At 44.4% G+C, this 57,671-nt stretch carries 45 protein-coding genes (1 of these 45 cut by a window edge); 34 read left to right on the top strand and 11 right to left on the bottom strand.

Going from position 1 to position 57,671, the window contains the following annotated elements; translation table 11 throughout:
- The 5 genes from MKX34_RS21285 to MKX34_RS21265 form a co-directional block, all read left to right on the top strand.
- A protein-coding gene (locus tag MKX34_RS21285) for an ABC transporter ATP-binding protein (RefSeq protein ID WP_036685707.1) crosses the window boundary here: on the top strand, positions 1-463 show its end. The gene continues 518 nt to the left of window position 1, outside the view; 463 of the gene's 981 nt are visible here — the last part of the coding sequence; its start codon lies beyond the left edge, outside the window; it ends in the stop codon at positions 461-463.
- Positions 456-1,445: an ABC transporter permease gene (locus MKX34_RS21280; RefSeq protein WP_036685819.1), complete on the top strand. Its 990-nt coding sequence runs from the start codon at positions 456-458 to the stop codon at positions 1,443-1,445. The genes MKX34_RS21285 and MKX34_RS21280 overlap by 8 nt, the downstream gene beginning before the upstream one ends.
- A gap of 169 nt (positions 1,446-1,614) precedes the next feature.
- Positions 1,615-3,597 (top strand): DNA topoisomerase IV subunit B, encoded by a 1,983-nt coding sequence (parE, locus tag MKX34_RS21275; protein WP_036685709.1) that lies wholly within the window; start codon positions 1,615-1,617, stop codon positions 3,595-3,597.
- Between the two features lie 178 nt (positions 3,598-3,775).
- Positions 3,776-6,217, top strand: a complete 2,442-nt coding sequence (gene gyrA / locus MKX34_RS21270; protein WP_036685712.1) for a DNA gyrase subunit A — start codon at positions 3,776-3,778, stop codon at positions 6,215-6,217.
- A 192-nt stretch (positions 6,218-6,409) separates the two neighbouring features.
- Positions 6,410-6,841, top strand: a complete 432-nt coding sequence (locus MKX34_RS21265; protein WP_036685713.1) for a MarR family transcriptional regulator — start codon at positions 6,410-6,412, stop codon at positions 6,839-6,841.
- Positions 6,842-7,519: 678 nt separating this feature from the next.
- Here MKX34_RS21265 and MKX34_RS21260 read toward each other — a convergent pair.
- Both MKX34_RS21260 and MKX34_RS21255 read right to left on the bottom strand, forming a co-directional pair.
- Positions 7,520-8,266, bottom strand: a complete 747-nt coding sequence (locus MKX34_RS21260) for an RluA family pseudouridine synthase (protein ID WP_076104464.1) — start codon at positions 8,264-8,266, stop codon at positions 7,520-7,522.
- A gap of 3 nt (positions 8,267-8,269) precedes the next feature.
- Positions 8,270-9,133, bottom strand: coding sequence for a class I SAM-dependent methyltransferase (locus MKX34_RS21255; RefSeq protein WP_036685718.1), 864 nt, complete (start codon positions 9,131-9,133; stop codon positions 8,270-8,272).
- A 231-nt stretch (positions 9,134-9,364) separates the two neighbouring features.
- On the opposite strand from MKX34_RS21255, the gene MKX34_RS21250 reads away from it, so the two are divergent.
- The 4 genes from MKX34_RS21250 to MKX34_RS21235 all read left to right on the top strand — a co-directional run bounded on the left by MKX34_RS21250 (position 9,365) and on the right by MKX34_RS21235 (position 12,039).
- The gene (locus MKX34_RS21250) at positions 9,365-10,195 is read left to right on the top strand and encodes a helix-turn-helix domain-containing protein (protein WP_076104465.1); all 831 of its coding nucleotides are present in this window, start codon (positions 9,365-9,367) and stop codon (positions 10,193-10,195) included.
- A gap of 85 nt (positions 10,196-10,280) precedes the next feature.
- Complete coding sequence (locus tag MKX34_RS21245) at positions 10,281-10,646, top strand: VOC family protein (RefSeq protein ID WP_076104466.1); 366 nt, start codon at positions 10,281-10,283, stop codon at positions 10,644-10,646.
- Positions 10,647-10,817: 171 nt separating this feature from the next.
- Positions 10,818-11,270 carry a flavodoxin gene (locus MKX34_RS21240; RefSeq protein WP_076104467.1) on the top strand — a complete coding sequence of 151 codons (453 nt, stop codon included), beginning with the start codon at positions 10,818-10,820 and terminating at the stop codon, positions 11,268-11,270.
- A 13-nt stretch (positions 11,271-11,283) separates the two neighbouring features.
- On the top strand, positions 11,284-12,039 hold the full coding sequence (locus tag MKX34_RS21235) for a hypothetical protein (RefSeq protein ID WP_143759022.1): 756 nt from the start codon (positions 11,284-11,286) through the stop codon (positions 12,037-12,039).
- A 97-nt stretch (positions 12,040-12,136) separates the two neighbouring features.
- Here MKX34_RS21235 and MKX34_RS21230 read toward each other — a convergent pair whose 3' ends face one another.
- Positions 12,137-12,982: a GNAT family N-acetyltransferase gene (locus MKX34_RS21230; RefSeq protein ID WP_036685729.1), complete on the bottom strand. Its 846-nt coding sequence runs from the start codon at positions 12,980-12,982 to the stop codon at positions 12,137-12,139.
- A gap of 82 nt (positions 12,983-13,064) precedes the next feature.
- Positions 13,065-13,358 (bottom strand): GNAT family N-acetyltransferase, encoded by a 294-nt coding sequence (locus tag MKX34_RS21225; protein ID WP_076104469.1) that lies wholly within the window; start codon positions 13,356-13,358, stop codon positions 13,065-13,067.
- A 1,675-nt stretch (positions 13,359-15,033) separates the two neighbouring features.
- Here MKX34_RS21225 and MKX34_RS21220 point away from each other — a divergent pair.
- The 12 genes from MKX34_RS21220 to MKX34_RS21165 all read left to right on the top strand — a co-directional run bounded on the left by MKX34_RS21220 (position 15,034) and on the right by MKX34_RS21165 (position 28,687).
- Complete coding sequence (locus MKX34_RS21220) at positions 15,034-15,936, top strand: winged helix-turn-helix domain-containing protein (RefSeq protein ID WP_038572383.1); 903 nt, start codon at positions 15,034-15,036, stop codon at positions 15,934-15,936.
- Positions 15,937-16,169: 233 nt separating this feature from the next.
- Positions 16,170-17,918, top strand: a complete 1,749-nt coding sequence (locus MKX34_RS21215; RefSeq protein WP_076104470.1) for an ABC transporter substrate-binding protein — start codon at positions 16,170-16,172, stop codon at positions 17,916-17,918.
- A 64-nt stretch (positions 17,919-17,982) separates the two neighbouring features.
- Complete coding sequence (locus MKX34_RS21210) at positions 17,983-18,936, top strand: ABC transporter permease (RefSeq protein ID WP_036685739.1); 954 nt, start codon at positions 17,983-17,985, stop codon at positions 18,934-18,936.
- A 16-nt stretch (positions 18,937-18,952) separates the two neighbouring features.
- Positions 18,953-19,876, top strand: coding sequence for an oligopeptide ABC transporter permease (gene opp4C, locus MKX34_RS21205; protein ID WP_036685740.1), 924 nt, complete (start codon positions 18,953-18,955; stop codon positions 19,874-19,876).
- An 11-nt stretch (positions 19,877-19,887) separates the two neighbouring features.
- Positions 19,888-20,871 carry an ABC transporter ATP-binding protein gene (locus tag MKX34_RS21200; protein WP_036685742.1) on the top strand — a complete coding sequence of 328 codons (984 nt, stop codon included), beginning with the start codon at positions 19,888-19,890 and terminating at the stop codon, positions 20,869-20,871.
- Positions 20,864-21,829: an oligopeptide/dipeptide ABC transporter ATP-binding protein gene (locus MKX34_RS21195; protein ID WP_036685744.1), complete on the top strand. Its 966-nt coding sequence runs from the start codon at positions 20,864-20,866 to the stop codon at positions 21,827-21,829. Before MKX34_RS21200 ends, MKX34_RS21195 begins: the two co-directional genes overlap by 8 nt.
- A gap of 210 nt (positions 21,830-22,039) precedes the next feature.
- Positions 22,040-22,648 carry a 50S ribosomal protein L25 gene (locus tag MKX34_RS21190; RefSeq protein WP_051491406.1) on the top strand — a complete coding sequence of 203 codons (609 nt, stop codon included), beginning with the start codon at positions 22,040-22,042 and terminating at the stop codon, positions 22,646-22,648.
- A 324-nt stretch (positions 22,649-22,972) separates the two neighbouring features.
- The gene (locus tag MKX34_RS21185) at positions 22,973-24,820 is read left to right on the top strand and encodes a fibronectin type III domain-containing protein (protein WP_076100118.1); all 1,848 of its coding nucleotides are present in this window, start codon (positions 22,973-22,975) and stop codon (positions 24,818-24,820) included.
- A 271-nt stretch (positions 24,821-25,091) separates the two neighbouring features.
- Positions 25,092-25,736, top strand: a complete 645-nt coding sequence (locus MKX34_RS21180) for a YhbD family protein (RefSeq protein ID WP_076100120.1) — start codon at positions 25,092-25,094, stop codon at positions 25,734-25,736.
- A 12-nt stretch (positions 25,737-25,748) separates the two neighbouring features.
- The gene (locus MKX34_RS21175) at positions 25,749-26,435 is read left to right on the top strand and encodes a hypothetical protein (protein WP_076104471.1); all 687 of its coding nucleotides are present in this window, start codon (positions 25,749-25,751) and stop codon (positions 26,433-26,435) included.
- The gene (locus MKX34_RS21170) at positions 26,428-27,099 is read left to right on the top strand and encodes a hypothetical protein (RefSeq protein ID WP_076104472.1); all 672 of its coding nucleotides are present in this window, start codon (positions 26,428-26,430) and stop codon (positions 27,097-27,099) included. Before MKX34_RS21175 ends, MKX34_RS21170 begins: the two co-directional genes overlap by 8 nt.
- A 40-nt stretch (positions 27,100-27,139) precedes the next feature.
- Positions 27,140-28,687: an MDR family MFS transporter gene (locus tag MKX34_RS21165; protein WP_076297413.1), complete on the top strand. Its 1,548-nt coding sequence runs from the start codon at positions 27,140-27,142 to the stop codon at positions 28,685-28,687.
- Positions 28,688-29,922: 1,235 nt separating this feature from the next.
- Here MKX34_RS21165 and MKX34_RS21160 read toward each other — a convergent pair.
- Positions 29,923-30,786 carry an IS3 family transposase gene (locus MKX34_RS21160; RefSeq protein WP_256717136.1) on the bottom strand — a complete coding sequence of 288 codons (864 nt, stop codon included), beginning with the start codon at positions 30,784-30,786 and terminating at the stop codon, positions 29,923-29,925.
- Positions 30,787-30,797: 11 nt separating this feature from the next.
- Positions 30,798-31,115, bottom strand: a complete 318-nt coding sequence (locus MKX34_RS21155; RefSeq protein ID WP_036683594.1) for a transposase — start codon at positions 31,113-31,115, stop codon at positions 30,798-30,800.
- A gap of 1,299 nt (positions 31,116-32,414) precedes the next feature.
- On the opposite strand from MKX34_RS21155, the gene MKX34_RS21150 reads away from it, so the two are divergent.
- From MKX34_RS21150 to MKX34_RS21125, 6 genes are all read left to right on the top strand, one after another.
- Positions 32,415-33,374 (top strand): ABC transporter permease subunit, encoded by a 960-nt coding sequence (locus tag MKX34_RS21150; RefSeq protein WP_036685755.1) that lies wholly within the window; start codon positions 32,415-32,417, stop codon positions 33,372-33,374.
- Positions 33,375-33,391: 17 nt separating this feature from the next.
- Complete coding sequence (locus tag MKX34_RS21145) at positions 33,392-34,288, top strand: carbohydrate ABC transporter permease (RefSeq protein WP_036685756.1); 897 nt, start codon at positions 33,392-33,394, stop codon at positions 34,286-34,288.
- Between the two features lie 91 nt (positions 34,289-34,379).
- On the top strand, positions 34,380-36,215 hold the full coding sequence (locus tag MKX34_RS21140; RefSeq protein ID WP_036685758.1) for an ABC transporter substrate-binding protein: 1,836 nt from the start codon (positions 34,380-34,382) through the stop codon (positions 36,213-36,215).
- Between the two features lie 134 nt (positions 36,216-36,349).
- Entirely contained in the window at positions 36,350-38,095 is a 1,746-nt protein-coding gene (locus MKX34_RS21135) for a sensor histidine kinase (protein WP_036685760.1), read from the top strand.
- Positions 38,088-39,494: a response regulator gene (locus MKX34_RS21130; protein WP_076106488.1), complete on the top strand. Its 1,407-nt coding sequence runs from the start codon at positions 38,088-38,090 to the stop codon at positions 39,492-39,494. Before MKX34_RS21135 ends, MKX34_RS21130 begins: the two co-directional genes overlap by 8 nt.
- A complete protein-coding gene (locus MKX34_RS21125; RefSeq protein ID WP_051491407.1) occupies positions 39,491-41,158 on the top strand; it encodes an extracellular solute-binding protein in 1,668 nt (555 codons plus the stop codon). The genes MKX34_RS21130 and MKX34_RS21125 overlap by 4 nt, the downstream gene beginning before the upstream one ends.
- Before the next feature lie 59 nt (positions 41,159-41,217).
- On the opposite strand, the gene MKX34_RS21120 is transcribed toward MKX34_RS21125, so the two are convergent.
- Positions 41,218-41,637 carry a MarR family winged helix-turn-helix transcriptional regulator gene (locus MKX34_RS21120; RefSeq protein ID WP_036685765.1) on the bottom strand — a complete coding sequence of 140 codons (420 nt, stop codon included), beginning with the start codon at positions 41,635-41,637 and terminating at the stop codon, positions 41,218-41,220.
- 164 nt (positions 41,638-41,801) lie between these two features.
- Between MKX34_RS21120 and MKX34_RS21115 the strand changes: the two genes are divergently transcribed.
- Positions 41,802-43,262: an MFS transporter gene (locus MKX34_RS21115; protein WP_076106486.1), complete on the top strand. Its 1,461-nt coding sequence runs from the start codon at positions 41,802-41,804 to the stop codon at positions 43,260-43,262.
- Between the two features lie 33 nt (positions 43,263-43,295).
- Here MKX34_RS21115 and MKX34_RS21110 read toward each other — a convergent pair whose 3' ends face one another.
- Both MKX34_RS21110 and MKX34_RS21105 read right to left on the bottom strand, forming a co-directional pair.
- The gene (locus MKX34_RS21110) at positions 43,296-44,363 is read right to left on the bottom strand and encodes a glycoside hydrolase family 99-like domain-containing protein (RefSeq protein ID WP_036685768.1); all 1,068 of its coding nucleotides are present in this window, start codon (positions 44,361-44,363) and stop codon (positions 43,296-43,298) included.
- Positions 44,364-44,376: 13 nt separating this feature from the next.
- Entirely contained in the window at positions 44,377-45,414 is a 1,038-nt protein-coding gene (locus tag MKX34_RS21105; RefSeq protein ID WP_076106484.1) for a glycosyltransferase, read from the bottom strand.
- Positions 45,415-45,621: 207 nt separating this feature from the next.
- On the opposite strand from MKX34_RS21105, the gene MKX34_RS21100 reads away from it, so the two are divergent.
- Positions 45,622-46,032, top strand: coding sequence for a hypothetical protein (locus MKX34_RS21100; protein ID WP_232061415.1), 411 nt, complete (start codon positions 45,622-45,624; stop codon positions 46,030-46,032).
- An 89-nt stretch (positions 46,033-46,121) separates the two neighbouring features.
- On the opposite strand, the gene MKX34_RS21095 is transcribed toward MKX34_RS21100, so the two are convergent.
- Positions 46,122-47,477 (bottom strand): PFL family protein, encoded by a 1,356-nt coding sequence (locus MKX34_RS21095; RefSeq protein WP_244886527.1) that lies wholly within the window; start codon positions 47,475-47,477, stop codon positions 46,122-46,124.
- A gap of 17 nt (positions 47,478-47,494) precedes the next feature.
- Positions 47,495-47,764, bottom strand: coding sequence for an ACT domain-containing protein (locus tag MKX34_RS21090; protein ID WP_036685776.1), 270 nt, complete (start codon positions 47,762-47,764; stop codon positions 47,495-47,497).
- A 217-nt stretch (positions 47,765-47,981) separates the two neighbouring features.
- Between MKX34_RS21090 and MKX34_RS21085 the strand changes: the two genes are divergently transcribed.
- The 5 genes from MKX34_RS21085 to cysI all read left to right on the top strand — a co-directional run bounded on the left by MKX34_RS21085 (position 47,982) and on the right by cysI (position 57,155).
- The gene (locus MKX34_RS21085) at positions 47,982-49,613 is read left to right on the top strand and encodes a diguanylate cyclase (protein ID WP_038572367.1); all 1,632 of its coding nucleotides are present in this window, start codon (positions 47,982-47,984) and stop codon (positions 49,611-49,613) included.
- A gap of 61 nt (positions 49,614-49,674) precedes the next feature.
- Complete coding sequence (locus MKX34_RS21080) at positions 49,675-50,055, top strand: response regulator (protein WP_036685780.1); 381 nt, start codon at positions 49,675-49,677, stop codon at positions 50,053-50,055.
- Positions 50,033-53,293, top strand: coding sequence for an ATP-binding protein (locus tag MKX34_RS21075; RefSeq protein ID WP_076296812.1), 3,261 nt, complete (start codon positions 50,033-50,035; stop codon positions 53,291-53,293). The genes MKX34_RS21080 and MKX34_RS21075 overlap by 23 nt, the downstream gene beginning before the upstream one ends.
- 234 nt (positions 53,294-53,527) lie before the next feature.
- Positions 53,528-55,384: an assimilatory sulfite reductase (NADPH) flavoprotein subunit gene (locus MKX34_RS21070; RefSeq protein WP_076100412.1), complete on the top strand. Its 1,857-nt coding sequence runs from the start codon at positions 53,528-53,530 to the stop codon at positions 55,382-55,384.
- A gap of 46 nt (positions 55,385-55,430) precedes the next feature.
- Complete coding sequence (gene cysI / locus MKX34_RS21065; protein ID WP_076100127.1) at positions 55,431-57,155, top strand: assimilatory sulfite reductase (NADPH) hemoprotein subunit; 1,725 nt, start codon at positions 55,431-55,433, stop codon at positions 57,153-57,155.
- Positions 57,156-57,671: the final 516 nt, after the last annotated feature.

Here is a 57,671-nt window from a genome sequence, read left to right as displayed (position 1 = left end):
CCCTAAAGGTATTAAGGAGCTGCGAGAATTCATTCGCAAGCTGGCGGATGAAGGGCTGGCGGTGTTCGTATCGAGCCATTTGCTAAGCGAAATTCAACTTCTTTGCGACCGTGTAGCGATAATTAGTAAAGGGCGTGTATTGGCTGTTGGTGCGGTAGATGAGCTGATCGCTCGTAATTCGCCGTATGTACTTTGGGAGCTGGAGCCTTTTGCTGAGGCTCGGGAAATGCTGGCTGATCGTTCAGATATTCAGATTCAGAAACTAGAAGACGTCACATTAGATGACTCAATTATTGCAGGGATGGGCCCCAATTCTTTAATAACGATCATGGATCAGGATCTGATCCCCGAGATTGTGGCCGTAATGGTTACTGCTGAAATCGAGGTGAGGGCTGTGCATAAAATTAATCCGACACTGGAACAGCTATTCTTGAAACTAACGGAGGGTGAGAATGTTGAGTAACTTGCTTCCGCTAATCCGTAATGAGTGCTTGAAGATTATAAAAAAGAAACGGTTTTATGTTATACTGCTGATTCTGATTGTACTGGTGCCTATGTTCACCTATGCACAGATGCGTTCAGCCGAACGGAGCCGGGAGAAGTTTAATTCCGATTGGCGGCTTGAGATCCAGCAGCAGATTATCGATAATCAAAATTCACTGGGAAGTGACCGGATTCCAGAGGAATGGAAGACTTATCGGCGAATATTTGTACAACAGCTTCAGTATTATCTTCACCATGACGTTAATCCGAATGAACCTAGCGGGGTTACCTTTACCCGTGAATTTATGGATAATTCGGTTACATTATTTATTCCGTTGCTTATTATGGCGGTGGCCTCAGATTTGGTCTCGGCCGAAAGGACAACTGGAACTATCAAAATGCTGTTGACTAGGCCGGTCAAGCGCTGGAAGGTGCTTTTTAGCAAAATGACAGCACTGCTAATGTTTGTCTCGCTTATTGTACTTTCCACATTTGCAATCAGCTACTTTATCTCTGGTCTCGCCTTTGGTTTTAAAGGCTTTAACATTCCTGTTTTCACAGGCTTTAAAATCAGTGGTGATTCGCTAGATATGTCTACTGTACATGCAGTGCCTCAGTGGAAATATATGCTTATGCAAGGTGGTTTGATTTGGTTCGTCAGCGTAGTAGTTGCACTGCTCGCATTCATGATCTCGGTGCTTGTTCGCAGTACTGCCGCGAGTATAGTAGTTATGATGGCCGCGTTGATTGCAGGTAGTATACTGACCAATATGGCCTCTGCCTGGACAACAGCGAAATATTTATTTATGGTAAATCTTGGACTGACCAGCTATTTGTCTGGTACTCCCGCCCCCATTGAAGGGATGTCCTTGTCATTTTCCATGGCTGTGCTGGCTGTATGGGGAGCCGCTTCGGTGATCATTTCATTCGCCGTCTTTACGAAAAGGGATATTTTGAATTAGAATGAACAAAGTGACCAAAACGTTTGTTTGCATTTCTTAGAAATATAGGAGAGTATAATTTCACGTTATATTCTATCCTTAGGTTTTTGGCAGTAACGGATACCGTTCTTAACAAAAAGGACGGCCAAGCCGTTTCTTCTTAGTATAGAGAAAAGAAGGAGGAGCATGAATGCTCGAACAGATCGATATGTTTGCTGAAGTTTCTAATAACGGCGAGAATGGCCGTACTGGATACGATGCTGACGACATTCAAGTGCTCGAGGGTCTGGTTGCAGTACGCAAACGACCTGGCATGTATATCGGCAGTACGAGTTCTTCAGGACTACATCATTTAGTATGGGAAATCGTAGATAATGCCGTAGATGAGCATTTAGCCAAGTATTGTACAAAGATTGACATACTGCTTCGCAAGGATGGCTCGGTAACCGTTAGCGATAATGGACGGGGGATCCCGACTGGAATGCATAAGACAGGGGTACCTACACCGCAAGTTGTATTTACAATTTTGCATGCGGGCGGTAAGTTTGGTGGATCGGGTTATAAAAAATCAGGCGGTTTGCATGGCGTAGGGGCTTCTGTCACAAACGCTTTGTCTGAATGGCTCGAAGTAGAAATTTATCGTGAGGGCAAAATCCATCGTCAGCGGTTTGAGTACTGGGTGGACAAGAAGGGCAAAGAGCATGTCGGCGAACCTGTAACTGGTCTTGAAATCTTGGGTAACACCAATAAAACTGGTTCGAAAATTACTTTCAAGCCAGATATTCGTGTCTTCCCAAATGGAATTGCTCTGAATTATGACACGCTGGCAGAGCGGGTTCAGGAGATTGCTTTTCTGAATTCCGGTCTGCGTATTACACTGCAAGATGAGCGGAGCAACCGTCAGGATGAATTCTTTTATGAAGGTGGAGCCAGTCAATTTGTGCAGTTCCTCAACGAAGGTAAGGATGTTCTCCATGATGTTATTCATTTCAGTGCAGAAAAGGATGATATCGAGGTAGAAGTAGCTCTTCAATACAACGGAGGCTACACAGAAACCTTGGCTTCCTTCGTAAACTCCATTCCAACTCGCAGCGGGGGCACACATGAGACCGGCTTTAAAACTGCGTACACTCGTGTATTAAATGAATATGCCCGCCGCACGCAATTGCTTAAAGAAAAGGATAAAAACCTGGAAGGTAATGATCTGCGGGAAGGCATGATGGCTGTCATCAGTGTAAAAATGTCCGAGGTTGAATTTGTTGGACAGACGAAGGATCAGCTTGGCAGTGCTTCCGCCCGTAGTGCAGTAGATTATATTGTTTCTGAAAATATGGCGCGTTTCTTGGAAGAAAATCCACAAGTTGCGCAGAGCCTGCTGAAGAAATCGATTCAAGCGTCGAAAGCCCGGGAAGCGGCACGTAAAGCCCGCGATGAGATCCGCACAGGCAAGAAACGCAGCGAAAGCTCGAATCTTGGCGGTAAGCTGTCTCCTGCACAATCAAAGGACGTTACACGTACGGAGCTGTTCATCGTGGAAGGTGATTCCGCGGGTGGTTCGGCTAAGCAAGGCCGTGACTCTAAGATTCAAGCGATATTGCCGCTAAAAGGTAAACCGATGAATCCGGAGAAGGCTAAGCTGCTGGACATCCTGAAGAACGACGAGTATAAAGCAATTATTTCTACGATAGGTGCTGGAATTGGTCCGGATTTCACTGTCGAAGACAGCAATTATTCCAAAATTATCATTATGACCGATGCCGATACCGATGGAGCGCATATTCAGGTGCTGCTGCTGACATTTTTCTATCGTTATATGAAGCCTTTATTAGATGCAGGCAAGGTCTTTATCGCTCAGCCTCCACTTTATAAGTTGACCCGCAAAACGGGTAAGCTGGAGACCGTAAGGTATGCCTGGAGTGATGAAGAGCTGCAAAATTACTTGAAGGAATTCGGCAAAAACTTCGAGCTTCAGCGTTATAAAGGGTTGGGTGAGATGAACCCCGATCAGCTGTGGGAGACAACGATGAATCCAGAGTCGCGTACGCTGCTTCAGGTACAGATTGAGGATGCCGCTAAGGCGGAGCGCCGTGTTTCAACACTTATGGGTGACAAAGTCGATCCACGTAAACGCTGGATTGTTGAAAATGTCGATTTCACCGAAATTGTAGAGTAATGTCAGTGCTGCAAGTGACGATAATCCCGATTTTCTAAGAGTTTGGTGATTTATGGGACCTAGGGGATTTTTGGAACTGTAGGAGCGATAGTGCCCGGAATTCCAAAAATCCCTGAAGTACCCGAGAATCACCACACTATTTTAAAACGGGCAGTTTGAGGAACAGAAGGTGAGCAAAGTGAGTAGTTTATCAGAACAATTTTTGCCGGCATTTCTGGAAGAGGTCGTCGGTGACCGCTTTGGTCGGTATTCCAAATATATTATTCAGGACCGGGCAATCCCCGATGTCCGTGATGGACTTAAACCCGTGCAGCGCCGGATTCTTTACGCGATGTACGACTCCGGCAACACACCTGACAAGCCATACCGCAAGTCAGCCAAAACCGTCGGAGATGTAATGGGTAATTACCATCCACATGGTGACTCCTCTATTTACGATGGTATGGTACGTATGGCACAGCCTTGGAAGATGGGGCATGTGCTAGTTGACGGTCACGGCAACTGGGGCTCCATGGACGATGACCCAGCTGCGGCAATGCGTTATACAGAAGCACGGCTGTCTCCCATTGCAATGGAGATGATGCGTGATATCGAGAAGCGGACCGTCTTGTTTAAAGATAACTTTGACAATACCGCCAAAGAGCCTGTTGTGGTTCCTTCCCGGTATCCGAATCTGCTCGTAAATGGCACGAGTGGGATTTCTGCGGGTTTTGCTACTGAAATTCCGCCACATAATCTGCGTGAAGTAATTGACGCTTGTATCGCAGTGATGCAGAAGCCAAATATTGAGCTGGAAGAAATTATGACCTTTATGAAAGGTCCGGATTTCCCTACAGGCGGCACGATCATGGGCGGAGACGGCATCATGGATGCTTACCGCACAGGTAAAGGGCGTATTTACCTGCGCTCCAAGACAGAGATTGAGAATATGCGGGGCGGCAAGCAGCAAATCGTGATTACGGAAGTTCCATTCCAGATTGTAAAATCACGGCTGGTTACTTCCATGGAGAATATTCGGCTGGAGAAAAAGATCGATGGCATTGCCGAGGTTCGTGATGAGAGCGGCCGTGAGGGATTGCGGATTGTAGTCGAACTCAAAAAAGAGGCTGATGCTCAAGGCGTGTTGGCCTATCTGCTCAAAAAAACCGATCTTCAAATTACCTATAACTTCAATATGGTTGCTATTGTTAACAAAGCGCCTCAGCAGCTTGGTCTAAAAGCCATCCTGGAAGCTTATATCGCGCATCAGCGTGAAGTTGTGACTCATCGCACCCAGTTCGATCTGGAACGCGCAGAAGACCGTGCTCATGTCTTAGAGGGCTTAGTTAAAGCACTGAACATTCTGGATGAGGTTATCGCTGCGATCAAAGCATCGAAAAACCGTCAGGATGCTCAGAACAATCTCGTATGGATGTTCGGCTTCAGTGAACGCCAAGCCGATTCGATCCTTACTTTGCAATTGTATCGTCTGACCAATCTGGAGATCACTTCACTCCAGAAAGAGTTAGATGAAATGATGGCAAAGATTACACATCTGCGCGGCATTTTGGAAAGCGACAAAAAGCTAGTTTCTGTAATCCGTAAGGAACTGCTGGAGATTCGCGACAAATACGGCATTGATCGCCGTTCTCTGATCCAAGGCGAAGTAGAGGAGCTCAAGGTTAGCCTTGAAGCTCTGGTCAACGCGGAGGATGTGCTAGTTGCTCTTTCAGCAGATGGTTATATTAAGCGGACTGGTATGCTTTCCTTCACCCGTTCAGGTGGGGAGCGTCATACCTCAGGCGTCAAAGAAGGTGACCATATCGTCAGGCTGCTGGATGTGAATACCCGTGACAGTCTGCTGGTATTTACCCGCAAGGGGCAATACTTCTTGCTTCCTGTGCACCAGATTCCGGAGTTTAAATGGAAAGAGCCTGGTACAGCGATTGTGAATGTCATTGGATTGTCTAAAGGAGATGGAATCGTTAGTGTGATTCCGGTTAATAATCTAGATGATCCGCAGCAAAGTCTTGTGTTCGTCACCCGTCGGGGTCAGGTGAAGCGTACAGAGCTCAAGGAATACTCTACAAGCCGTTCTGGAGCTGTAGCGGCCTGTAAGGTAGCCGAGGGTGATGAGATCATTACAGTGGCTTCCAGTACGAATGACAAGGACATTGTGCTGGTTACCCGTGAGGGAATGAGTATCCGATTCCATGAGAATGAGGTTAACCCTATGGGTCGCGTTGCATCTGGTGTAAGAGGAATTCAGCTGCGCGAGGGCGACGAGGTGATTTCCTGCTTCTGGGTCAGCGAAGATGAAGGCGAAATCCTTGCTATTTCTGATATTGGTTATGCGAAACGTTCATTACTTGTGGATTATCCATCACAAAGCCGTGGTGGCAAAGGAATGCCAACCTTCGAATTCAAGGAAGGCAAACGAATACGTCCAAATGGCAGCAGGTTAGCAGGGGCTTTCTATTGCAAGGAGCCATTAGAACTGAATGCCGTTACTCGTGAGAATGCCCACCATACGTTCTCCTCTGAATCAGCGCCGCTGGGCGAGCGTCGTTCTACAGGCAAACAGATTGTAGCTGTGGAGAAAAAGGATGAGATCATAAATCTTTTCCCATCGGTTCATTAAAACTAGCGATTAACAAGTGATTTTATAACGGCGTTTAGTCCGCTCTTTTGGAGGGTTGACTAAGCGTCGTTTTTTATTTTTTTATGCTGAAGGTCCGGCAGATTTATTTTTTCTTCTTTTGCAGGAAATGGAAGTTGTTTCGCGAAAATGTAGATATACCGGATAGAACCGCGAGGAAAGGAAGGAATAAGTGTGCATGCTTCTGAATTCAGTAAAATTTGGCATAAGATTTTAAAAGATTATAAATTACATATGGACAGTAATCTTGCTCCAACGCTGACGGATGCCCAACTTACTGTACTTGAACTGCTTCAGGAACGCGACGCCATGAAGCCTTCTGATCTGGCTCCACATTTGGCGACCAGTCCTGCAGCGGTTACGATGTTACTTGATCGGATGGAGAAGCATGAGCTTATTGTGCGGGAAAGAGATGCTTCGGACCGGCGGATTGTATGGGTGAGCATAACGGAGACTGGAAAGGAAGAAACTGCACGTGGTCTAAAGATCCGCAGTGATTTTTTTGCGGAAGCGCTTGATCCGATCTCCTCTCATAACCAACAGTTACTGCTCTACTTAATGGGCAAAATGGTTGTTACAACTACACCGGAGGGTTCTACACCTTGAAGCAAATAGCTTTGCTGTATCACTAGTGCATTTAGAGTATGTAGAAGCATTTAGAGTGTTTTAGAGCAATTAGAGGCATCTAGATGCTTTAGTTGTATTTTGTACAGCTATTATTTGCTAATTACTCGATTGATGAAATATAACTGTATTTTATACAACTATTTTCTTGATTTACTTCTCTTTTTGCAGTTTCCCTGATTTTTAATTGTAAAAAGTACACTTAAAATCCGATCTACTGCTTTTTTATTCGGAATAAGTGTATAGAATGCAGTTATCTTACTTTTCATTTCAGATTCCATCTAGGATCCACTGCTGAACCACTGCTGAACCACTGCTGTTCCACTACTGACCCACCGCTGATCCACTGCTAAACAGAGCGGTTGACCGTTAGCTAAGTTCAGGTTGGAAGGTAGAAGAGATGTTTAATCTCAAAATGATGTTTAATCTCGAAAGGATGTTTAATCTCAAAGGGATATTCAATGCCCGGCTGGAATAATCGGACTAAGCATATCCTGCGGAGCTAGGAAGAACACTTCAGCGTGCGTGGACCCTCTTCCCATAGTCTGTTCAAGTAGCAGACGCAGAACCAAAAACGAGGCAGTGATTCTCCACTAACCGGAGAATCACTGCCTCGTTTTTAAATAACAGGGATCGTTTCAATGCCTAGAAACGGCTGCTTTAGAACAGCCCTTTTTTTAGTGTTTCCCGCGGCCACAGATCCCAAGGATGGGTTTGTGGGGGCAGAGAGATGAGTTCCACTTCTTCTTTAGTAACAGGGTGAGGGAATCCTACAAGTGCTGACCATAACGCAATTTGTTGCCCCGGTTTGTTCACTGAAGCCCCGTACTTCTGATCACCGTATAATGGGCAGCCGATCGAACTTAGTTGCACCCGAATTTGGTGGGAACGCCCTGTAAGTAAATCAATCTTAAGCAGGCTGTATCCTTCTGCACTGTCAAGCACTGTGTAATCCAGAATTGCTTCCTTGCTGCCGGGAGTTCCTTTTCGAACCACGGTGACGGTGTTACTCTTTGCGTCTTTAAGCAGCGTATCTGTAAGACGGCCACGAGTGGCTGGCGGTTTACCATGCACGACTGTTAAATACACCTTATGAAAACCGTGAGTACGGACACTCTCGGATAGTCTTGAAGCCGCTTTTGAAGTCTTGGCAAAAATCATTGCTCCCCCAACCGGTCGGTCCAAACGGTGGACCAGACCTATATAGACGTTGCCGGGTTTGTTGAAACGTTCCTTCACATCTTCTTTCAGCAGGTTCAGCAGGTCAGGATCGCCTGTTGCATCCTCCTGAACAGGAATATTCACGGGTTTTACAATCCCCAGAAGATGGTTGTCTTCGTACAACACTTCAAAGCGTTGTGATCCGCCGCTTACAGCCTCATTGTTGCCGGAACTATGCTGTGTCATGGCTTACGCCTCCCAGCGACCCAGGATACCACATGGCAGGTTCATGCCGGAGGAGGTGATCGGAAGACCGATTTCGCCGGAGGTAAGCTTTCCGCCATAACGTTTGCCCATGGTCATGGACAACATGTTGCGCAGTACAGTTGGAGAAATACCAGTGGTGTAGGAATTAATGAGCATGAACAAAGGGTTGTCGCTCATAATCTCCATACAGCTCTCAAGGAAAGGGTACAAGCTTGATTCAAGCTTCCACATTTCTCCACCAGGTCCTCTTCCGTAAGAAGGAGGGTCCATAATAATCGCATCATATTTACTTCCGCGGCGTTGTTCACGTTGTACGAACTTGAATACATCATCCGTGATAAAGCGGACTGGACGTTCTCCAAGACCAGACAGTTGAACGTTTTCTTTCGCCCACTGCACCATACCTTTGGCTGCATCCACGTGAACGACAGACGCACCGGCACTCGCCGCTGCCACAGTAGCTCCACCTGTGTAAGCAAAAAGATTCAGCACTGAGATTGGACGGTTAGCCGCTGCAATCTTGTCCATCATCCAGCTCCAGTTGGCTGCTTGTTCAGGGAATAGTCCTGTATGCTTGAAGTTTGTAGGACGTAAGTGGAATTTTAATTTACCATAGCTAATCTTCCAATCGTCCGGAATGGTTTTTTTCATTTCCCATTGTCCGCCACCAGCGGAGGAACGGTGATAATGTCCGTGCACATCACGCCATTTAGCGGTCTCATTATTTAGAGGCCAAATAATCTGTGGATCAGGACGACGCAAGATAATATCGCCCCAGCGTTCGAGCTTTTCTCCACCGCCTGTATCAATTACTTCATAGTCTTTCCAATCGCTCGCTATATACATGATTTAATCCATCCTTCAAAAAAATTCATTTAGCCTTTATTGTACAACATTTCACCTGATTGCTACAAACAAATTACGCCTCAGCCAGCTTCACCAATCATTTTGTCCAATGCTAATGAGGTGTATAATATTTCCATGCTTATGCGGCTATTCAACTGGTGCCGCAAGACTTGATTGTGTATGATCATATAGTAGAATCCTTACCCTATTTACGATCGGAGAACTAAAGCTATGTTCAATCTCTCACCGCTGTATTTCCCTATAACTGCAAAACCCAACCACACTAGTGAGTTTCTGCCCAGCCATGCCTTGCAGCCGTTTATTCGCTGTTTTTGGGGTTCTGTAGATGTGGAGTCTATACAACAACCTGAGACGGAGACAATAATTCCGGACACCTGCATGGATATTATTTGGGATTTGGATAGGGTATCAGGCAATACAAATACTTTTTTCTCCGGCATCAATGACACTCCATTTGAAGTCTCTTCAGACAGAAAGCCAGGGGGGAGTTCAACCTTTGGGATCCGATTTCATTTCTGGGCAGTTCATTTTTTTGCAGATGATCATCTGCGGAATGTCTTGAATGCACATGTCGATGTAGAACAATATTTTGGCACTTTTAAAAAAGAGCTTGGTCATCTATTGGAGAAAGTAAACTCGATGGACGAAAGGATTGCAGCCGCTGAAGCCTATCTGCTTCGTCGTCTTGAGCGTAGAGGGCGGACTAACGATCGGATGATGAATGCAGTCTATACTATGGTTAAACAAAAAGGGATTGTGACCGCTGAGGATTTGGAGACCAGTTCTAATTTAAGCAGACGACAACTTGAACGGCTTTTTCAAGAATATATAGGTGTATCGCCCAAAAAAACAGCAGATCTCGTGCGGTTTCAGAATGTATGGCGGGAGATGTGTCATTTACCTGGGCAGACAAAGAATATGCAGGATCTTATTTTCGCGTATGGTTACAGTCACCAGTCCCATTTTATCAATAATTTCAAAAAATATGCTGGAAGAACCCCACTTGAAGCCTTGGTCTATGCAGGCCGAAGAATGTCGTAATTTTGCAATACAAAGCGTGTTAACCTTGTTAGACTAAACCCATGTAAGAAATGAGACATATTATGAAAATGAGAGGGGACAAGTTATGATTTCGTCTTTTGAAGGGACTAACATTTACACTAAAGATACTGCGGCGTCAGCTAAATTTTATACGGAGGTACTAGGAATTCCTATGCCTTTCGAAGGTTACGGTAATTTCGACGGGGCAAAGCTTGGTTTTGACAAGAAACAGCCGGGAATTATTATTTGGGATGCTGCAAAGTGGGAAAATCTTACGACAGGTTTTGTTAATTTAGTATTCGGCTGTGATAATCTTGATGAGACATACGAGCAGTTGAAAGCTAAGGGACTGGATTGTCAGCCACCTGTTACGATGGAATATGGGGGTAAAGAAATGAATTTTCGTGATCCTGATGGGAATCACATAACCTTGCTGGAAGGTGCTTATTAAGCTTCTTTTTAAGAAAAATGAGACGGAGCGCAAACTTCAACCGTGTGTAATAACGGGGAGTTTGCGTTTTTTTAACTTTATTTATTGACAATGATAATCATTATCAAATAGAATGAGGTGAAGCGTATATGATTTAAATTTAAGGTGTTAGTAGGGGAGGAACAGGAGTTTATGGCTAAAGTGCTTGTGGCATATGCTAGTTTAACTGGCAACACTGAAGAAATGGCTGAATTGATTGTAGAAGGAATACGCCAAGCAGGCGGTGAGGCTGTTTTGAAGTCGGTCACTGAATGTAATGCGATTGAGATAAAATCATATGAAGGCGTTCTGCTAGGGGCATATACTTGGGGAGACGGAGAGTTGCCGGATGAATCTCTTGATTTCTATGAGGAGATGGATGAACTTGATTTGACTGCCATGAAGTCAGCAGTTTTTGGTAGTGGGGATACAGGCTACGCCATTTATTGTGGGGCAGTGGATGTTATCGAGGAGAAGTTAAAGGAGCGTGGAGCAGTCATTTTGCAAGATAGCCTAAAGATTGAGTATGGCCCTAATGCTGTAGAAAAAGAAGCCTGCCGTCAATTCGGACGTCAATTCATCGAAGCCTGTATGGCGGTAACCTAAGATGGGGGGGCCAGTGGGAAGTTGGTTTAACAAAGTAAGGGCTGTACATACCCCTCCGTATAAACGGCTGCACGATTATCGCATGGAGCATATTATGCTGGGCGGGACTGAGAATTTAGCTAGCGGAGCTCAAGCGACGGGTCTCCCACGTTGGCGCCAGCAGGTTCAATATGCTGTGGGGCATACGCTTAATGACTTCTATAGTCTGCTGCCGGAAGTGCGGAGAGAGACACCTATACAATTTCTGTTAGAGCGACGGTGGCCTCCTAGGGGAGATGCTTTTCCCTCCCTTTTGCAATATTGGGATATCAAAACGAGTGTAGCTGATGAGCTTATGCGTATCGTTTCAAGCAATCATCTACAGGAGATTCCAGTGATGTTATATGAACAGTGGCATGTCCCAGTTCCAGCGTTGAATTTGGAGTTATCGATGATTACGCAACTGGCTTGGAACTCTTCACTAAGTGGCCGAAGCGTGAACATTCAGAAGTTTATGGTTAATGGCAATGAGGATATCATCACTGGATTTATGCATATGGCCAATGTTTTTTGCCATCATGCTTATGGTGAGCCAGCGGAGACCGTGGAAGTTTTCTCGCTGCTGGATGGACGTAAATACTGCTTTGCTGGAGAGGCAATCTCGCTTATGGAGTCACTGGATTATGTTCGTTTGTTATCCGTATTTCTTGAGCGTGAAGTGTTAGCTGACGGTTCCTTAAGCTGCAGCGATCGTAGAAATGAGAGAGGCGAAGCGAATTATTTACTATAATAAATATAGACCTCCTTATCTGCAGGTTAGAACACCAGCAAGTAAGGAGGTCTTATTGTTACTGCTTTATTAAAATCTCAAGAGTTAGGTCGGGGGATTAGCCGATAAATCGGTAATAATCCTGTTTATTCTGAATGACAAAGCCGCAGCTCTCATACAGCTTAAGTGCATTGGGATTATCCAGTGCGACCTCCAGATTTACACCATTATAATTTTGGCGCTCTCGTTCGATGGTCTGAAGAAGGGCGCTGCGGCCAATGCCAAGCCCACGTAGCTTTTTGTCGACTGTAAATCCATAGATCCAAGATTCATTATCTTCAGTCCACACTCGCATTTTCCCAACAGGCCTGCCATCCATCTCGATCATAATATTCTCTTGCATACCTTCCTGTTTGTGCAACTCATACTGCTCGGCAGCATCTTCTGTCTTCATATCAAAACCTCCACAATCCAGTTCGACCAGAATGTGTGCCTCTTCTTCACGAGCTGGCCGTAAGACCACAGTCCCTGTCGCTGAGCTAACATCAGAAGAAACCATGGAATTGCCATCCCATTTCATTTGATATTCAGCGTGATTGAACTGTAGAGGCAAGGTTTGCAGGAAAGCAGTTCCAGATGAAGAAGCGGCGGGTGCATTTAGAAGAAGAGTAGAGACTTTATTGCGTTTGATTATGGTTTGTGCTCGGTTCCACAGAGAGGTGAAGATTCCGCGTCGACGGTAGCCTGGCCGAACCATGCCACAGACCTCCATATCGCTTCCAAAACCATAGAGTCCCAAGAAACCGACCAGTAATTCGTCCTCATAAGTCACAAGCCATTCCGTATCACCTGCGCTTGATGGCTGGCGGAGCATATCCCAATTCAGTTTTAATGAGATTCCTTCATATTGCTCACAGCGTTGTTGCAATTCCTCAATATTCTTAAAAGTGTCGGCAGTCGTCAAACCCGTTTCCCCCTAAAGTGTATTTGAACTATTATAAGTTCGCATAGTTACTAAAAAAGCTTCGCGGAAACGGGAGCAGGTTTTAAGCTCTCCCGCCAGTATTCCCGCTCAGCACGTCTTTGTACTCCGGGTGCTTCTCAAATTGATGCGCAGCATAGGAGCACACGGGTACAATTTTTAAATTCTCATTCCGAGCCTTGTCCACAACAGCACGTACAAGCTTTTGTCCAGTACCTTGCCCGCGCAGTTCTTCGGAGACACGAGTGTGGTCAATGACCAATTCCCCGGTTTCTTTATCCAAACTGTATGTGATTTCGGCAAGGTCCTTACCGTCATTAGCAACAAAAAAACGTCCGTTTTCATTTTGAATTTGCATCTTATGGCTTCACTCCTAATTAGTTATTGCCTATATTTTACTACCATGAATTGCAAAAAGCGAGGAACGAACCAGATTGATTGTTCTTCGGGCTGAATGTTGCTTTCCTTGTTACCCGTGGATCGCTGCGCTGTATTTTTTGTTCATGTGGGCAACTTGGTCAAGCAGAATATAGCAAGTGAGAGTTAACTAACCTCGAGTATTTGTTTTGGTAAGCTGAAAACTGGGAACGCTGGGAACGCTGGGAACGCTGGGAACGCTGGGAACCCCCGGAACCCCGAAATGCCAGAACCCCGTAACCCCGTAACCCCGAACCCTTGGTTGTCCTATTCCTCCGCGGAATCTAACGGACCCATTTGAAGCTATTTGCACATTTTTAGTAATTTAAGTAAATTTTCGGACCCCAGTGCAGCTATTCCTTATGAATAGGCACGAAATAGGCATTTTTAATGCCCATAGCGCCTATGGAGTCCGATCGCACACAAAAAATGGGATAATACTGCGAATAACGTCAACTGTGTCCGATAGCGTAGGATCCTAATTCTCCGCAGAAGCTTACGGACCAGAATCCTAATTCCTCACTGATGCTTTCGGACCCAGCAGACGCTATTTGCACATATTTAGCCGTTTGAGCAAAGTTTCGGACCCCAGTGCAGCTATTCCTTATGAATAGGCACGAAATAGGCATTTATAGTGTCAATAGCGCCTATGGAGTCCGATTGCACACAAAAAATGGGATAATACTGCGAATAACGTCAACTGTGTCCGATAGCGTAGGATACTAATTCTCCGCAGAAGCTTACGGACCAGAATCCTAATTCCTCACTGATGCTTTCGGACCCAGCTGACGCTATTTGCACATTTTTAGTCTTTTGAGTAAATTTTCGGACATCATAGCAGCTAATCCTTTGGAATAGGTACGAAATAGGTGTTTTTTATGCCAATAGCACCCATGGAGTCCGATAGCACGCAAAAAAAGGATAATACTGCGAATAAGGTCAACGTGTCCGATAGGTTTCCGATAGCGTAGGATCCTAATCCTCCGTAGAACCTTTCGGACCAGAGTTCTAATTTCCCACTGATGCTTTCGGACCCAGCAGACGCTATTTGCACATATTTAGCCGTTTGAGTAAATTTTCGGACACCAGAGCAGCTATTCCTTTGGAATAGGCACGAAATAGGTATTTTTAATGCCCATAGTGCCTATGGAGTCCGATAGCATGCTGAAAAGGAGATAATACTGCGAATTAGGTCAACTGAGTCCGATAGAGCTGAGTCCTGATCTCCCGCTGAAGCCTGCGGACCCAGCAGACGCTATTAGCACAAGGTCAACTGAGTCCGATAGCGTAGAGTCCTGATCTTCCGCTGAAGCCTGCGGATCGAGCAGACGCTATTAGAATAAGGTCAACTGTGTCCGATAGCGCAGAGTCCTGAACTCGCGCTGAAGCCTACGGCAGACGCTATTAGCACAAGCTCAGCTGTGTCCGATAGCGCCCACGCTCGCGGAAATGACAGCTAAATCAACGTGAAATGCAGAAAATTCGGTGCTGAAACAGCAGCTAATGAATTTTTATACACTCCCGTTTATAGAGTAGCTTGCGTATTCTCAGGATAATACAATAAGATTAAGAGAATATCTCACTACTGAAAAGAACCGCTAGCAGGAGGAATCATTGTGGAATACAAGGTTGAGGTTGAATTTGGATCGATTTATGAATTGTTGAACAGCTTACATACTTATCTCTGCAAAAAATCCTATAAGAAGATTGATTTAGGGGTAGCGTGGGCTAATGAAATTGAAAGCACGCTCAGTGAAGAGCTGTTATCCCGTCTGAAAGAAACCGAACTAAACAATGAGTGGAAAATGTTGAATCTGCTCATTTACTGTTGTCCATTTAAGGATGATGTAGACAGTGTGTTGAACTGGATTGAACGGTTATCGGTTGGTGAGTTATATGAGACCTTATCAAAATATGTAAAGGTATTTCCAAGCCATATGGAGGATTACCGTAACCGCGTAGTATTTTTACTTTCCGAGTGGAACCGCCAGTACTTTAGCCAATGCAATCCTGCGATTTTGAGCAAACTGCAGCAGCATGCGGATTCGAAGAACACGGAGCTTAATGAACTGGACACTGCGGATTTCGTGAACAAGACGACCAACGGATTTTACTTCATGCCTACGGATGGGCTTAAGAAGCTCGTACTGATTCCACAGTATCATTTTCAGCCTGCTAATATTATCTATTGCTATGGGGAATTAACGATCTGCCATTATGCGGCGTGGATATCGATGGAGAATGAGGAAATCTCCCCTTTTATGTACAGAGCGATCCGTAGTCTGAGTGAAAAAAGCCGGCTAAAAATCCTCCAAGCCCTTAGTGATGGCCGTAAGACGTTTACCGAAATTGTTAAGCATGCGGGGATCTCGAAGGGGATTGTGCATGATCATATTTTTAATCTTCGTTGTGCAGGTTTGCTTCATGCCTATATTGAAGGAGAGAATGTCACCGGATACAGTCTGCGTCTTGAAGGTATTCATCGGATGAATGAGCAGCTATTCGAGTATTTGAAATAATGATTTTGAAAAAAAATAACCGTCTGAAAGCCAGGGCTTCTCTTATGCAGAGAGGGGTTTTGGCTTTTTTATTTGTTTTAATTATCGCCTAATTCTGTTTATGGAGAATTTTTTTGAAGTTCTCTCTTTACAGAACTCGAAAACCTTTCTATAATGAACATCAGATGTTATTCATACTTAACGGGTAGGAATTATAGTTATTATTCTATCAGAGAGAAAAGGGAGATAGGTACATGAGAAAAAATGCGATTGTAATCACTTCATTACTGCTTACGGGGTCACTGTTACTTTCTGCTTGCGCTAACAACAGTAATAACGAATCCTCATCCGCAAACAATGCGGCTGCAGGCTCCAATTCAACCAACGTGGAAGCAACCACTGCACCAGAGATTGTTCCTGCGGGTGCTCTAAGCGAACCTTTTACTGCCACGGATTTATCCAAACTTCCAGCGGTGGCCCAGAAACGTACAGATACCATTATCGTCGGGCTTACGGACCCAAGCGGAGCGTTCACTCCTTATTTTCAACAAAGTGGTTATGATGGCAATGTCTCTTTACTGCTATACGCTTCTCTCGTAACTGTTGATGACAAAGGTGTTCCAACGCCGGAGCTTGCGGAGAGCTGGGATGTTTCAGATGATCAGCTTACATACACGTTCCACTTGAGAAAAGATTTGAAATTCAGCGACGGTTCACCGTTAACAGCGGATGATGTGGCATTTACATGGACGATCCAATACGACAAATCGTATGACGGTAGCTCCCAGCTTCCATCGCTAAATGTTAAAGGCGGCAAAGCCTATAAGGAAGGTACATCCCCTACAGTTGAGGGCATTAAAGTAATTGATCCACAGACGATCTCAGCAACCCTTGAGCAACCAAACGCAACAGCGCTGGTACAGCTCGGCTCGAATGTACTATCGAAAGCTTACTATGGCAAGGACTATAAAATTGGAAATCTTGAATACATTAAAAAGCTGCATGAGAAGCCACTTGGCGATGGACCTTACAAGCTGGAGAAATTTATTCCAGGTCAAGAAGTGCGTTTTGTAGCGAATGAGAATTATTTCAAAGGTAAACCAAAGACGGAGCATTTCATCTACAAAACTACGGAAGGCGACGTATGGCAGTTCGTAGAAACTGGTGAAGTGGACTACGCTTCCTTTAGTGCGACAGACGAGAATATCGAGAAGCTGAAAGCACTTGGTTTTGTGAATATTATTCCATACACTCCAAGTACCTATGGTTACTTGCAAGTTAACCTCAAGCATGAGCAGCTCAAGGATAAGCTTGTACGTCAAGCTATTGTGTACGGTTTGGATCGTCAGAGTATTTATGTGGATGCAGCACAAGGTGCAGGTTCTATTGCCAACATCCCGGCATCGCCGATTTCCTGGTCTTACACTGAGGAAGGTATTAATCCTTACAAATATGATCCGGAAAAAGCAAAACAATTGCTCGATGAAGCTGGCTGGACGGTAGGCGCGGGGGGGATCCGTGAAAAAGATGGCAAACCGCTGAGCATCCATTACCTCGGTTCGAAGAGCAAAAACACAGATATTTTCATCGCTGTAGCTAAAGAGAATTTTGAAGCGCTGGGTATCGAATTCCAGCCTGAGGTTTTCGCAGACTTTAACTCACTGGTATCGAAAGTAGAAGGTGGGGACTACGATCTCGTATCCTTCTCCACAAGCATGTTGACTGATCCGTCTGACGGGTTCATGCAATTCTTCGATGGAGAAATCACGGATTATGACAATCCGAAATTCCTAGAGCTGTACAACAAAGCCTTGGCCACTACTGATATTGAGGCACGCAAAGCGGTATATAAAGAGCTGTATCAGCTTTTCAATGATGAACTGCCTATTATTTTCACAAGTTACAAAAAGACGGTATACGCCTATAACGGACGTATTGAGAATCTATCGGTCAGCCCGTTCATCGGTCTTGCTGGCAGTCTGCCAACTTGGAGCCTGAAATAAATAAACCAGTGTCCCCTGCCCTGACTGGATTCAAGGGCAGGGGACGAATCATAAGGAGTCTGTCATGAGCGCTTATTTATCGAAAAGACTGTTGTACATGGTCATCATCTTATTTGCGGCATCATTATTGATCTTCTGTCTGTATGCTTCAACTCCCGGTGATTTCATAACCGGAAATATTAAATTGACCGCTGAACGCAAAGCTGAGCTTCGTGAAATCTACGGCTTAAACAAGCCTGTGCTTGAACGGTATGGGATCTGGATGAAGAATGCGCTGCATGGTGATTTCGGGTATTCCTTAGCCCAACAAAAGCCTGTGCTGCAGCTTTTTAATGATTATATTTGGAATTCCTTTTTGCTGGCTGCCGTATCTACGTTTCTAACGTGGGTGATTGCGGTCATTATTGGCGTCATCTCTGCCTATAAGCAATATTCCTGGTTCGATACACTCGTGATGATCGCTATATTTGCAGCAATGTCGCTGCCGTCATTTTTTATAGGCTTATTCCTGATCAAAATCCTGGCCGTCGATCTCAAGTGGCTGCCTCCAGGTGGAATAATCACCACGGGTAGTAATGCTACGGGTTTGGCTTACTTTAAGGAGATCGTAATGCATATGACCCTTCCGGTTGTAGTTATGACCCTTCTGGGATTAGGTTCGCTCACCCGTTATTTCCGCAGCAATATGATTGATGTCTTAAAACAGGATTATATCCGTACGGCACGCGCCAAAGGCCTAAAAGAACGCAAGGTGCTCTTTACACACGCCTTACGTAATGCCTTGCTGCCCGCAATTACACTGGTTGGTTTTGAGCTTCCAGCACTATTTGGCGGATCACTTATTATTGAGAAAATATTCAATTGGCCTGGGATTGGCCAACTGTATATGCAGTCCTTCGGACTAAGGGATTATCCTTTGCTGATGGGCTTTACGATGTTTATTGCCATACTTACCGTCATAGGAACGTTGCTTTCGGATGTTTTGTACCGGATTGCCGATCCTAGAGTTCGGCTATAGAGAGGAGGAAGCTGACGTGGCAGTTCAAAGTAATGTAGCTGGGATCGCGAAGCCGCAGACCACCAAAGGAAAATCCTCTTTATTCCGGCAATCCATGCGGAGGTTGCTGAAGAACAAGCTGGCGGTATCCGGATTTGTGGTGGTGATCTTTATGTTTGCGCTTTGTTTTATTGGTCCGCTGTTCTCACCTTATACGGATAACAAAATTAATATGGCTATGATGAACAAGGCACCCAATATGAAGCATTGGCTGGGCACTGATGCATTGGGCAGAGATATTCTGACCCGGGTAATGCAGGCGGGGCGCATTTCACTGACCGTAGGACTAGCATCAATGGTTCTTTCGGTGTTTATCGGTGCTCTTTTGGGGGCTATTGCTGGGTATTACCGCGGTATTGCCGATCAAATCATTATGCGGATTGCGGATCTTTTATTGACGGTCCCGAGTCTGCCACTGCTCTTTATTTTTGGTGCGTTATTATCGGAGTGGAAGATTCCAACGGATTATCGGATGTATATCGTTATGCTGATGCTTAGTATTGTGAGCTGGCCGGGTATGGCACGTATGGTACGGGGTCAAATGCTTAGTCTGCGAGAACGTGAGTTTATGCAGGCGGCGGTAGTATTAGGCCTCCGTGATCGGCGTAAATTATTTAATCATTTGCTGCCGAATATCGTTCCGTTGCTGATCGTTATGGCTACCCTTAACATCGGTGGCGCTATATTGAGTGAATCGGTTCTTAGCTTTTTTGGGCTAGGTGTTATGCCGCCAACTCCAACCTGGGGCAATATGATTGATGCTGCGAATAATATGATCGACTTTCAGGATCGGCCGTGGCTGTGGATTCCACCAGGGTTATCGATTTTTGCGACAGTGATCGCGATCAATATCTTTGGTGACGGACTCCGGGACGTGCTTGATCCTAAACAGAAGAGGTAGGTGACCCTCAGATGAGTGATTTAATGAATATAGACGGTCTAAGTACATACTTCTTCACGGAAGAAGGAAAAGTGAAAGCCGTTGATGATGTAAGCTTCCGTGTTCGCGAGGGAGAGACGGTATGTATCGTTGGAGAATCAGGCTGCGGCAAAAGCGTGACTGCGATGTCCATCATGGGACTTGTCGAGGAACCAGGGGGCAAGGTAGCCCAAGGGAAAATTGATTTTCAGGGTGAAGATTTGTTGAAAATGGACAAAAACACACTGCGAACCATCCGCGGGAATGAGATCGCGATGATCTTTCAGGAGCCCATGTCCTCCCTTAATCCTGTAATCAAGATCGGTGAGCAAATCATGGAGCCGCTGATTGTACATCTGAAGATGAACAAGAAACAGGCGCGTATCCGGGCGATTGAACTGATTAAGCAGGTAGGCATATCACGACCAGAGCAAATTGCTGATAGTTACCCGCATGAATTAAGTGGAGGTATGCTGCAGCGGATCATGATTGCTATTGCCATTGCCTGCAGTCCAAAACTTTTGATTGCTGATGAACCGACTACGGCGCTGGATGTAACGATTCAAGCGCAAATTCTGGATATGCTGCGTGAAATTAAAGATAGCTCGGGCATGTCCATTCTACTAATCACCCATGATCTTGGCGTAGTGGCAGAGATGGCCGATTATGTGATTGTTATGTATTCCGGAAAGATTGTGGAGGAGGGGGAGGTTGTTGAATTGTTCAACAACCCCAAACATCCCTATACAAAAGGGCTGCTCAAATCGAAGCCGGTAATCAATCAGCGACAGGATGAGCTGTATTCCATACCAGGTCAAGTGCCAAATCCGCTTGAGCTGGTGCCCTCTTGTTATTTTCATGACCGCTGTGAGCATTGCATGCCTGTATGTGTCAGCCAGCAGCCCCGGCTTAAAGAGGTGGCCAGCAGACAAAAGGTAGCTTGCTGGTTGTATGAGGAGGCGGTTGTTCATGCCTGAGGCACTGCTTGAGGTCAATCATTTAAAGAAATATTTCCCTGTTACTAAGGGGCTCCTTAACCGAACCGTTGGGCATGTAAAGGCTGTTGACGATATTAGCATTACCCTTCAACCTGGGGAGACGTTTGGGCTTGTAGGGGAATCTGGGAGCGGCAAAAGTACAGTCGGACGGACGATTTTACGGCTAACGGATAAAACGGCAGGTGAGATCAAATTCAAAGGGATAGACATTCACTCCCTGTCTCCCGCTGAATTGCGCAATATTAGACCCCAAATGCAGTTGATCTTTCAAGATCCTTATAGCTCTCTTAACCCACGGGTTCGTATAGGAGATGCCATTGGTGAAGCTTTACTGGATCATGGTTTATGCTCAAGGTCCGAGGTGCGAGATCTGGTGCTTGAAGCGCTAGCAGCTTGCGGTTTATCTTCTTATCATATTGATCGCTTTCCGCATGAATTCTCCGGGGGGCAGCGGCAGCGGATCGGGATCGCCCGTGCGCTTGTTTTGAATCCTGAGCTGATCATTGCAGACGAACCAGTTTCAGCACTGGATGTTTCCATCCAAGCACAGATTATTAATTTATTTAGTAAGCTCCAGCAGAGTCGAGGGTTAACGTATTTGTTTATCTCCCATGACCTGAGTGTTGTGGAGCATTTGTGTTCAAGAATCGGTGTCATGTATCTGGGCTCTATGATGGAGACGGCTTCAAGAGATGAACTGTTTAAGAATCCGCTCCACCCGTATACCAAAGCGCTGCTGTCGGCTGTTCCGATTCCTATTCCAAAGCTGAAAAGGGAAAGAATTGTACTTAAGGGAGATATTCCGAGTCCGGTAAACCCGCCTTCTGGCTGTAAATTCCATACCCGTTGTCCCTTTGCGCAAGAGGTTTGCAGATCTGAAATCCCGGTATTTCGTGATGTTGGCAGTAACCATTTTGTAGCTTGTCATTTAGTTTAATAGTTGTCACAAATATAGTAATGATTTACTCCTAAGTCATGAATAATTAATGTTGAATTGTATAATAATACAATTTGACCTTATTTTTACCTAGGCTCAAAAGTCTTGAGAGGTTTCAAAGCCAGGTCAATGGGGTAATTAGAGAGTGGTTAGGTTAGGCGTACATATCTAATCGGTCTAGTATAAAATCCCTACTTAGGAGGAATCATCGTGAATACAACAGTACGTTTGACAGAAAGATCCGGCTCGACTTCTTCACAGCGCAGAAAAGGCTTTGTACCGGTAGTCGTGTACGGTGCAGGTTCAGATAGCCAGTCCTTTACAGCGGATGCTAAGACAATTTCAGGTATTTTAGCCAGCAACCCACGGGCTGTTCTTACTTTGGAATTGCCAGACTCGGGCAAAAAGAACGTGGTTATTCAAGAAATCCAACGTCAGCCAATCTCTAAACAACTGCTGCACATTGATTTTCAGCAGATTGATATGAAGGCCAAATTGGATACAAAAGTAGCGTTCCACTTTACAGGTGAACCAGTAGGTGTGAAGAGCGGCGGCGTGCAACAAATTGAATTGCATGAGCTGGATATTCGCACACTTCCAGATAAAATAGCTGCATCCTTTGAAGTGGATATCAGTGGACTAGATATTGGTGATCAATTGCTGGTATCTGATTTGCCGAAGCATGAAGGCTGGGAAGTATTAACGCCTGAGGACACTTTGATTGTCCGTATTTCACCTCCAGCAGCGCAAGAGCCAACAGAAGAAGATACTGCTGAACCCGCTGCAGCTGAAACTGCTGGCGAAGATAAAGCAGAATAGTATAGAGATAAATAGTAAAGAGCAGATAGAATCCTTATAAAGGAGCTGTCTGCTCTTTTTGTTTTGCCTTCATAAATATGAATTCATAAAAAATATGCTGGTCTTTCGTATGGTTTCTCAAATGGCAATTTTGGTTGTTTCGCCTCATTTAGTTAAAAATTTACATAAAATCGTTGACGAACGGGTTTCTAAGCCTGAAAATGAGGACAATTACCATGGTGAAATATTCAAAAGTCCCTGTTGTTGCTGTTTGAAAACGCTTTAGTTTTTATGCTTCAAAGAACTCTCATTGCCTAGTTCATCATGATTAAGAGGAGGAAAGTTATGAAGATGAGGAAGCTGTTTTCGATCTTAATGACAAGTTTGCTGGTGCTTGGGGTAGCTCTACCCTTTGGTGGAAAAGCGAATGCAGATGCTGCAAGTGACGCTTCAAATCGTGCTTTAATCTGGTTGAAAGCCCAGCAGGATGCAACAGCGGGGTATGCTTTTGAGGGACTGGTAGATAGCTTTGAAGATTTCTGGGGACCAAACAACCCCAAACAGATTGTATACACGTATGATCAAGCGGTTGCAGCTATCGCCTTTATTGTAAAGGGTGAACGGACGCGGGCAGAGCAGGTTTTGAACAAAATGCGGGACATTCAAGATCCTTCCGGCTTCTGGCTGAATTCTTATTGGTATAACAACGGCTTCGGAGAAGAAATCCGTAAACATGTGGGACCCGTTGTATGGATGGCAATGGCTGCTATGGCTTATGAGAAGCAATATAATGATACACGGTATCGTCCGATGGCACTTAAAGCACTCGATTGGAGTTTACAGTATAAAAAGGCTAATGGCAGTATTGCAGGAGGATGGAGTGGTTGGAGTAATTCCGATGAGCCTTGGAGCTCAACCGAGCACAATATCGATATTTACCGGGTATTGCAGTATTATGCTTCGGTGGATTCCTCAAAGGCAGCCACTTATAACAGTGCGGCTTCTGGAGTCAAAACCTTCCTGGATAATTATGTGTGGGATGACACTGTCAAACGTTTCAAGGGGGGCTGGAAAAACGATACAAATCTGATCGACCCCAAAATACCTTTAGACGTGAACCCTTGGGGAGTGTTAGCTTTAGGCGTATCCGGGGCCCATAACTACGGCGCAAGCTTAACCTATGTGGAAAATGCCTCCGGCACCCCGGGAACACTAGCAAATCCGCGTTACAAGCAGACGCTTACTTACAATGATGCTGGGAATACGCTCACCGGATACGATTTTGACTGGACAGACGAAGTATTGCCGGCGTATGACGATAACGGAAATCAAATTGGCAATACGGGTGCTGACGTATGGTTTGAAGGAAGCGCATTCATGTCACTCGCTTATTATCTGCAAGGCAATGCCTCAAAGGCAGACGCCATTAATACAGAGATTATTAAAAAACAAGGCACAAGCGGTGCTTCGCTCGGGGGTATTCCCTACTCGCTGAAAGGGTCCAGCAACAGTTATTGGGTGATGGCGCAGCAAAACTGTGTTTCCAGCACAGGCTGGTTAATAATGTCCCTGCACCGGTTTAATCCATTCACAGGTCAATATTTGACGGGTGGTGGTAATACTGGGGATACAACCGCGCCAACCGCTCCCGCTAATCTAACGGTAACCAGTAAGACGGATACAGGAGTTAGCTTAACCTGGTCCGCTTCTACCGATAATGTTGGCGTTACAGGTTATATTGTTTATCGCGGAACACAGCAGGTGTCCACTGTGGGGGGAACTACAGCTACTGTTAGTGGACTTACTCCAAGCACAGCCTATACGTTTACAGTAAAAGCTACGGATGCAGCAGGTAATTTATCCTCCGCTAGTAATACCGCAACAGTTACTACTAATTCCACTGGAGGCAGCGGAGGCGGTGATCATGTGACGGCTGACTTTACAGCAGGGGTAACGAGACTTTCTGCTACAGAGGCGAGTATCTATATTACACCTGTAACCAGTGCTCTTTATGTAGATGTACATTACAAGATTAGCGGTGGTTCCCAGCTTAATTACCGGATGACTAATAACTCAGGAACATGGAAGCAGACGGTGAGTGGATTAAGCGCTGGCAGCAGTATTGAGTACTGGTTCACTTATGAGAAATCCGGCCCGCAATATGATTCAGCACATTATACTTTTGTTCAGTAAGATTAGCAGTTCGTAAAAATCATTCTAAGAGAAGGCTGTTCCATGCTGCCATTTATAAGCGGCGGGGGCAGTCTTTTTTTGTGGGAAAAATAGTGAATAACCGTTAAATCCTTCTCAAGACGGAGGTCTGCTCTTAAGGTATGCTTTAAAATCTTTGGGGGAGACGTTAGGACTCGATGGTCACTAGCGTAGGTAGGTATGAGGTGAGTTTATTTTATTGGTTTTACAACGTAACAGTGTTATGTTACGATGGCTTCAAGGAGTGATAAGCATGGAAGAGGATTTGATCTCGAAGAAGCAGCTATTGGAATTAACCGGTATATCCTATGGGCAATTGTACCGCTGGAAGCGGAAGCAGTTGATTCCAGAGGAATGGTTTATCCGTAAATCTACGTTTACTGGACAGGAGACTTTTTTTCCAAAAGACATGATCTTGTCCCGTATCGATAATATTGTGAATATGAAAGATGGACTTTCTTTGGATGAAATGGCTGATAAGCTATCAGATAAGGCTTCTTTTGACAGAGTAAGTGTATCTGCTGCGGAAATTATAGAACGTAACATTGTTTCGTCAGTGACACTGGGGAAATTTGGAGAGAGGCTTGGTGTCAAGAATGGATATAGCTTCGATCAGCTCACTTATTTATTGGCTGTAGACCGCCTGCTTAGTGCAGGGGAGATGAATATGGAGGAAGCAGAGCTCCTGTTTCGAACCTTAATGAATAAAGCCTCCAATCTTGAGAGTGACAGCTGGGAGTTGTTTTTTATCCGCAAAATGGGGGTGTCATCCTTTATTCTGGCTCAGGCACCAGCGGAGTTATGGTTCGATGAAGGGGTAAAGCTGGTCAGTAAAATACTCAGTGCAGATGTAATAGAACAATTGAAAGGTAAGCTTGCTTTTAAGCTTGTTGAATAGGGGGTTACTGTAATGGATAAACGACAGCTGCCGGATCTGATTATAAACGGAGTCAGCGGGGGGGCAGGAGGTACTTATAACAGTGTGCAAATCGATGGTGTAGGCAAAGTAACGGGACCCATCGTGACGCGAATTTTTAAAGGAAATGGGCATATGAATTTGAAGAATGATCTCTCGGCGGAAGAAGCGGAATGCAATGGGACGATGAAAGTGCTGGGACATTTGCGTTTTAACTCCCTAAAGGTGGATGGAATGATTACTGTCGGTGAGAGCTTTCGGGGAGAAAGTTGCACTCTTCATGGAATGCTGAATATCAAGGGTGATTGTGAGCTTGAGGATTTTGCGGGGGAAGGAAGCTTTAGTGTCGGAGGTTTACTTAGTGCAGGACATGTAGACTTCAAACTGCAAGGGCAGGGAAAGGCGCATGAAATTGGTGTGGAGAGTCTAGTGATCCGGCAAACGAATAGTGGAGTCTGGAGCAAAATGTTAAGTGGAATCATCCCTAAATTAAGATCGGAGCTGCGGGCTCGGACTATTGAAGGAGATTTTATTGATTTAGAGTATACAATAGCGGATGTTATCAGGGGCAATATTGTGATTGTAGGGCCAGGCTGTACTATCGAACGGATAGAGTATCGTGATCAGATCACAGTACATCCAGAAGCAAAGGTTGGAAAGGTGGAGAAGATCAGTGACTGAAGAAACAACTCGGAGTAATTTGAAAATAATAGGCACAACGACCTCAGCGGGAGGCTTCTTTCGGGACATTAAAGTTACTGGGGAAGGTCATTTTGCAGGTGATGTAGATTGTGAGAAGCTGAGCCTGACTGGAAATGCCAGAGTAGATGGAAACCTGCTAATGACCAAAATGAAAATAACCGGTGAGATGACACTTTTGGGTAATCTTGAAGGGGATTCCTTGCGGGGTCAGGGTGAAATTAAAGCAACCTCCGTAAAAATCGACGATATTCATCTTAATGGTAATTTGGAGGTCAATGGTGATTGTGAAGGTGAACATCTGCGTATTTCGGGCGCTCTCAATGTGGCAGGACTGCTAAGTGCGGAGCAACTGGAGATCAATTTATATGGAATAAGTAGAGCGAAAGAGGTTGGAGGCAGTGCTTTAACGATCAAAAAAAGCAAGACCGGAAAATTCCTGCATTTGATGAAGCAGAATCCTAAAGTGCTTTTTGAGGCTGGGCTCATTGAAGGCGATACGATAGAGCTGAATAATACAAAAGCAAATATTGTCAGAGGAGATCGGGTAATCATCGGTGTGGACTGTGAGATTGATACTGTGGAATACCGTAGTGTTTTGGAGATTCACAAGAATGCAATAGTGAGGCATCAAGTGAAGTTGTAACACATAGTTATAGATCTTTTGACAATGGGGAGTGGAATAAATGAGTGCTGCCAAAGCGCCCAATCTGGGCATTGTTATCGCAGGTCTGCTGTTAGGAATACTGATGGCCTCCATGGACAGCACCATCGTTGCTACAGCAATGGGCAATATTGTTGGGGAACTAGGCGGTATGGACAAATTTGTCTGGGTAACATCAGCTTATCTCGTAGCTGAGATGGCGGGGATGCCTATCTTTGGCAAGCTGTCTGATATGTATGGGCGTAAAAAGTTTTTTATTTTTGGGATTATTGTATTTATGGCAGGTTCGGCGCTTTGCGGGACGGCAGAGACAATTACTCAGTTGGCTGCTTATCGGGCGGTTCAGGGAATTGGAGGCGGCGCGCTAGTGCCGATTGCTTTTGCCATAATGTTCGACGCCGTACCACTGGAGACACGGGGAAAGCTGGGCGGTGCATTTGGTGCGGTGTTTGGATTATCAAGTATTTTTGGTCCATTGCTAGGCGCGTATATCACCGATCATATTGCTTGGCAGTGGATATTTTATATTAACTTGCCGCTTGGACTGTTGGCTTTTGTGATGGTCGTATTCTTTTATAAAGAATCACACGAGCATTCTAAACAACCTATTGATTGGCTGGGTGCGGGCACACTGCTGGGCTCTGTCATCTGCTTAATGTTTGCGTTGGAGCTGGGTGGAAAAGAGTACGCTTGGGGCTCATCGATGATCCTCGGCTTATTTGCAGCTTTTGCTATATTGGCGGCAGTGTTCCTTTTTGTGGAGACGAGAGCGAAAGAGCCGATCATTTCCTTTGCTTTATTCAAAAAAAGACTGTACGCCGTCAGCATTCTGTGCGCGCTATTTAGCGGTGCTGCATTTATCGTGGCTTCCGTATATATCCCGATCTTTATCCAAGGTGTATTAGGGGGTTCGGCTACCAATTCAGGACTTGTCCTGCTGCCGATGATGGTCGGCTCAGTAATTACCGCCACAACGGGAGGATTCCTGATGGCAAAAACCAGTTACCGCAATCTGCTGATACCTACGTTTGTACTTTTGGTGATCGGCACAGGACTGGTAGCAACGCTTACTCCGGAAGCTTCACGTCTCTTGGTTACCTTGTACATGATTTTAATCGGATTGGGCATCGGCGCTTCCTTCTCTGTGTTAAGCACAGCAGCTATTCATGGTCTGACTGCGCAGCAACGCGGCTCCGCCAGCGCAACACTGAATTTCATTCGTTCGCTTGGCATGACCATTGGAATTACCACATTTGGCATTATTCAAAGCCATTATTTCTCGGGCAGTCTAACTAAGTTGCTCACAGCAAATGGAGGAGGAGCTGCTTCTGCGGGGGCTGCTGGGGTTATGGATTTTAAAGATCCGCATTCCCTGTTGTCGCCTGAGACTAGAGCACTCATTCCACCGGAAATTTTGAGCAAAATTACAGAGGGACTTTCCTCTTCCATTGCGAACACCTTCGCTTGGGCGGTTATTCCAGCTGCATTAGCTTTGCTGGCTTCCTTTTTTATGGGGCGTCAGAAAATGGATGCCTCCGCGGAGGGGGAAGTTCAGACGCCCGGGCATTAGGCTGTGGCAGAAGACGTTGGGCATTCGAATAATGAGCGGAAATTAGTGCGTATTATACGGAATGCAGTGATTGGTGTAAACAAACTATGGTTGTAAAGTGATGGAGCAGCTTCTCATTTGAGAGGCTGCTTTTTTATGTGTGGTTGGGAGTACAAATGAGCATGAACCCTCGAAGTAAGGGAGCTGCGTTGAAGGATGAGTAAATGCGATGAATCCTGGAAATAAGTGCATCTGGATCCGACGGCATGAGGGAATGCGATGAATCCAAGAATGAGTCCGATAGCAGGAGGGAATGCGGTGGATCCAAGAATGAGTCAGACTGTATGAGTGAATGCGATGAATTCTCGATAGAAGTGTGCCTGATTTCGCTGCATGAAGTGTGTTGCGGACCGTATAGTCGCTATTGCTGATTTTTGAGCTACTTTGCCGTAGTTTCGGACTGTATAGCTCTTATCGGCATGCATATGCTCGTATTTGGACTATATTTGTGTGGATAGCTGCACCTGATTCCGATAACATGAGGAAAAGCGCTGAATTCGGGAAATAAGTGCATCTGGGTCCGATAGTATGAGGGAATGCGATGAACCCAAGAATGAGTCCAATAGCTTGAGCAAATGTGATGGATTCTCGATAGAAGTGCGCCTAAGAATGATTCGAGGAGTGTTGCGGACCGTATAGTCGCTATTGCTGATTTTTGAGTTACTTTGCCGTAGTTTCGGACTGTATAGCTCTTATTGGCATGCATATGCTCGTATTTGGACTATATTTGTGTGGATAGCTGCACCTGAGTCCGATAACACGAGGAAAAGCGCTGAATTCGGGAAATAAGTGCATCTGGGTCCGACAGTACGAACAAAGATGATGGATTCTAGATAGAAGTGTGCCAAAAAATGATGCGTGGAGTGTTGCGGACCGTATAGTCACTATTGCTGATTTTTTAGCTACTTAGCCGTAGTTTCGGACTGTATAGCTCTTATCAGCATGCATATGCTCGTATTTGGACTATATTTGAGTGGATAGCTGCACCTGAGTCCGATAACACGAGGAAAAGCGCTGAATTCGGGAAATAAGTGCATCTGGGTCCGACAGTACGAACAAAGATGATGGATTCTCGATAGAAGTGCGCCTAAGAATGATTCGAGGAGTGTTGCGGACCGTATAGTCGCTATTGCTGATTTTTGAGTTACTTTGCCGTAGTTTCGGACTGTGTGGACCTCTGTCAAGAAAGTGGACAGTCACGCAACAGACATTCTAGTCAATTGCTCAGCAAAACGAACTGGAGAAAGATACCCCAGCGCGCCATGCATTCGCTTGCGGTTATAATAAAACTCAATATATTGAAAAAGTGTCTGGTAGGCTTGCTCCTTAGTTTTGAATCGTGGATTACAATAAATGAGCTCCTTTTTCAAAATGCTGTGCCACGACTCGATACAGGCGTTATCATAACAGTTACCTCTGCGGCTCATGCTGGACTCCATGCCATACGCTTTCAACTGCTTCGTGTATTCATGAGAAGTATATTGAGAACCTCTATCGGAGTGATGTAATAGACCCTTTTCCGGTTGCTTAGCTTCGTAAGCATCTTGTAAGGCGCCCGAAATCAAGCTAGTTTCCATATGGTTCTCCAAGCGCCACCCCACGATTTCACGCGTGCAAAGGTCCATCACACTAGCCAGGTACAAGCGCCCTCCCCGGCAAGGAATGTATGTAATGTCGGTAACCCATACTGAATTGGGTTTGAGTATTTTAAATTGCTGGTTCAGCGTATTTGGGGCAATCGGATGGTCATGATTGGAGTCGGTGGTCTGTACGCGATACGTTTTGGAGACAATGGAGCGAAGCTTCATATGTCGCATGTACACACTCACCGTGCGTTCGGTAACGGTATAACCTTCTTGATGCAACAGGCGAGTGATCTTCGGACTCCCATACCGCTTTTGATGGTCTGCAAAATGATACTGAATTCGCTTCATTATCGCAGCCTTACGAAGCATATGCGTACTGTTTTTTTCTGTCCGCCACTTGTAGTACCCGCTCCGTGACACATGTAGGGTCATGCACATCTTCTCCAAGAGAAACTCGGAGCGATGTTTTTCAATAAACTGGAATCTCAGTTCCTTGGTTTGCTGAAGATGTGCACTGCTTTTTTTACGATCGCTAATTCCTCTTCCACATCAGCAATCTTGTTATCTTTTTCTTGAAGTTGACGGCTCATTTCTTTCAACTGTGCCTCGAGTTCCCGTACTCGATCCACGCTAGCTGCCGGTTCATTCTTTAGTTCTCGATACTGACTCATCCATTGATGCAGGGTACTTTTTGGGATGTTGAGCTCTTCCGCCAAGTCGCCCACTGTCTTTGTTTGCTCTTGAATGAACTGCACTGTCTGTTTTTTAAATTCTTCGTTATACCGTTGTCGATGTTCTCCCATGTGAACACACCTCCGTGGACTCATTATCGCCAGTCTGTTAACTACTGTCCACTTTTTATTCTAGCTTCAGTATAGCTCTTATCGGCATGCATATGCTCGTATTTGGACTATATTTGAGTGGATAGCTGCACCTGAGTCCGATAACACGAGGAAAAGCGCTGAATTCGGGAAATAAGTGCATCTGGGTCCGACAGTACGAACAAAGATGATGGATTCTCGATAGAAGTGCGCCTAAGAATGATTCGAGGAGTGTTGCGGACCGTATAGTCGCTATTGCTGATTTTTGAGTTACTTTGCCGTAGTTTCGGACTGTATAGCTCTTATCGGCATGCATATGCTCGTATTTGGACTATATTTGAGTGGATAGCTGCACCTGAGTCCGATAACACGAGGAAAAGCGCTGAATTCGGGAAATAAGTGCATCTGGGTCCGACAGTACGAACAAAGATGATGGATTCTCGATAGAAGTGCGCCTAAGAATGATTCGAGGAGTGTTGCGGACCGTATAGTCGCTATTGCTGATTTTTGAGCTACTTTGCCGTAGTTTCGGACTGTATAGCTCTTATCGGCATGCATATGCTCGCATTTGGACTATATTTGAGTGAATAGCTGCACCTGAGTCCAATAATACGACGAAAAACGCTGAATTCGGGAAATAAGTGCATCTGGGTCCGATGCCAAAACTATGAAGTGTGAAAAACCATAACGGAAGAAGAGAACATAGCGCACCATAGTTGATGTAGCAGATGAAGAGGACAAAGCGCACCGTAGTTGATGTATCGGACGAAGAGGACAAAGCGAGCCATAGTTGATGGAGCGGACGAAGAGGACAAAGCACACCATAGTTGATGGAGCGGACGAAGAGGACAAAGCGCACCATAGTTGATGTAGCGGACGAAGAGGACAAAGCGCACCGTAGTTGATGTAGCGGACGAAGAGGACAAAGCGCACCATAGTTGATGTAGCAGATGAAGAGGAAAAACGTACCATAGTTGATGTAGGGAACGAGGAGGGTCTAGTTGCCCATAGCTCCCAAGCGCCCCTTAGAAACCATTTCTTTCAGCGGCAGGATGAGGGGAATTCCCGTCATCCTGCCGCTTTTTATAAGCCAAAAGGCATGTAGGCTCTCCATCACTAGACCCACAGTGATTAGGTAGAAAATGGTCGAAATATATGCGAATTTGGTTCACAAGCATCAGACGGTTCTCCAGTGAGGCCGTTCTGTGTTCTATCTCGCCATACATAAAGGTTCTGATACTATGAAAACGTAATCAAAATCTGGGTATAGGAGATTCCGACATGGGGGTACCTTCTGGTGAATTACTTCCCAGCGTCGATCCGGTTCATCGATCCCGCTGGAAGATGAAGAACAAACATAAATTGTTCTTCATGGCTTTTCCGTTTCTTATTGTCACCTTTATTTTCTATTATCTGCCGATCAGCGGATGGATTTATGCATTTTATGATTTCATTCCCGGAATACCGTTGTCTGACACGCCATATGTCGGGTTGAAATGGTTCAAGACGATTGTATCCAATCCAACACAGACCGCAGAGGTTGTGCGCGTGCTGAAGAACACTCTTGCCATGAGTTCACTTGGACTAATTACCTCGATATTTCCAGTGATCTTTGCGATTTTTCTGACCGAGATTAAGTCAGGCTGGTATCGCAAGATGGTGCAGACGCTAACCACGATTCCGAACTTTATCAGCTGGATTCTGGTATATGCATTGGCCTTCTCGTTGTTCTCCGTTGATAACGGGGTCATCACACATATTTTAGTGCAGCTTGGAATCGTTGATGAGGGTTATAACTTTTTAGCCTCCAGCTCGAATATTTGGGTCACGATGATTATTTGGTATTGGTGGAAATCGTTAGGCTGGGGTGCCATTCTCTATCTTGCTGCAATCGCAGGCATTGATCAAGAATTGTACGAGGCCGTTGAGGTGGATGGTGCAAGCCGGTTCCGTAAAATCTGGCATATTACCATTCCGGGTCTTGTCCCAACCTTCTTTGTCCTACTGCTGCTCTCCATAGGTAACCTAGTCAATAACGGGATGGAGCAGTACTTTGCCTTTCAAAATGCGATGAATAAAGATTCCATAGAAGTGCTGGATCTTTATGTATACAATATTGCGTTCGCTAACAACTTTCCGTTTGCCACTGCTGTCAGTATGCTGAAGTCGGTCGTCAGTGTAATTCTACTGTTCGCGGCAAACACCTTATCCAAGATGGTGCGTGACGAATCTATCATTTAAGGCAGGGGTGATCCCATTTGAGAAAGAAAAAACTAACTTCTGGAGAATTAATCTTTCAAATTATTATCTACACACTCTTTGGATTGTTCACCCTGTCATGCATTTATCCATTCTACTATTTGTTCATTAATACGATCAGTTCGAATGATCTTAGCGCAGCGGGGTATATCAAATTTTATCCAAGGCAGATCCATTTTGATAACTATAGTAAGGTTCTAAGAATCAGTGGTTTAGGTCATGCGGCGACAGTCTCTATTTATAGAACAGTTGTTGGTACTTTGCTCACCGTTGGATCTTCGGCATTTCTTGGGTACTTGTTCACCAAAAAGGAAATGTGGGGCCGGAGTATTTGGTACCGCAGTGTTGTAGTCACGATGTATTTCAGCGCAGGGCTGATCCCATGGTATATCACCATGCATAACTTGCATCTGACTAATAATTACCTGGCTTATATTTTGCCAACTATTATTACTCCTTTTAATATCATTTTGGTCAAAACCTTCGTCGAGGCTATTCCGCCCTCACTTGAGGAGTCGGCGTCAATGGATGGAGCAGGTTACTTCCGGGTGTTCTGGAGTATCATTGTTCCTCTTACAACACCTATCTTGGCTACGATTACGATTTTCTCAGCGGTGAATCAGTGGAATGCCTTTATTGATACGGCGTTTCTAATGACAGATACGAAATACTTTACGCTCCAGTTCTTATTATGGCGTTATTTGAACGAATCCAGCTCGCTCGCAGCCTTAATTCGTAATTCACCAGATATGGCCGCTAGTGCAGCAAATATGCAGACTCCAACCTCTGTGCGGATGACTGTAACGATGATCGTCGTATTGCCGATTTTGATCGTATATCCGTTCTTCCAACGCTTTTTCGTCAAAGGAATTATGATCGGTGCGGTTAAAGGCTGATGGGTGGCCGCTCTGGACCAGAACTGGGTTTTCCTCTGCTATAAGCAGAGTTGAACTATAAGTGAAGAGATGAAAGGGAGGGTATAAAGCAATGAGATTAAGAAGAGCATCGCTTGTCATGCTATCCGTAATCCTGGTCTTCGTTCTTGCAGCATGTGGCGGGGGGAATAATACGGCTAATTCGGGCAAAAACACGAGCACAGAGAAACCTACGTCGGCTGCCACAAATGCCCCGGCGGAGGAGACAGCAGCACCGGATGACGGAGCGCTTGATCATTCCAAGCCGCTGAAGCTGACTGTATTCTCAACAACCGCTAACTATGCCGGTCCACAGACCGGATGGTTTGCAAAAATCATCAAGGATAAGTTCAACATTGAAATGGACATTGTAGCTTCAAACCTGACTGGTGGAGATACCAAAATCTCTGCAATGATGGCTTCCGGTGATCTTGGAGATATCATTATTTTCGGTGACGACAAGAACCACTATCCAAATGCCATCAAAGGAAAGCTGCTCTTGGACTGGACACAGGACGGTCTTTTGGACAAATACGGAAAAGACATTTCTAGCACTTTCCCAAAAGCTATTGAGAAAGCAAAGGTAGCTTTTGGCGGTGGATCATCAGTCTTTGGTATGGGGAACAGCGTAGCTTCTAACCCATCCGGACCTTCTGAAGGAAAAGATATGACTTGGGGTCCAGACCTGCGCTTTGATCTTTACCAACAAATTGGAGCGCCAGAAATTACAAAGATTGAAGATTATCTGCCTGTGCTGAAAAAAATGCAAGAGCTCGAGCCTAAGAACGAACAAGGCAAAAAAACCTATGCTTTCTCGATGTGGTCTGATTGGGATGGCAACTATAAAATGACATTGGCTAAACAGTTCGCAAACATGATGGGCTATGACGAAATTCCTGATACTGCTGTGTATGTTAAGGCAGATGAAGAAAAGTATTATGACTTTTTATCCGAAGATAGCTGGTACATGAAATCGCTCAAACTGTATTTTGAAGCTAACCAAATGGGGCTGGTTGATCCGGACTCTATGACGCAAAAATTCGACGATGTTGTAGCGAAATACAAAGATGGTCGTCTATTGTTCTCTTGGTTCCCATGGCTAGGAGCTGCTAACTACAATACACCAGAAAGAACAGCCGAAGGTAAAGGTTTTGCGCTAGTTCCGTTCAAAGATGAATTGATGTATTCCACAGGCTTCAATGTTTACGGTGGTAACGGTATTATTGCAATCGGCGCAAAAGCTAAGGAACCTGCTAGAATTATGGAATTCATTAACTGGATGTACACACCGGAAGGTGCAATGATTTCTGCAGGAAGTGGTACAGCAGTACCTAACGGACCTCAAGGTCTGACCTGGGATATTGATGCAAACGGCAAACCTGCAGTGACTGATTTTGGTTGGAAAGCTTATACTGATCAACAGAATACTCAAGTTCCTGCTGAATACGGCGGTGGTGACTACTACTATGGCTCCAATCAAATGAACTTCTCGTTTGTGGTTCCGGCGATGGTGAATCCAGAGAATAGTGAGCCATTCGATCATAATCTGTGGACAACAACCCTGGAACGTAACCCTTCCAAGCTTGATAGTGACTGGAGAGCGAAGATGGGCGTTCTGACTCCTAAGGAGTATTTTGAGAAAAACAATCTATTGGCTGTAGCACCACAAGGCTTCACTGGCAAAGAGCCGTTAACCATGGATAAAACAGTGGAACAAAAGAATAAACAAATCGGTACGGTTATTCAACAGATTTCCTGGAAAATGGTCTTTGCTAAAGATCAAGCGGAATATGATAAGTTGAATAAAGAAATGCATGATAAGGTAAATGGTCTTGGTTATTCCGAAGTTATGGATTTCTCGATTAAAAAGGCTGAGGAATTGTTCGAGGCCCGTAAAAGCGTTAAATAAACACGGCTAGTAACTATAAAATAAGGCGGGGCGGCGTGGAGGCTGTTCTGCCTTATTCTATTCAATTAAGGATAAATGTGGTATTCTCACATTAATATAAAACGCTTTCAGATAGAAAGAAGAGGATAATCCAGATGGTAAGAGTACCCCTGCGGAGTCATACTCCAGCTGTCAAATCCTTACGCAATACCTTATTTATCTATCTAGTAATCGGAACACTACTTCCGCTTCTCTTAGTAGGATTCGTAACCTACACCTCTATTTACTCCATCCTTTCAGGTAAAATTGGCAACGGGATCAGCGCTAGTCTGAGACAGGAAGCCTCAAGCCTGGAGAATGCCATCGACAATATGGATTTTGCCTCCAAGCAGTTTGCTCTGGACGGTCAGATTGTGCAGGAGATGTCCTCATTTATTCAGGAAAAACAAATTTTTCGCAAATCGCAAATGATGAATTCCATCAACCAGAAGATCAATCTAGTCAATTTTACGAACCCTTATATTGGACTTACAGCCTACATTATGCCGGACAGCGATGATCCCGTTCTGTTTACCAACATGAGCGCACGCAGAAATTTTGATATCAGTACATTGCCGTCCTTTATGCGATATAACGGGGCTGACTATTATGGACCACACCCCACTATGTACGCTGTTGGTGACAATCTCGTGTTCTCGGAGCAGCGGATTGTCCGTGTGCCGGGCCAGCATAAGCTTTATATTTATTTGGAGACGAATTATAGTTTGTTTCGCAAAATCTTCAATCAGGAGTCCTACGGGATGAAAGTAAATCATCTGCTGGTTAATCAGCAAGGTAACAGTACAAAAGTGATCGACGGCAAACTTCCGCTAAGTATTATTAAAGCTGCGGGAAGCAACTCTAATCTCACCCATGAAACGCTTAGTGGATATCATCTGTTTCGTTACGCGAGTCCTCAGGGCTGGAAACTTATTGCCGTTGTGAAAAAATCAGAATTCAACAGTGAAATTTATTCTTGGTTTTATAAAATGATCTTACTTGCCTTCTCCACCCTTCTTTTTGCCGGATTTCTGGCTTGGATCATCTGGAGGAAAATTTATGGTCCGTTGCGTAAGGTTAACCTTGAAATCAACCGAATGGCGGAAAATGTTACCGCTCCGGTAGCCTATACGAATGTGGAAGAATTTGATTTTGTGCTTACCAACTTTCAGCAGATGAAAAAACAGGTGAATGAGCTGATTGTTGCGGTTGCCCATAATGAGAAGCAGAAAAGCCAATTTGAGATTGAGAAGTTGCTCAGCCAGATCAATCCTCATTTTTTGCATAATACCTTAAATACGGTACAGTGGATGGCCCGGTTAAACGGCCAGAAGGAGATCGACAAGCTGGTCACTCTTCTTGTAAAGGTGCTGCATTATAATCTGGGCAAGCAAAGCATCATTGTTACCATTGGCGAGGAAATTGAAGCGATTCGAAATTATATGGAGCTGCAGCGTATTCGTTATGATTATGAATTTGAATTTAACGTTGAAGCTGATGAGGATGTATTGTCTGTGGCTGTCCCGAGATTTTTGCTTCAGCCTCTGGTGGAGAACTCGATTTATCATGGATTAAGCGATAATGGCAAGGTAGATGTTGAGATAATGAAACATGGTGAAGGAGAAGTTCAGTTATGTGTAAAAGATAACGGAGCTGGGATGGATGCAGATACATTAGATCAGCTGTTGTCTGATGATGGAGCAAAAAAACGGGGACTTGGAATTGGTTTTTCATATGTGAACCGGATGCTTAGAACCTATTATGGAGAACAAATGAAGCTAGAGATGTTCAGTAAGCCAGGAGAAGGTACGGTTGTATCCATTGTGATTCCGAGGAAAGGTAAGGAGGACTTCGATGATTAAGGCTGTAGTTGTCGATGACGAGAGACTCGTGCGAAAAGGCTTCATATCCCTGATTGATTGGTCATCCTTAGGGATTGTTATAGTTGGGGAGGCAGGTGATGGTAAATCTGCTTTGGAGCTGCTTCAACAGCAGGAAGTAGATTTATTATTTGTGGATTTGACCATGCCCGGCATTTCAGGCTTCGAGCTTATTAAAATGGTTAGACAACGGTTCACAGGTATTCGCTGTGTTGTCCTTACTTGTCATCATGAATTTGACTATGTTCAGGAGGCTATGCGTTTAGGTGCCGTTGACTATATTGTAAAAACACTGCTTGAGATGGAAAATGCGGATGAAACTATCAGACGTCTTGTCGATCGTATTAAATGGGAGGACAATACGCGGGATGCTCTGGTTCGTGGGGAGAGTAAACGTATGGCTGCTGATAAGGCTCTGCTATATTTGCCATTAAATCATCAATGCAATGAAGAAGAATTATTTCAGCTGTCCAGCGTGAAAAATAATCCGCTTATTACTTTTCATGAGATGTGGATGTCGCCCTTATTGCATCGTTTCTCAATAGATGAGAGCAAGCGTGAACTAAAGATCCAGCTATCCGGACGATGGCAGACCGCACTGATCAGTGGATTGAGAGATCAACCGTTGCAGGAACTGGAGGAACAGCTCACTGCGAAATTACGCCGTATTCTATTTTATCATCCTGAACCTGAGGATTTGACCTCATTGAAATATGAAGACATAAAGAAGGAACCAGGGGCTCCCTATTCAAAACAAGAGGCGGATAATCTGTTGGAGCAAGCACAGAATTTGAAGTGGACAATTGATGGAAAGGAGTGGGAGAAATTTGTAGCAAACATACTTCAGCAGAAACCCCGTTCTGATCAGTTTCTGGCGTTTGCACACTCTCTAATACAAAGTTGGAGTTCTTTACTTTTAAAGCCTGAAGATGCTGCTCAACTGGAAAAGGACATTTCCCATAATCTGAACTGGTGTCATTGGAAGAACTGGCTGCGGCGATTTTCTGATCATGTGGGACGAAGAATGCTGGAGCTTGGATTAACTAAAGAGGTTATGTCCTGTCTTATTCGCGCAGTTCGTTATATGCAGAGCCATGCAGGTGACAAAATCAATCAGAGCGACGTAGCAGCCGTCATTAATATGAGCCGTGGTTATTTCAGCCAGTGTTTCGCTCGTTTTGCCGGAGAGACATTTGGTGAATGTTTACGGGGAATGCGGCTGGAGCTTGCCAAATCACTGCTGCTGGAGACTACACTTCCCGTCTGTGAGATTGCTTCGCGGTCCGGTTTTGAGGATGATCGTTATTTCAGCAGATTGTTTAGAGAACGTATTGGTAAATTACCAAGTGAATTCCGTGCGGAGGGGAAAAACCAAATATGAAATTTTGGAAATCTATCCTCCTAGTGTTTATGGTCATTGGAATGACATCATGTCGTGACAATATCGGTACTGTAGATTCAGTTGCAAGCCCTCAGGCAGGGGATGAAGATACTTCTATCGCTTATAGTAAATATGAGGATCCGATTGTGATCCGGGTGGGATTTAAGGTTCCCGACTCGCGACTTAATACAGGTGACAGCAACGATAACAATCCAATCACCCGTTATTTAGAGAGCATTACGAATATCAAAGTGGTTCACTCCTGGGAAGCGAAGGGTGAGGATGCTTTTACGCAAAAGGTGCAGCTTGCCATTGATAGCAACGATTTGCCTGATGCCATGGTTGTGGATCGGGATCAATTGAAGAAATTAATTGATAATGACATGATTGAAGATTTGACAGAGACATATAAAATATATGGATCTGAACTTATCAAGGATATGTACAATTCTACAAAGGGAGAGGCGTTAGAGGACGCTTCCCGCGACGGTAAATTATATGGATTACCGAATGTAGCTATTGATGCAGACTCTCCCGTGCTGCTCTGGGTACGTCAGGATTGGCTGGAGAAGCTGGAGCTGCGACCTCCACAAACTTTTGAAGACATCGAGAAAATTGCCAAAGCTTTTATTGAAAAAGACCCTGACGGGAATGGAAAAAGAGATACCGTCGGTCTAAGCGGCTACAAAAATATCGTATATGGAACTAAACCATTAGTTAATGGTCTGGATGCTGTTTTTAGTGCATTTCATGCTTTCCCCACGAATTGGATTAAGGATAACAACGGAAATATCGTGTATGGCTCCATTACACCAGAAACCAAACAAGCGCTTGCTAAACTTGCTGATTGGTATAAACACGGGTTGCTGGATCCGGACTTTGCACTATATAAGGAAACTCAGGAGCCTATTATTACAGGTAAATCAGGGATGTTTTTTGGTCCTTGGTGGATGCCTTATTATCCTTTGTCAGAGGCAGTGGCTTTGGATACGAAGGCAGAATGGAGAGCATATGCAGCTCCAGTTGATGATTCCGGTAAGTTTGTCGCTCATTTGGCTCCGGTAACAGATCGATATCTTGTTGTGCGTAAAGGGTTTGAACATCCAGAGGCTGTAATCAAGCAATTGAACGTGTTTACAAGACTCGAAAGAAGACAAGATCCTAATCAAGAGGAGGTAAAAAAGCTGGGTGATTTCTCTGCGCAGACAGGCATTCAGCTGCGTGCTTATTATCCGTTCGATCTTTTGATAGATTATAGGGATGCGATTGAGAAACATTATGCTGATATCCAGCAGGCTTTGCACGGAAAGATAGACCCGGATACATTAAATTCTGATACCCGGCTCATTTATGATCAATGGGTAGCGGAAACAGAGCAGCCCAAAAAAGATCTTGAAGGCTGGAAAGCAGCGAATGCGTATAAATATGGAGTAGCTGTGTTAACCTCAACTGCTATAGAGGGAGTGCGTGGGGTCTTTTATGGGAACACCCGACTTATGAAGACCAAGTGGCCGGAACTGCAGAATCTGGAGAATGAGACGTTCTTAAATATTATTGTGGGTGATTCACCGCTTAGTGATTTTGATGTGTTTGTAGCTAAATGGAAGAGTATGGGCGGGGAAGAGATTACGGAAGAAGTTGCTGAAATTGTAAAGCAAAAGTAAACGTAAAAGTGGGATGCCTCAACAGCCGAGTGGCTTTGGGACATCCTTTTTCTTATGTTCTATTCTTCGTTTGTACTGATTTTTTGCAGCAGGAAATGTAGTTGCTCTACTTCTTCATCGGTTAAATGGCCCACAAGGCTTTTATTAAATTCATCTAAGATGGACTGTAAAACTGGGAAGAAATCGATGGCTTTCGGGGTAGGATATAGAAGGTGGGAGCGTCGATCATTAGGATCGTCTTTGCGCTCGATATATCCCGAATTCTCTAATTGCTTCACAGAACGTGCTGTAGTTGCTTTATCGAACTTCAATTCGGCAGTTAACTGATCCTGAGTAATGCCTGGCCGAGAAAGAATCAATTTAAGAAAGCTATGCTGTCCACCACTACCGATTCCATAAGGGACAAACTGCTTAACCAGTTTCTTTTGATTTTGACGGTGAAGATGGGAAATTAGCTTCCCGATAGGCTCTCTTGCCAATATAGACACCTCTTTGGGTTATAAGTTCGCTCATTTTTTGCCTTGAAATAAAGTGTACAATAAAGTCGTTGCGCACGCAACTAAATTGTTGTACACTGGGTATGGCGAGTTTGGTTGCGTGCGCAACTAAACGGTGATTATTAATATTTAATGAGGTGTTAGTTATGAGTTCTGTAAGTGCAACCTACCAGGAGGATAAAGAAATTCAGAAGAAGCGCTGGATGATTTTAATTGTTCTGAATATATTTACGTTTATGTCCACCCTTGATGGTAGTATTGTCAATATTGCTCTGCCTGAGCTATCCAAACAACTGAAGTTGCCCATGGCGCAAATCGAATGGGTAACTACAGGTTATTTAATGGCGATCTGTGCAGCGATACTTTTCTTCGGCAAGCTTGGAGATATCGTAGGAAAGATTCGAATCTTTAAGATTGGCACCATTATATTTGTTATTGGATCTATGCTGTGTGGGCTTAGTGTAAGTTTACCAGCCTTGATCGCTTCACGTGTTATTCAAGCCTTGGGTGCTTCGATGACCATGGCGAACAGTCAGGGAATTGTTACGGATATCTTTCCTGCCACGGAGCGTGGTAAAGCCCTTGGTTTCATTGGTACATTCGTGTCTCTGGGAAGTATAGCTGGTCCAAGTTTAGGCGGGATTATGGTTTCCACCTTAGGCTGGGAGTATATCTTTTGGGTTAACGTGCCTATTGGTCTGATCGCTATATTTTTTGGCTGGAAGGTATTGCCTAAGGATTTAACGAGAGTGAAATCTTCGATTGATGTGCCGGGCAGTTTACTGTTCGCTGTTTTTATTATTACTTTGTTCGCAGGATTATTACTAGGACAACAGCTAGGGTATGGTAACAGCTTAATTTTTACATCAATAATTGTTGCTGTCGTCAGCTTCATTGCTTTCATATGGACGGAGCTTCGTAGAAAAGAACCGTTGTTGCAGCTGTCATTATTTAAGAATCCGTTGTTTTCTTTAAGTATATTATGTGGTTTTCTCGTATTTACAGCGAATTTCTGCTTCAATATTATCGCGCCGTTTTATGCACAGAACATGCTTAATTTATCGCCATTCTATGCAGGCTTCTTGTTAATGCTGTTGCCGATATGTATGGTAGTCGTGGCTCCAATGAGTGGTGCGCTATCGGATAAAATAGGCTCTGAATTTTTGACTTTTGCGGGGCTGGTGGTCATGGTTATTGCACAGTTCGGATTAGCACAGCTTCATGTAGGAAGTTCTGTTGTGCTGGTAGGTGTGTGGATCGCTATGCTGGGTATAGGAAGTGGCCTGTTTCAATCGCCGAACAACTCGCTTGTTATGTCTAAGGTACCAAGAACACAGCTTGGTTCTGCGGGTAGTGTCAATTCGTTAGTTCGTAATGTCGGTATGGTTGTCGGCATTACAATTGCTACTACAATTCTTTTTCAAGTGATGAGCAGTGAAGCCGGCTATAGAGTGACAGGGTTAGTTCCCGGCCGGCCAGAGTTATTTATCGAGGGTATGCATGTAGTGTTTGTAACCTCGGCATCCATATGTCTAGTGGCTGCTTTATTAACTGGCTGGAGATTGGTGAGTGCAAGAAGCGCCAGAGTGCAGTCATCGGAAAGATAACATAAAATGAAAAAGATCCTTCTGGCGCTACGGCTAAGAAGGATCTTCTTTGTGATGAAATTGTAGGGCTTCCTTAACGGCTTGCAAGTATTGATATTGATAACGCTCATCCGGTTCCAGATAGGCGCCTTCAGCCCATTCATTCCAGGCGTTGATATAAATATATTCACTTTTGAACATTTTTTTGGCGCGCTCAATTTGTCGTGAAAGGTATTGGCCGAATTTTTGAGGATTAGCACCTAAGGTGCTTTGTCCGGCAGGGCCTTTCCGTGGTGTGTTATCCCAGTTGACAAAGGCTCCCGGATATATGATTTCTCCGTCCCTATGGGGTGTCCGCTCCAACATGGATTCCCATAACTCATCATAATCAATTACGATATGCCTCTGATCCTCCACCTGCTTTGAGCTCCATAAATGCTTAACCCCGCCATGTGCGAATGTGTAATGCGGCTCAAATTCCAGACTGGCATCGAATCCTTGCTCTTTCTGTAGGGGGAAACCGCCTAGTGTCCGGACCAGATGAAGTCCTTTAAGTCCGTTCTGCAGAGCCAATTCGCGCCAATATTGAAGCATTTCTTCACAGCGCGGGATACTAGCAGATCTATAAATGATAAAGACAGGCTTATCTTCTACCCGGATATAACGATCATCTTTGAAGGCTTCCAGCAACGCAAAAAAGTGCATTCGCCAATCCCGTTCTTCTCCGTATTCCTGTGGCATCAGTACATCCTCTTCGGTGCCATCCCAGCTACGTGTCCATGGTTCGTTAGCCCAAGAAAGGCAAAAGGGGAAGTCAGGCTCTTTGCTCGCAAGAATCTGCTGAACCGGTTGTTCCAGTAGTCGCCTGCCATTAAACCAATAGTGATAATAACAAAAACCGTAAATGCCATGAGCCCTTGCAGTCTCTGCCTGCCATTGTTTCACTTTAGGATCCGTTAAATCATAGTAGTTATTATTTAATGGCTTCTTGGGCTGATCATGTTCAGGATAAAGGGCTGCAGCCTTCCTGACATTTGTCCATTCTGTAAAACCCTCACCCCACCAGGAATCGTTCTCTGTGATCTGATGAAACTGAGGCAATACAAAAGCAATGCATCTCAAGTCATGCCACCCCCTATGGTTCCTTGAATATTTTTCTCAGCAGTAACTTTCCTTGCTGGATATAAGAATGGTTATATTTAAGTTCCTTTAGAGCACGAGAGGCAGAAATTCTCCTTTCTTCACTATGTGAAAAATAGTGCTTAAAGCTTTCGGAGAGCTCTTTGAAGTTCTGGAAACGAATGAGATCTTCTTCTGCAATTCGGTAATTATGAAGATGGGGATGATCCTCCACTAACTGAAATACACCGCAAGCGGTGACCTCCATAATCTGCTGCATAGAACCAGTGCAATTGATGACGATTTTTGCTCCATTATAATAACTGGACATATCTTTACTATGGGTGATATCCAGGAAATTTCTGGGGGGGGCCCAACCACGCCCGGCGATCATTACCTTAAGGCCTTGAAGCAGGTCTGAATACGCCAACGTGTAAAGCACACTATCGATTTGAAAATCGCCGAGAATGAGTACGTCACTCTGATAACAGTCCTCCACACGTCTTGGATAATAGAGATCCGTATCCGCAGCATATGGGAGATAACTGGAATGTTTGCCCCATAAACCCTGATAATAGATCAGATTAGCTATGTTCTGTGTGAAAATATAATCGAATAACAATGCCAGATTACGTTCTGTTGGAGTAAGACAAGCTGCATCTGCCATCCATACCGCTTTGGGAACGTTGGAAGTTTTCAGAGCAGGGAGGTTCTCCTCCGGAAATAGGGTCTCCGATCCTAGAGCTAATATTAGATCAGGTTGAAAATGGGCTAAATATTCCTCCAGATTATGCTGGAATTTAATAGCAAGTACTTCTTTGACCAAATGCCTTAGTTGATCTTTAAAAAGTCGTACATTAGGCATTTTATCGCTGGCCTCTGTAGGAACCAGCAGCAATATTCTTAATTGCTTGAGTTCCCGTTGCAGCGGCTCTGCTCTATAAGAGTTCATCTCAAGGATGAGGTTATGGTGTTGCGATGGATTAACTTGGCTGATGGTGACTTCGTGACTTGAAGGCCTTTCAGGAGTGAGCCTATTAGCTGTCTTCTTCATAATTCCTCCTGTATTCTGTGGAGCCAGTCGTCCGCTCTAGCACCGAGTCTTGCTAATCATTATATGTGTAGGGGGTTATTTTGACTTTAGGTATAAGACCATTAATCAGAGCCCTGAAGATAAAAAGCGGATTTAGTGAAAGCTGTATATCTATCTATGACAGGGCTGGCTTGTTTAACATAAGATATGCTATAAAACCTGAAAGGGATGATCGCCTTGCCAACCTTCGATAACGTTCTAGTTACAGGAAGTCAGACCATTCAAAATGATCTGCACGTTAATGGAAATGAGACTATCGATTCGAATCTTCATTTGAATGGTAGTCAGACCATAATGGGAAGCCTAAATGTGAACGGCAGTGAATCCATACTTGGTCATCTGGGGGTAACCGGTGAAATTAGCGGGGCAGGCACCATTAGAGCTGCAACCCGGTTGATCGCTACGAACCAAGCAACATTGCCACCAGGCGCTCCTACCAGCCTGCAACAAGTTCGATACTTTTCTGTAGGTGCTGTAGGTCAGACTGGTCTCGTGCTGAAGGGCACAGATGGAAATGATTATGTATTATTTATCGATTTGACTGGCGGAACACCTAATATTGGCATCCAACGGGCTTAATCAAGGTAAACTAACATTCTCAGCATCAGATTAATAAAAAACAGCAAGTCTCCTAAGTACAAATAGGGACTTGCTGTTTGAGGTTTCTATTAATTCTTAAAGCTATGAATTGGAGCTGGGATTCGTCCGCCACGATTAATGAAGTTCGCGCAGTTGAAGCCGTTCACTGCCATGACTGGTGCATATCCGAGCAGGCCGCCAAATTCGACCATTTCACCTACGTCCTTGCCGATTACTGGAATCACGCGAACCGCAGTGGTTTTGTTATTCACCATGCCGATTGCAGCTTCATCCGCGATGATACCGGAAATGGTCTCCTTGGTGGTGCTTCCTGGGATAGCTATCATATCCAGTCCCACGGAACAAACACAGGTCATAGCTTCCAGTTTCTCTAGTGTAAGGGCACCCCGCTGAACGGCTTGAATCATGCCGTGATCTTCACTGACTGGAATAAAGGCTCCACTAAGGCCACCTACATAGGAGGAGGCCATCACGCCACCTTTTTTAACATTGTCATTTAGGATCGCCAGAGCAGCGGTTGTTCCCGGTGCGCCAGCTTCCTCCAGACCCATGACTTGAAAGATTTCGGCAATGGAATCTCCGATTTCTGGAGTAGGGGCTAAGGATAAATCGATAATCCCAAAAGGAACATTCATCCGTTTGGAAGCCTCTTGAGCAACTAGCTGACCGACACGTGTGACTTTGAAGGCTGTCCGTTTAATGGTTTCACATAAGGTTTCAAAATCCTGCCCTCGAACCTCTTCAAGCGCACGTTTGATTACACCAGGACCGCTGACGCCAACGTTGATGACACATTCCCGCTCCCCAACCCCGTGAAATGCTCCGGCCATAAAAGGGTTGTCCTCGACTGCATTACAGAAGACTACCAGCTTGGCGCAGCCGATGGAATCCCGATCCTTGGTGCGTTCTGCAGTTTGGATAATAATGTCGCCCATTAATTTCACAGCATCCATGTTGATTCCACTTCTGGAGGAACCGACATTGACCGAGGAGCAGACTCTTTCAGTGACTGCCAGTGCTTCAGGAATACTGTCGATCAGAATACGATCGCCTTTGGTGCAGCCTTTTTGTACAAGTGCAGAGAAGCCGCCAATAAAGTTAACGCCTACCTCTTTTGCAGCCTTGTCCAGGATTTCAGCAACAGGTACATAGGTATCTGTCTTCACCGCACCAGCGGCAATAGCGATGGGTGTGACAGAAATCCGTTTGTTAACGATAGGAACCCCAAATTGTCTTTCCAGATCTTCACCCGTCTTTACGAGCTTTTCAGCGGATCTGGTGATTTTGTCATATACATTTTGATTAAAGGTGCGCATATCCGTGTGGGCACAATCCATGAGGCTGATCCCCATTGTTATGGTACGCACATCCAGATTCATTTCACGAATCATCTTATTCGTTTCTTGTACTTCCACTAGTGATATCATGGTCAGCCATCCTCCTAGATTCGGTGCATAATATTAAAAATATCCTCATGCTGAAGCTTGATTTCCACGCCAATCGATTCGCCAAGCAAATGTAATTCCTCTACGATATTCTCAAAAGCTTTAGTTGAGCTAGAAATGTCTACAATCATCATCATGTTAAAATAATCCTGAACGATCGTCTGCGAAATATCCAGAATGTTCAAATTGTGTTCGGCTAGATATGTACATACTTTAGCAATAATCCCTACTTTATCTTTTCCTAATACAGTAATAATTCCCTTCATGAATACAGCCTCCCTTTATATTTATTGATTTCACCGTGTATACGGAATGAACCATTCCAACTATTATTGCAAATGATGAAACAAGCTTCAACCAAAGGTTTTTTGTCAGTTTGATTAAATATTTATTTTGACAGCTGAAATTATAGAAAATTCATTTGACAGCCTATAAAAAATGTGATGAACTGAGAGTTTGATATGATAGTCTGAAGGAGTAAATATGACTACACAAAAATATAAAGACATGGTTGAGCAAAGAACGAAGATGACCCTCCAGGAATGGACGGAACAGGCGGAAGTGAAGGAAAAGGACATTTATCGTTTTTTGCATAATTTAAAAGGCACTGCTGGAACTGTCGGATTACCAGATGTCGAACAATTTGCCGAGGATACGCTGCCCTATTTCATGGAAAGCAGTCTTAAGAGTTGGTCGGTTGAGGAATGGGGGGATTATTTATATCCACTGATTCCATTGTTTAATGTCCATTCATTGGCAGCTTCAAGCTCTGTTAAAGCATTGGATAAAAAGGGACCTGCTGAGACGCTCACGCAGAATGATATTCTTCTTATCGACGACGATGTAGAGTTAGTTGCTTATCTGAAAGAGTCGTTGGAGAAGCAGAATTACTATGTAAGCATAGCCTTATCTGCTGAACGGGGACTCAAAATCTTTTATGAAACGAAACCAGATCTCATTCTGCTGGATATTCTTTTACCGGATAAAAGTGGGATTGAGGTGTTGAACCAAATTATCGGCAAGGCTAAAAAGGAACGAATTCCCATTATCATTATAAGTGGGGAGTACTCCAAAGCGACGCAAATGCATGCGTATTCGCTGGGGGTGATGGATTTTTTACCGAAGCCTGTAGATATTGATTTATTTCTGGTATTGATCAAAAATCGCTTTCAGCTTAAGAGAGAATGGCAGGAGTCCATCATCGTGGATGATTTGACCGGCGCATTCAATCGCAAACACTTTAATCAAGTCATGAAGCAGTTGATTGGTGATTTTAAGCGGACCAACCGCGTATTTTCGTTAGCGCTGATTGATTTGGATTATTTTAAAAACGTTAATGATACATATGGTCACCTAATCGGAGACGAAGTTCTGCAGGGCTTTTCCGAGCTTGTGAAGAATTCCATCCGTCTGGAGGATACCTTTTGCCGTTATGGGGGAGAAGAGTTTGCAGTGTTCTTACCTAACACGGATGCGGAATCTGCAATGTTGGTTATACAGCGTATTCAAGAGCGGTTTGCGGCTACTGACTTTTTTGCGAAAAATGAAATCTTTCATGTGACCATCTCTAGCGGGATTTCTGAGGTAACAGATGCCGAGAATATAGCCGATAAATTGATTGAGGAAGCAGATCAGGCTCTTTATGCCAGTAAGCATGCTGGAAGGAATCAGACAACGCTTTATTCGGACCATTTATCCACTACTAAAAAGCATTCGGTTCTGAATGTGATTGTTGTAGATGATGATACGCTAATTCGTAGAATTGTGACCAGTCAGTTCGCCATTTGGGAGCCGGATAATATTGCTGAGGTGAAGGTTAGCAGCTATGCGAATGGGCTTGATTTTCTGCAATCGGATTGGTATGCCGTGGATGAGAAGTATATTATTTTGCTGGATGGTGTGATGCCTGATCTGGATGGAGTAGAAGTTCTGGAAAGAATCCGCAAAACGTATCCGGAAGTAAATATATTAGTGATCATGCTGACGGGAAGAAATAATCAGGCGGATATTGTACATGCCCTGCAGATGGGTGCCGATGATTATGTAGTGAAACCGGTTCATATGCCTGAGTTATTGTCGAGAATAGAGCGGTTGGCTCATAGATTTTTGTTCTAATTGGTTTCTGAATATGTTGTGAGCACCAGGAGAGATCTAAAGCGGAGGGAATTAGGCAGCTATGCAAAAGGTAATGGTAGTGGATGATGAAGAAGTATTACGAATGTTAATTGTAGACACCTTAGAAGATTTGGAAGACGTGGAGATCCATACTGCCGAGAACGGATTAGAGGCGCTTTCAAAATTGTCACAGGATCATTATGATTTGGTGATATTGGATTATATGATGCCTGAAATGACAGGGATTGAAGTCCTAGGCCAACTGGATGATGAGAAAAAGAAGGCTACAGCTATTTTAATGTTAACAGCCAAAGCCCAAGATGTAGATCGTCTTCGAGCGGTAGATGCAGGCGCACGTTATTTTATGCCAAAACCTTTTAGTCCGATGGAACTCTTGCAGATTGTGGAGGGGATCCTAAGTGACAAAGGGAAGCAGCTCTAATCACAGTATTAAAAATAGATATTTTCGTATCATTGCCTTGGTTTTTTCGTTAATCATTATTATGGGATCTGTATTTTTATTTTTCATAAATAATGAGCAGAACAAATTAAGTAGAGACCGTGAAGTTCTGCAGAATAAGGCGGACACGATTAACGAATTGGCGACTGCATTAAATGAGGTTTTTTTCCGAGCGAGGGGATTCAGCGCACTTAAGAGTGCCAATGAATTAGATCTCCTAAACCTAGGACTTGTTAACTTTGATAAGATTCTGGATACCTATTCTAATCTCAATTTATCTCCGGAAGAAGCCTTGTTTAGAGATGGTTTGAAAGCATTTTATGTTCAGTACAAAACTAAAGTTTTACCTGAAGCGATTCGGTTTGTCGAGGCAGATGATTATGTGTCTTTGAGAGCTCTATCCGCAGATGGGAACACGAAATCAGTGAATGATTTTTTAATGTATACAAAAGAGTACAAGCAACGATCCGATGCCGCATTAAATACTATGGCTATGGATTACATCAAACGTGCCAATGAATTTACCTTTATCGCATTCTTTTTCAGCACGATTATTCTGCTAATCTTCACCTTTATGATCTGGCGGATTCTGAAGAACCTTATAGATCCTATTCTGAAGCTGGAAGGGGCAACCCATTCCCTGGCTGCAGGAGAAGAAATTCTTCTGGGCAAGCTTAAGAATCAAGATGAAATTGGCCGACTTTATGATGCTTTTCTTAATATGGCTAGAAGTATTCAAGATAAAGAAGAAGAATTGATGATGCAGAATGAAGAGCTGCATGCGCAGCAGGATGAACTTCAGGATCAGCAATATAGGCTGCAACGCTCGCTTAGTGAAATTGAAAGTATGATGAAAGCTTTGGATCAATCGTCTGCGGTCGGGATCCTTACTGCTAAAGGTGTCTTTACCTACGCGAATGATAATTTAAGTGGATATACCCGCTATAAAAAGTCTGAGATTATCGGTTACACCTATAAGTTATTTGAACTTTATAATATCTCTGACGAGGGTTATCAGAAAATTTTTAACAAATTAAATACAGGCGGAGTGTGGAACAATGAGCTGCAGATTCTAGCCAAAGACGGATTGCCCATCTGGCTGCAACTAACGATTGTGCCGTACCTGAATGAAGAGGGTGTGATTTATCAATACATCCTTATTGCGAACGATATCACCTCAATGAATAGCGTGCAGCAGGAGCTAGCCGAAACGTTAAAAAATACAGAACAGACCAAGATGATGCTTGAGCTTAATAATCAGCTGAATCATGATATTACTTATACCTTGGATAAGCATGAATTTGCCGATAAGTTTATTGAGTTTATGCATCGCCTGTATGCCTTTGATTCGAGTTTCTTCCTGCTTGTGAAAGATAATATCGCGGCTGTGAAAGGCATTCCGCAGGAGAATGTGGAGCGTTATCTTGATCATGAGAACAATGAGATGTTATATCGCTTGCAAGCGGAAAAAACGTACCTAATCAAGCGTTTGGCCACACAACCAGAGCAAGGGATTTCTGCGAGTGAGGTCTATGTTTACGACTTCTACACTACTGTTGTGAACGCAGAGGATGAGATTCTTGCAGTGTTCTGTGGCAGCCGGATTGGTCATTCCTTCAGCAAAGAAGAGATTAATGAGGTTCAGGGGATGATGAACCGCGTAGCGCTGGCGATTGAACGTTTATTCATGTATGAAGAGATTGAACATGGACGAAAGCTGAATCGGGACATCGTAAATAATGTGAACGAGGGCATACAATTTGTGAATACAGAAGGTATGCTCCTGCAGATGAATAAAGCGTTGAGCAACATTTTTAATTATGAGTGGACAGAAGGAACTTTGATTCCCCGACAGAAATGGATGGATTATTTCATCGAGCACTCGAATGAGAACCATGAACTTCGGATGTTTTTTGAAAAAGCGATTGCTGAGGATGCTCTGGAATCCAGCAGCATGCAATACTCCATTGGAACTGAATCGATGAAGCATATTGATGTGTATGCGATCCCTGTATTCCGTCGCGAGCTGCGTATTGGTACATTGTTTGTCTACAGAGATATCACTAGAGAATATGAGCTGGACCTTATGAAATCTGATCTTGTCAGTACGGTAAGTCATGAGCTAAGAACACCGCTATCGAGTGTGCTTGGTTTCACAGAACTGCTATTGTCTAAGACCATGAAGCCTGAGAAGCAGCTTAAATATCTGGAGACGATTCATAAAGAAGCTAAACGACTGACGGAGCTCATAAATGATTTTCTTGATTTGCAGAGAATGGAGTCAGGTAAGCAGCAATATATCACGGAGCATTTGAATCTCAGTGAAATTGTATTAGGCGTAATTGATCAATATAAACTGAGCAGTACCCATCATGTGCTCCTAGTGGATGAGGCTTTGAATGCGGATGTTGATGTGGACAAGGATAAGATTGTCCAAGTTCTGACGAATCTGTTAAGTAATGCGATTAAGTTCTCGCCTGATAACAATGAAGTTAAAGTACTGCTGCATAACGAGTCGGATAGGATTATTGTACGTATCCAGGATAATGGTCTTGGCATTCCTAAGGATCAAATAGGACAGCTATTCCAAAAATTCAGAAGAGTGGATAATAGCGCCTCTAAAAGAATTGGAGGAACAGGACTTGGACTTGCTATCTGTAAGGAGATCATTGAGAAGCAAAAGGGAAATATCGGTATAGATTCCGTAGAAGGAGAAGGCACTACCGTCTGGTTTAGCCTCCCTATCCTCCATGCGGAAGCGAGCCGGCAACAGGATGAGCTTAATAAATGGAGCACCGATAAAGAGCTCAAGCCTAATGTAATGATCGTTGAAGATGATTACAGTCTTTCGTTGCTTTTATCAGAAGAGCTTAAAGGGAAGGGCTTCCGTGTTACCCATCATTACCATCCACAGCAAGCTTTTGATCAGGCCTTGAAAACACCATTTGTGGCGATAGTGGTAGATTTGATGTTGGGTGAAGAGCTGGATGGCTGGGATTTGATCCGAATGCTTAAAGAAGATCCAAGAACTGAAAATATCCCTATCGTTATTTCTTCTGCTCTGGATCAATCGGATAAGAATCAATTAAACGATGTAATTCAAAAATATTTAACTAAACCTTATCCGCCCGGCGAGCTATCGAATACGCTTGAGGAGATAGTGAAGATTAAGACGGGGATCGGCGAGGTGTTATTTCCCGAAAGTAAGCAAAAATTATAGCTTTTATTTATCACAATATTTTATAAATAGTATCACTTTTTATAATGAAACCGATCAAAACAGGTTAAATCATACTGTTTTGATCGGTTTTTACGTACTATATAGATACTTTTTCAATAAATTACAATTATTAGGTTAAATCGACATCATTGATCGTTTACAATTATTGTGATAGCCTGATTTCATGAGGTACGGATCATCAGAAGATTTCATGTTTAGGAGAGGTGGATATTGTTGCAACTACAGGTAACGAACAGTCCTTTTAACGAGAGCCAAGTCGAGCTACTCAATCGTCTTCTACCATCCTTAACGGAGACACAGCAAATATGGCTTAGCGGTTATTTGTCGGCCATGGGCCTTACTACTGCACCATCGGCAGGTGCCGGGGTTCAAGCAGTGCAATCAAATACGATAGGAAATGCGGAAGGTAGTGCCGTTAGTCAACCTGTAGCTTCACGTGAAGTGACCGTGTTGTTTGGGTCCCAGACAGGGAATTGCCAACGGCTGGCTGGGAGCTTGTCCCGCAAGCTGGAGGAGCAAGGATTTCAGGTCACGATCACTGCGATGAACAGCTTTAAGCCCAATGCACTTAAGAAGGTTGAGAACCTCCTATTGCTGGTCAGTACTCACGGTGAAGGCGAGCCGCCAGATAATGCACGGATGTTCCATGAATTTCTCTATAGCAAAAGAGCCCCTCAATTAGAGAATCTGAAGTTCTCAGTGTTGGCACTGGGGGATACCTCTTACGAATTCTTTTGTCAGACCGGCAAAGACTTCGATCAGCGGCTTGAGGAACTTGGCGGCAAGCGGTTAAGTCCGCGTGTGGATTGTGATCTTGATTATGATGATTCGGTTACCGAATGGTTTGAAGGCGTGATTGGTGCCTTAAATGCACATTTAAATGCTCCGGCCATTGCGGCAAAAGCGGTTCAAGCTGCGGAAGACACAGATTCTCAGGAGCCTTTGTATACCCGCAACAATCCTTTTAAAGCGGAAGTATTAGAAAATCTAAATCTGAACGGACGCGGTTCCGACCGGGAGACCCGCCATTTGGAGCTATCACTAGAAGGCTCTAACATACAATTTGAGCCAGGGGATGCGCTGGGTGTCTACCCGGAGAATCATCCTGAATTGGTAGACGCTATTATTCATACTATGGGCTGGAATCCTAATGATATTGTTCCATTTAATAAAAAAGGGGAAGAAGGTTCCTTACGTGAGGCACTTCTTCACCACTATGAAATCACTGTATTAACCAAACCGTTGCTTGAGCAAGCGGCGAAGTTATCTTCTTCTAACAAACTAAAGGATTTATTGGCGCCAGAACGTGCGCAACAGCTTAAGGAATATATTCAAGGCCGCGATCTGCTCGATTTGGTTCAGGACTTCTCTCCATGGGAAGGTTCAGCCAGTAACTTTGTGACTATTTTGCGCAAGCTTCCAGCACGACTCTATTCAATTGCTAGCAGCTATAAAGCTAATCCAGATGAGGTTCATTTAACGGTTAGAGCTGTACGTTATGAGGCACATGGCCGTGAGCGTTATGGGGTCTGCTCGGTACATTGTGCTGAAAGAGTCCAGCCGGGAGATACGTTGCCCATCTACATTCAACATAATCCTAACTTTAAGCTTCCAACAAATCCTGATGCGCCGATCATTATGATTGGACCGGGGACAGGCGTTGCACCCTTCCGCTCTTTCTTGGAGGAACGTGGCGAGCTTGGGGTGGAAGGTAAATCATGGCTGTTCTACGGAGATCGGCATTTCGTGACGGACTTCCTCTATCAGACGGACTGGCAGAGAATGCTAAAAGACGGCTTGTTAACTAAGCTGGATGTTGCTTTCTCCCGTGATACCGAAGAGAAAGTATATGTTCAGCATCGCATTCTGGAAAAGAGCCGCGAGGTCTACGAATGGCTGCAAGCGGGAGCTCATATTTACATTTGCGGTGACGAGAAGCATATGGCACATGATGTTCATTCTGCTCTGATTACTGTCATCCAGCATGAGGGTGGGCTGAGTCCTGAAGAAGCGGCAGCTTATTTGGATAATATGCAGCAGGCGCAGCGCTACCAACGTGATGTTTACTAATGGATAGAGGAAAGTTATCGAATGACTTCGGGGGGAGATAACAACAATGGCAAACAATGAAAAGGTTAAGCCGATCGGCGGGCCTCCAAGTGATGTTGAACACATTAAGCAAGAGAGTAACTATCTGCGGGGCGCGCTTGTTGAGACATTAAGCAATCCGATTACCGGAGGTTTGCCGGAAGATGATAATCGGCTGCTGAAATTTCACGGAAGTTATATGCAGGACGATCGGGATTTACGCAATGAGCGTGAACGGCAAAAGCTGGAGCCTGCATTTCAGTTCATGCTTCGTGTAGTTGCCCCAGGCGGGGTAGCGACACCAGAGCAGTGGCTAGTGATGGATGATCTGGCACAAAAATACGGTAATGGGACCTTACGTCTGACTACCAGACAGGCGTTTCAAATGCACGGGGTACTCAAATGGAATCTTAAGAAAACCATTCGCAGCATTAATGATACGCTGATGACGACGCTGGCAGCTTGCGGCGATGTTAACCGTAACGTAATGAGTAATCCGAATCCTTACCAGTCAGAGGTGCATGCAGAGGTCTATGAATGGGCGCGCAAAGTGAGTGATCACTTATCCCCACGTACTCCCGCCTACCATGAGATTTGGCTAGACGGTGAAAAGGTAGTAGATAGCTTAGGCGAACGTGCGGAAGTAGAACCAATCTATGGTCCGGTATATTTACCTCGTAAATTTAAGATTGGTTTAGCGGTGCCACCTTCTAATGATGTGGATGTATTCTCGCAAGATCTGGGTTTTATCGCTATTCTGGAAAATGAGAAGCTAGTAGGCTTTAACGTTTCTGTAGGCGGCGGTATGGGGATGACTCATGGGGATACCAGTACTTATCCTCAGTTGGGACGTATTATTGGTTTTTGCCGTCCCGAACAGTTGATTGATGTGGCAGAAAAGACCGTAACGATCCAGCGGGATTATGGCAATCGCTCTGTCCGCAAAAATGCAAGGTTCAAATATACGATTGACCGCCACGGTCTGGAATGGTTCGTTGACGAACTGCATGAAAGACTCGGATGGCAGCTTGAAGCGGCACATGATTATCATTTTGATCACAACGGAGACCGTTACGGCTGGGTGAAGGGTACCAATGGAAAATGGAATCTGACACTTTATATCCAAAGCGGACGGATTCATGACCAAGAAGGATACACCTTGATGACTGGCTTGCGGGAGATTGCTAAAATCCATACTGGAGATTTCCGGCTAACGCCGAATCAGAATCTAACGATTGCCAACGTCACTACTGCCAAAAAACGAAAAGTAGCTGAGCTGGCTAAACAGCATGGACTTACAGATGGAGCACATCTTTCTGCATTGCGGCGCAGCTCCATGTCCTGTGTAGCACTGCCAACCTGCGGACTTGCGATGGCTGAAGCGGAACGTTATCTGCCTTCGTTGATAGATAAGCTGGAGCTTGTTATAGATAAAGCTGGTTTGCGCGACGAGGAAATTGTAATCCGGATGACCGGCTGCCCTAATGGATGTGCTAGACCAGCGCTGGGTGAAATCTCGTTTATCGGCAAGGCTCCAGGCAGATATAATATGTATTTAGGAGCAGGCTTTACGGGTGATCGCCTGAATAAAATGTATAAAGAAAACATAGATGAGAAGGAGATCCTAGAGACGCTTGAACCTATTCTTCACCGATATGCCAAAGAACGTCAACAAGGTGAGCATTTTGGAGATTTCGTGATCCGTGCAGATTATGTTAAAGCCGTTACCTCTGGACTTAATTTCCATGACTAAATGAAAGTAGATTTAAAAATGTCCCGGGGCCAGTTGATGGCTGCCGGGGTATTTTTTGTGGTTTGGGCGTAGTTAGATGCGCGGGGTGTCGTGTCGTAAACATAATGCTCCAGAGGTAAAGACGGTAGACAAGAGTAAATGAGCAGCAGATAAGCAGCAGATAAGCGCATACGAGTAGTAGATGAGCGGAAGATGAGTAGTAGATGAGCGATAGTAGAGCAGTAGATGAGCGCGACGAGCGGCAGTAGACTAACAAGGTGACGGACTCAGGAGCCCTTATTTTCTGAAACCTTGCCAATTTGCAGAGTATTCGGACACCAGCGCTGTTATGGGTATGAAAAGAGGCCGAAATAGGCCTTTTTCAGAGGAATAGCGTCTCTCCAGTCCGAAAGTTACTCAAAACGGCTTAAATTGAACTAATAGCGTCATCTGAGTCCGAAAATCTCAACAAAGCGCTCAAAAGGTAAAGAACGGCAGATGAGCAGCAGATGAGTGATAGTAGATTAACGTCAGAGT

This window comes from Paenibacillus sp. FSL R5-0636, assembly GCF_037974255.1.
Taxonomy (GTDB): Bacteria; Bacillota; Bacilli; order Paenibacillales; family Paenibacillaceae; genus Paenibacillus_AQ; species Paenibacillus_AQ odorifer.
The sequence above is the reverse complement of the archived record's forward strand: the minus strand, read 5'-3'. Positions and strand labels throughout refer to the sequence as shown.

What these genes read in the sequence shown, in the direction of transcription:
- MKX34_RS21180 (WP_076100120.1), top strand. Translation starts at nt 25,092, where the DNA reads ATGGAAGAGGATTTGATCTCGAAGAAGCAGCTATTGGAATTAACCGGT.
- cysI (WP_076100127.1), top strand. Translation starts at nt 55,431, where the DNA reads ATGGCAAACAATGAAAAGGTTAAGCCGATCGGCGGGCCTCCAAGTGAT.
- MKX34_RS21215 (WP_076104470.1), top strand. Translation starts at nt 16,170, where the DNA reads ATGAGAAAAAATGCGATTGTAATCACTTCATTACTGCTTACGGGGTCA.
- MKX34_RS21115 (WP_076106486.1), top strand. Translation starts at nt 41,802, where the DNA reads ATGAGTTCTGTAAGTGCAACCTACCAGGAGGATAAAGAAATTCAGAAG.
- MKX34_RS21195 (WP_036685744.1), top strand. Translation starts at nt 20,864, where the DNA reads ATGCCTGAGGCACTGCTTGAGGTCAATCATTTAAAGAAATATTTCCCT.
- MKX34_RS21165 (WP_076297413.1), top strand. Translation starts at nt 27,140, where the DNA reads ATGAGTGCTGCCAAAGCGCCCAATCTGGGCATTGTTATCGCAGGTCTG.
- MKX34_RS21135 (WP_036685760.1), top strand. Translation starts at nt 36,350, where the DNA reads ATGGTAAGAGTACCCCTGCGGAGTCATACTCCAGCTGTCAAATCCTTA.
- MKX34_RS21105 (WP_076106484.1), bottom strand. Translation starts at nt 45,414, where the DNA reads ATGAAGAAGACAGCTAATAGGCTCACTCCTGAAAGGCCTTCAAGTCAC.
- MKX34_RS21250 (WP_076104465.1), top strand. Translation starts at nt 9,365, where the DNA reads ATGTTCAATCTCTCACCGCTGTATTTCCCTATAACTGCAAAACCCAAC.
- MKX34_RS21090 (WP_036685776.1), bottom strand. Translation starts at nt 47,764, where the DNA reads ATGAAGGGAATTATTACTGTATTAGGAAAAGATAAAGTAGGGATTATT.
- MKX34_RS21185 (WP_076100118.1), top strand. Translation starts at nt 22,973, where the DNA reads ATGAAGATGAGGAAGCTGTTTTCGATCTTAATGACAAGTTTGCTGGTG.
- MKX34_RS21225 (WP_076104469.1), bottom strand. Translation starts at nt 13,358, where the DNA reads ATGCAAATTCAAAATGAAAACGGACGTTTTTTTGTTGCTAATGACGGT.
- MKX34_RS21085 (WP_038572367.1), top strand. Translation starts at nt 47,982, where the DNA reads ATGACTACACAAAAATATAAAGACATGGTTGAGCAAAGAACGAAGATG.
- MKX34_RS21255 (WP_036685718.1), bottom strand. Translation starts at nt 9,133, where the DNA reads ATGTATATAGCGAGCGATTGGAAAGACTATGAAGTAATTGATACAGGC.
- MKX34_RS21175 (WP_076104471.1), top strand. Translation starts at nt 25,749, where the DNA reads ATGGATAAACGACAGCTGCCGGATCTGATTATAAACGGAGTCAGCGGG.
- MKX34_RS21140 (WP_036685758.1), top strand. Translation starts at nt 34,380, where the DNA reads ATGAGATTAAGAAGAGCATCGCTTGTCATGCTATCCGTAATCCTGGTC.
- parE (WP_036685709.1), top strand. Translation starts at nt 1,615, where the DNA reads ATGCTCGAACAGATCGATATGTTTGCTGAAGTTTCTAATAACGGCGAG.
- MKX34_RS21210 (WP_036685739.1), top strand. Translation starts at nt 17,983, where the DNA reads ATGAGCGCTTATTTATCGAAAAGACTGTTGTACATGGTCATCATCTTA.
- MKX34_RS21125 (WP_051491407.1), top strand. Translation starts at nt 39,491, where the DNA reads ATGAAATTTTGGAAATCTATCCTCCTAGTGTTTATGGTCATTGGAATG.
- MKX34_RS21245 (WP_076104466.1), top strand. Translation starts at nt 10,281, where the DNA reads ATGATTTCGTCTTTTGAAGGGACTAACATTTACACTAAAGATACTGCG.
- MKX34_RS21240 (WP_076104467.1), top strand. Translation starts at nt 10,818, where the DNA reads ATGGCTAAAGTGCTTGTGGCATATGCTAGTTTAACTGGCAACACTGAA.
- MKX34_RS21130 (WP_076106488.1), top strand. Translation starts at nt 38,088, where the DNA reads ATGATTAAGGCTGTAGTTGTCGATGACGAGAGACTCGTGCGAAAAGGC.
- MKX34_RS21200 (WP_036685742.1), top strand. Translation starts at nt 19,888, where the DNA reads ATGAGTGATTTAATGAATATAGACGGTCTAAGTACATACTTCTTCACG.
- MKX34_RS21080 (WP_036685780.1), top strand. Translation starts at nt 49,675, where the DNA reads ATGCAAAAGGTAATGGTAGTGGATGATGAAGAAGTATTACGAATGTTA.
- MKX34_RS21150 (WP_036685755.1), top strand. Translation starts at nt 32,415, where the DNA reads ATGGGGGTACCTTCTGGTGAATTACTTCCCAGCGTCGATCCGGTTCAT.
- MKX34_RS21100 (WP_232061415.1), top strand. Translation starts at nt 45,622, where the DNA reads ATGATCGCCTTGCCAACCTTCGATAACGTTCTAGTTACAGGAAGTCAG.
- MKX34_RS21155 (WP_036683594.1), bottom strand. Translation starts at nt 31,115, where the DNA reads ATGGGAGAACATCGACAACGGTATAACGAAGAATTTAAAAAACAGACA.
- MKX34_RS21260 (WP_076104464.1), bottom strand. Translation starts at nt 8,266, where the DNA reads ATGACACAGCATAGTTCCGGCAACAATGAGGCTGTAAGCGGCGGATCA.